General features: G+C 60.4%; 48 protein-coding genes and 6 pseudogenes (1 of these 54 cut by a window edge). 32 read left to right on the forward strand and 22 right to left on the reverse strand.

All coding sequences use genetic code 11. The features are described 5' to 3' along the window. Nucleotides 1-343: 343 nt before the first annotated feature. Nucleotides 344-958, reverse strand: a complete 615-nt coding sequence (locus JQT59_RS02100; RefSeq protein ID WP_213571425.1) for a TetR/AcrR family transcriptional regulator — start codon at nucleotides 956-958, stop codon at nucleotides 344-346. A 100-nt stretch (nucleotides 959-1,058) separates the two neighbouring features. Between JQT59_RS02100 and JQT59_RS02105 the strand changes: the two genes are divergently transcribed. Beyond that, on the forward strand, nucleotides 1,059-1,793 hold the full coding sequence (locus tag JQT59_RS02105; protein ID WP_213571426.1) for an SDR family oxidoreductase: 735 nt from the start codon (nucleotides 1,059-1,061) through the stop codon (nucleotides 1,791-1,793). Nucleotides 1,794-2,054: 261 nt separating this feature from the next. Here JQT59_RS02105 and JQT59_RS02110 read toward each other — a convergent pair whose 3' ends face one another. After that, nucleotides 2,055-2,894, reverse strand: coding sequence for a helix-turn-helix domain-containing protein (locus JQT59_RS02110; RefSeq protein WP_213571570.1), 840 nt, complete (start codon nucleotides 2,892-2,894; stop codon nucleotides 2,055-2,057). Nucleotides 2,895-3,033: 139 nt separating this feature from the next. Here JQT59_RS02110 and JQT59_RS02115 point away from each other — a divergent pair, with 139 nt between their 5' ends. After that, nucleotides 3,034-4,062: an NADP-dependent oxidoreductase gene (locus tag JQT59_RS02115; RefSeq protein ID WP_213571427.1), complete on the forward strand. Its 1,029-nt coding sequence runs from the start codon at nucleotides 3,034-3,036 to the stop codon at nucleotides 4,060-4,062. A 745-nt stretch (nucleotides 4,063-4,807) separates the two neighbouring features. Here JQT59_RS02115 and JQT59_RS02120 read toward each other — a convergent pair. The 3 genes from JQT59_RS02120 to JQT59_RS02130 form a co-directional block, all read right to left on the reverse strand. Beyond that, nucleotides 4,808-5,629 carry a mycofactocin-coupled SDR family oxidoreductase gene (locus JQT59_RS02120; RefSeq protein WP_283254000.1) on the reverse strand — a complete coding sequence of 274 codons (822 nt, stop codon included), beginning with the start codon at nucleotides 5,627-5,629 and terminating at the stop codon, nucleotides 4,808-4,810. Nucleotides 5,630-5,727: 98 nt separating this feature from the next. Beyond that, on the reverse strand, nucleotides 5,728-6,948 hold the full coding sequence (locus JQT59_RS02125; RefSeq protein WP_213571429.1) for an acetyl-CoA C-acetyltransferase: 1,221 nt from the start codon (nucleotides 6,946-6,948) through the stop codon (nucleotides 5,728-5,730). A 780-nt stretch (nucleotides 6,949-7,728) separates the two neighbouring features. Beyond that, the gene (locus tag JQT59_RS02130; protein WP_213571430.1) at nucleotides 7,729-9,354 is read right to left on the reverse strand and encodes an AMP-binding protein; all 1,626 of its coding nucleotides are present in this window, start codon (nucleotides 9,352-9,354) and stop codon (nucleotides 7,729-7,731) included. Nucleotides 9,355-9,567: 213 nt separating this feature from the next. Here JQT59_RS02130 and JQT59_RS02135 point away from each other — a divergent pair, with 213 nt between their 5' ends. From JQT59_RS02135 to JQT59_RS02150, 4 genes are all read left to right on the forward strand, one after another. Beyond that, complete coding sequence (locus JQT59_RS02135; protein ID WP_213571431.1) at nucleotides 9,568-10,365, forward strand: maleate cis-trans isomerase family protein; 798 nt, start codon at nucleotides 9,568-9,570, stop codon at nucleotides 10,363-10,365. Further along, on the forward strand, nucleotides 10,362-11,009 hold the full coding sequence (locus tag JQT59_RS02140; protein ID WP_213571432.1) for a VOC family protein: 648 nt from the start codon (nucleotides 10,362-10,364) through the stop codon (nucleotides 11,007-11,009). The genes JQT59_RS02135 and JQT59_RS02140 overlap by 4 nt, the downstream gene beginning before the upstream one ends. Nucleotides 11,010-11,253: 244 nt before the next feature. Next, the gene (locus JQT59_RS02145; RefSeq protein ID WP_213571433.1) at nucleotides 11,254-12,438 is read left to right on the forward strand and encodes an alpha/beta fold hydrolase; all 1,185 of its coding nucleotides are present in this window, start codon (nucleotides 11,254-11,256) and stop codon (nucleotides 12,436-12,438) included. Between the two features lie 461 nt (nucleotides 12,439-12,899). Then, nucleotides 12,900-13,364, forward strand: coding sequence for a nuclear transport factor 2 family protein (locus tag JQT59_RS02150; protein ID WP_213571434.1), 465 nt, complete (start codon nucleotides 12,900-12,902; stop codon nucleotides 13,362-13,364). Nucleotides 13,365-13,395: 31 nt separating this feature from the next. Here the strand turns inward: JQT59_RS02150 and JQT59_RS02155 are convergent, their stop codons facing one another. Next, nucleotides 13,396-14,883, reverse strand: a complete 1,488-nt coding sequence (locus tag JQT59_RS02155; protein WP_213571435.1) for a GMC family oxidoreductase — start codon at nucleotides 14,881-14,883, stop codon at nucleotides 13,396-13,398. Between the two features lie 127 nt (nucleotides 14,884-15,010). Between JQT59_RS02155 and JQT59_RS02160 the strand changes: the two genes are divergently transcribed. From JQT59_RS02160 to JQT59_RS02180, 5 genes are all read left to right on the forward strand, one after another. Further along, nucleotides 15,011-16,489, forward strand: a complete 1,479-nt coding sequence (locus JQT59_RS02160; RefSeq protein WP_213571436.1) for an aldehyde dehydrogenase family protein — start codon at nucleotides 15,011-15,013, stop codon at nucleotides 16,487-16,489. 258 nt (nucleotides 16,490-16,747) lie between these two features. Further along, nucleotides 16,748-17,863 carry a sugar ABC transporter substrate-binding protein gene (locus tag JQT59_RS02165; RefSeq protein WP_213571437.1) on the forward strand — a complete coding sequence of 372 codons (1,116 nt, stop codon included), beginning with the start codon at nucleotides 16,748-16,750 and terminating at the stop codon, nucleotides 17,861-17,863. After that, nucleotides 17,860-19,473 (forward strand): sugar ABC transporter ATP-binding protein, encoded by a 1,614-nt coding sequence (locus JQT59_RS02170; protein WP_213571438.1) that lies wholly within the window; start codon nucleotides 17,860-17,862, stop codon nucleotides 19,471-19,473. Before JQT59_RS02165 ends, JQT59_RS02170 begins: the two co-directional genes overlap by 4 nt. Beyond that, entirely contained in the window at nucleotides 19,470-20,516 is a 1,047-nt protein-coding gene (locus JQT59_RS02175) for an ABC transporter permease (protein WP_213571439.1), read from the forward strand. The genes JQT59_RS02170 and JQT59_RS02175 overlap by 4 nt, the downstream gene beginning before the upstream one ends. Further along, the gene (locus tag JQT59_RS02180; protein ID WP_213571440.1) at nucleotides 20,452-20,991 is read left to right on the forward strand and encodes a nuclear transport factor 2 family protein; all 540 of its coding nucleotides are present in this window, start codon (nucleotides 20,452-20,454) and stop codon (nucleotides 20,989-20,991) included. Before JQT59_RS02175 ends, JQT59_RS02180 begins: the two co-directional genes overlap by 65 nt. A 171-nt stretch (nucleotides 20,992-21,162) precedes the next feature. Here the strand turns inward: JQT59_RS02180 and JQT59_RS02185 are convergent, their stop codons facing one another. The 6 genes and pseudogenes from JQT59_RS02185 to JQT59_RS02200 all read right to left on the reverse strand — a co-directional run bounded on the left by JQT59_RS02185 (nucleotide 21,163) and on the right by JQT59_RS02200 (nucleotide 25,256). Next, nucleotides 21,163-21,597: a transposase gene (locus tag JQT59_RS02185; protein WP_249353660.1), complete on the reverse strand. Its 435-nt coding sequence runs from the start codon at nucleotides 21,595-21,597 to the stop codon at nucleotides 21,163-21,165. Beyond that, complete coding sequence (locus JQT59_RS36645) at nucleotides 21,525-21,920, reverse strand: hypothetical protein (protein WP_249353674.1); 396 nt, start codon at nucleotides 21,918-21,920, stop codon at nucleotides 21,525-21,527. The genes JQT59_RS02185 and JQT59_RS36645 overlap by 73 nt, the downstream gene beginning before the upstream one ends. 73 nt (nucleotides 21,921-21,993) lie before the next feature. After that, nucleotides 21,994-22,482: pseudogene (locus JQT59_RS02190) on the reverse strand (IS110 family transposase); the annotation flags it as partial. Between the two features lie 258 nt (nucleotides 22,483-22,740). Beyond that, nucleotides 22,741-23,163, reverse strand: a pseudogene (locus JQT59_RS38245) (hypothetical protein); the annotation flags it as partial. Then, nucleotides 23,060-23,971: an IS110 family transposase gene (locus JQT59_RS02195; protein ID WP_502939697.1), complete on the reverse strand. Its 912-nt coding sequence runs from the start codon at nucleotides 23,969-23,971 to the stop codon at nucleotides 23,060-23,062. The pseudogene JQT59_RS38245 and the gene JQT59_RS02195, both read right to left, overlap by 104 nt. 352 nt (nucleotides 23,972-24,323) lie before the next feature. After that, nucleotides 24,324-25,256, reverse strand: a complete 933-nt coding sequence (locus tag JQT59_RS02200; RefSeq protein WP_213571442.1) for a LysR family transcriptional regulator — start codon at nucleotides 25,254-25,256, stop codon at nucleotides 24,324-24,326. Between the two features lie 181 nt (nucleotides 25,257-25,437). Here JQT59_RS02200 and JQT59_RS02205 point away from each other — a divergent pair, with 181 nt between their 5' ends. From JQT59_RS02205 to JQT59_RS02280, 16 genes are all read left to right on the forward strand, one after another. Next, complete coding sequence (locus tag JQT59_RS02205; protein ID WP_213571443.1) at nucleotides 25,438-26,814, forward strand: aromatic ring-hydroxylating oxygenase subunit alpha; 1,377 nt, start codon at nucleotides 25,438-25,440, stop codon at nucleotides 26,812-26,814. After that, nucleotides 26,811-27,356 (forward strand): aromatic-ring-hydroxylating dioxygenase subunit beta, encoded by a 546-nt coding sequence (locus JQT59_RS02210; RefSeq protein WP_213571444.1) that lies wholly within the window; start codon nucleotides 26,811-26,813, stop codon nucleotides 27,354-27,356. Before JQT59_RS02205 ends, JQT59_RS02210 begins: the two co-directional genes overlap by 4 nt. Further along, the gene (locus JQT59_RS02215; protein ID WP_213571445.1) at nucleotides 27,353-27,562 is read left to right on the forward strand and encodes a ferredoxin; all 210 of its coding nucleotides are present in this window, start codon (nucleotides 27,353-27,355) and stop codon (nucleotides 27,560-27,562) included. Before JQT59_RS02210 ends, JQT59_RS02215 begins: the two co-directional genes overlap by 4 nt. Then, nucleotides 27,562-28,770 carry an NAD(P)/FAD-dependent oxidoreductase gene (locus tag JQT59_RS02220; protein ID WP_249353661.1) on the forward strand — a complete coding sequence of 403 codons (1,209 nt, stop codon included), beginning with the start codon at nucleotides 27,562-27,564 and terminating at the stop codon, nucleotides 28,768-28,770. Before JQT59_RS02215 ends, JQT59_RS02220 begins: the two co-directional genes overlap by 1 nt. A 33-nt stretch (nucleotides 28,771-28,803) precedes the next feature. After that, entirely contained in the window at nucleotides 28,804-29,643 is an 840-nt protein-coding gene (locus JQT59_RS02225; RefSeq protein WP_213571447.1) for an SDR family oxidoreductase, read from the forward strand. A gap of 112 nt (nucleotides 29,644-29,755) precedes the next feature. After that, on the forward strand, nucleotides 29,756-30,805 hold the full coding sequence (locus JQT59_RS02230) for an alpha/beta hydrolase family protein (protein WP_213571448.1): 1,050 nt from the start codon (nucleotides 29,756-29,758) through the stop codon (nucleotides 30,803-30,805). Nucleotides 30,806-30,817: 12 nt separating this feature from the next. Then, nucleotides 30,818-31,756, forward strand: a complete 939-nt coding sequence (locus JQT59_RS02235; RefSeq protein ID WP_213571449.1) for a VOC family protein — start codon at nucleotides 30,818-30,820, stop codon at nucleotides 31,754-31,756. Between the two features lie 38 nt (nucleotides 31,757-31,794). Next, nucleotides 31,795-33,513 carry a CocE/NonD family hydrolase gene (locus JQT59_RS02240; protein ID WP_213571450.1) on the forward strand — a complete coding sequence of 573 codons (1,719 nt, stop codon included), beginning with the start codon at nucleotides 31,795-31,797 and terminating at the stop codon, nucleotides 33,511-33,513. Continuing rightward, complete coding sequence (locus JQT59_RS02245) at nucleotides 33,510-34,487, forward strand: cupin domain-containing protein (protein WP_213571451.1); 978 nt, start codon at nucleotides 33,510-33,512, stop codon at nucleotides 34,485-34,487. Before JQT59_RS02240 ends, JQT59_RS02245 begins: the two co-directional genes overlap by 4 nt. Continuing rightward, a complete protein-coding gene (locus JQT59_RS02250; RefSeq protein ID WP_213571452.1) occupies nucleotides 34,484-35,692 on the forward strand; it encodes a CaiB/BaiF CoA transferase family protein in 1,209 nt (402 codons plus the stop codon). Before JQT59_RS02245 ends, JQT59_RS02250 begins: the two co-directional genes overlap by 4 nt. Then, the gene (locus JQT59_RS02255; protein WP_213571453.1) at nucleotides 35,689-37,140 is read left to right on the forward strand and encodes a carboxyl transferase domain-containing protein; all 1,452 of its coding nucleotides are present in this window, start codon (nucleotides 35,689-35,691) and stop codon (nucleotides 37,138-37,140) included. Before JQT59_RS02250 ends, JQT59_RS02255 begins: the two co-directional genes overlap by 4 nt. A gap of 150 nt (nucleotides 37,141-37,290) precedes the next feature. Beyond that, nucleotides 37,291-37,839: a YceI family protein gene (locus JQT59_RS02260; RefSeq protein WP_213571454.1), complete on the forward strand. Its 549-nt coding sequence runs from the start codon at nucleotides 37,291-37,293 to the stop codon at nucleotides 37,837-37,839. Nucleotides 37,840-38,398: 559 nt separating this feature from the next. Further along, nucleotides 38,399-40,033, forward strand: a complete 1,635-nt coding sequence (mhpA, locus tag JQT59_RS02265; protein WP_213571455.1) for a bifunctional 3-(3-hydroxy-phenyl)propionate/3-hydroxycinnamic acid hydroxylase MhpA — start codon at nucleotides 38,399-38,401, stop codon at nucleotides 40,031-40,033. Nucleotides 40,034-40,175: 142 nt separating this feature from the next. Then, nucleotides 40,176-41,126, forward strand: coding sequence for a VOC family protein (locus tag JQT59_RS02270; RefSeq protein ID WP_213571456.1), 951 nt, complete (start codon nucleotides 40,176-40,178; stop codon nucleotides 41,124-41,126). Between the two features lie 4 nt (nucleotides 41,127-41,130). Then, nucleotides 41,131-42,009, forward strand: coding sequence for a fumarylacetoacetate hydrolase family protein (locus tag JQT59_RS02275; protein WP_213571457.1), 879 nt, complete (start codon nucleotides 41,131-41,133; stop codon nucleotides 42,007-42,009). Between the two features lie 180 nt (nucleotides 42,010-42,189). Beyond that, nucleotides 42,190-42,969 (forward strand): cupin domain-containing protein, encoded by a 780-nt coding sequence (locus tag JQT59_RS02280; RefSeq protein WP_213571458.1) that lies wholly within the window; start codon nucleotides 42,190-42,192, stop codon nucleotides 42,967-42,969. Nucleotides 42,970-43,010: 41 nt separating this feature from the next. Here JQT59_RS02280 and JQT59_RS02285 read toward each other — a convergent pair. The 3 genes and pseudogenes from JQT59_RS02285 to JQT59_RS38250 all read right to left on the reverse strand — a co-directional run. Continuing rightward, nucleotides 43,011-44,035, reverse strand: a pseudogene (locus JQT59_RS02285) (IS701 family transposase); the annotation flags it as partial. A gap of 73 nt (nucleotides 44,036-44,108) precedes the next feature. Beyond that, nucleotides 44,109-45,203, reverse strand: a complete 1,095-nt coding sequence (locus tag JQT59_RS02290) for an IS630 family transposase (protein ID WP_502939692.1) — start codon at nucleotides 45,201-45,203, stop codon at nucleotides 44,109-44,111. Further along, nucleotides 45,185-45,487, reverse strand: a pseudogene (locus JQT59_RS38250) (helix-turn-helix domain-containing protein); the annotation flags it as partial. The gene JQT59_RS02290 and the pseudogene JQT59_RS38250, both read right to left, overlap by 19 nt. Before the next feature lie 184 nt (nucleotides 45,488-45,671). Between JQT59_RS38250 and JQT59_RS02300 the strand changes: the two are divergent. Together JQT59_RS02300 and JQT59_RS02305 are read left to right on the forward strand one after the other, a co-directional pair. Further along, nucleotides 45,672-46,019 (forward strand): hypothetical protein, encoded by a 348-nt coding sequence (locus JQT59_RS02300; protein WP_213571459.1) that lies wholly within the window; start codon nucleotides 45,672-45,674, stop codon nucleotides 46,017-46,019. Between the two features lie 180 nt (nucleotides 46,020-46,199). After that, nucleotides 46,200-47,030, forward strand: a complete 831-nt coding sequence (locus JQT59_RS02305; RefSeq protein ID WP_213571460.1) for a mycofactocin-coupled SDR family oxidoreductase — start codon at nucleotides 46,200-46,202, stop codon at nucleotides 47,028-47,030. Between the two features lie 704 nt (nucleotides 47,031-47,734). Here JQT59_RS02305 and JQT59_RS02310 read toward each other — a convergent pair. After that, nucleotides 47,735-48,157, reverse strand: a pseudogene (locus JQT59_RS02310) (ExeA family protein); the annotation flags it as partial. Between the two features lie 145 nt (nucleotides 48,158-48,302). Between JQT59_RS02310 and JQT59_RS38255 the strand changes: the two are divergent. Then, nucleotides 48,303-48,440 (forward strand): transposase, encoded by a 138-nt coding sequence (locus JQT59_RS38255; RefSeq protein ID WP_213571461.1) that lies wholly within the window; start codon nucleotides 48,303-48,305, stop codon nucleotides 48,438-48,440. 241 nt (nucleotides 48,441-48,681) lie between these two features. Here the strand turns inward: JQT59_RS38255 and JQT59_RS02320 are convergent, their stop codons facing one another. Further along, a complete protein-coding gene (locus JQT59_RS02320; protein ID WP_213571462.1) occupies nucleotides 48,682-48,927 on the reverse strand; it encodes a helix-turn-helix transcriptional regulator in 246 nt (81 codons plus the stop codon). Nucleotides 48,928-49,700: 773 nt separating this feature from the next. Between JQT59_RS02320 and JQT59_RS02325 the strand changes: the two are divergent. Then, nucleotides 49,701-51,083: pseudogene (locus JQT59_RS02325) on the forward strand (IS1380 family transposase). A gap of 223 nt (nucleotides 51,084-51,306) precedes the next feature. On the opposite strand, the gene JQT59_RS02330 reads toward JQT59_RS02325, so the two are convergent. After that, nucleotides 51,307-52,065: a MerR family transcriptional regulator gene (locus JQT59_RS02330; protein WP_213571463.1), complete on the reverse strand. Its 759-nt coding sequence runs from the start codon at nucleotides 52,063-52,065 to the stop codon at nucleotides 51,307-51,309. Next, nucleotides 52,058-53,275, reverse strand: a complete 1,218-nt coding sequence (locus tag JQT59_RS02335; protein ID WP_213571464.1) for an MFS transporter — start codon at nucleotides 53,273-53,275, stop codon at nucleotides 52,058-52,060. Before JQT59_RS02335 ends, JQT59_RS02330 begins: the two co-directional genes overlap by 8 nt. Before the next feature lie 674 nt (nucleotides 53,276-53,949). Here JQT59_RS02335 and JQT59_RS02340 point away from each other — a divergent pair. Further along, nucleotides 53,950-54,117, forward strand: a complete 168-nt coding sequence (locus JQT59_RS02340) for a hypothetical protein (RefSeq protein ID WP_213571465.1) — start codon at nucleotides 53,950-53,952, stop codon at nucleotides 54,115-54,117. Between the two features lie 324 nt (nucleotides 54,118-54,441). On the opposite strand, the gene JQT59_RS02345 is transcribed toward JQT59_RS02340, so the two are convergent. From JQT59_RS02345 to JQT59_RS02355, 3 genes are all read right to left on the reverse strand, one after another. Further along, nucleotides 54,442-54,900 carry a MaoC family dehydratase gene (locus tag JQT59_RS02345; protein ID WP_213571466.1) on the reverse strand — a complete coding sequence of 153 codons (459 nt, stop codon included), beginning with the start codon at nucleotides 54,898-54,900 and terminating at the stop codon, nucleotides 54,442-54,444. A gap of 640 nt (nucleotides 54,901-55,540) precedes the next feature. Continuing rightward, nucleotides 55,541-56,704 (reverse strand): acyl-CoA dehydrogenase family protein, encoded by a 1,164-nt coding sequence (locus JQT59_RS02350; RefSeq protein WP_213571467.1) that lies wholly within the window; start codon nucleotides 56,702-56,704, stop codon nucleotides 55,541-55,543. 28 nt (nucleotides 56,705-56,732) lie between these two features. Next, nucleotides 56,733-57,671, reverse strand: the 3' portion of a protein-coding gene (locus JQT59_RS02355; protein ID WP_213571468.1) for an acyl-CoA dehydrogenase family protein. It continues 243 nt past the right edge of the window; the window shows 939 of its 1,182 coding nt (coding positions 244-1,182); its start codon lies beyond the right edge, outside the window; its stop codon occupies nucleotides 56,733-56,735.

Here is a 57,671-nt window from a genome sequence, read left to right on the forward strand (position 1 = left end):
GGTGGATTTTTCGGGGCCGCTGCCCGGTGTGCGGAGGCCTCTGTACCTCTGAGAGGGTCCGACGTCGGGTTGCACCCTGCGCTCACGTCACTAACGACTGTTCCGCATGCCGAGAATGCTCGTGGAGGGGCTGATGTCGACATGAATCGTGGTAGGTGAATAGACGGCCAGGTGCTCGGTGCAACCCCCTCACCGGCGACCCGTCCGGGAGTGGCGTGTTCGACGACAGGCCAGTGAGCCCTTTTCGGATTCTGAGGCGTTGGCGACGTGGTCGAAACTGCGTCAATCGCCGCTCGAACTGTCCCACTAACGATTCTTGACGCGCCAGCGGTAGCGATCGTCGTCAAGAGTTCTCAGCCGCATGTGCACGGGTGACGGAGCGCTCGATCATCTGCAGCGCGGCGCTTTTTGCGCGCCGAAACTCGTCCTCGTCGATGCCTGATTTCTGCAGGAATTCTAAGCCCTGCATGACGGCAATCAGCGCCCGAGCGGTAGCTTCCGGGTCGATCTCGTCGTCGATCTCGCCGACTATCTGGGCTTCTCTGATACGACCAGCGAACAGTGCGTGGATCTCGCCATACAACCGGCGGGCGCGACTTCGTATCTCGTCGTCCTGAGAACTCAAAGCCGTGGTGCTGTTGGACATCAGGCAGCCCTGGGGAGGCAGGGGGATACGGCCGCCATCCTCGAACGCGACGGCTTTCTTCACCCCAAGCCACGGGCTTGGATCGGATGCGACAGCGGCTTCGAGTCCAGCAGACTGACAGGCGCAGTAGTCGTCGAGGATCCTAAGGAAGAGATCGTGCTTGCTACCGAAGGCCCCATAAAGGCTCTGGGTGCCTAGTCCTGTCGCCTCGGTCAGGCTCTGAACCGAGGTCGCCGCGTAGCCGTCGCGCCAAAACACATTCCGAGCTGCGGCGAGGACTGCGTCCTCGTCGAATTTCCTGGGCCTAGGCATGTTCGCGAGGATACCGGATAGTGTCCGATCGAAAATTTGACAATCTGCCACGACCCGTGTGTATTTGAGTGACCACTCCATAACCGTAAAGGACTCGCCCATGACGACGCGACAGCTCGACGGCAAAACTGCACTGGTAACTGGGGGGTCGCGTGGGATTGGTGCGGCTATCGTGGCTCGGCTCGCTGCCGACGGCGCGATGGTGGCGTTCACCTACGCACACTCCAAAGAGAAAGCGCGCGCCGTCGCTGCGGCAGCAGGTGGTGCTTACGCAATCCGCGCTGACAGCATGACGGGGGGCGACGTCGAGGCTGCTATTGCGCAAACTGTCGACCGCTTCGGGAGTCTGGACATCCTCGTCAATAACGCTGCCGTCAGTGAATTCGCCACAATCGGTGAGTTGACGATGGACCAGATCGATAGGATGATCAGCGTCAACGTGCGGTCCGCCGTTGTTGCGATCCGGGAATCGTTGCTCCATATGGGTGCGGGTGGACGGATCATCAATATTGGAAGCATTAACGCCGACCGCACGCCGTATCCCGGCCAGTCGATCTACGCGATGACCAAGGGTGCAGTGGCAAGTCTCACGCGTGGACTCGCACACGAGCTAGCAGCGCGTCAGATCACTGTCAACAATATTCAGCCCGGACCGGTCGACACCGATGCCAACCCTTCCGACGGGACGTGGGCGCCGAAGATGCTGGCGATCATGGCATCGGATCGTTACGGGACGGCTGCCGAGGTTGCCTCGTTCGTGTCCTACCTCGCTAGTCCCGACGCCGCGTACATCACCGGATCGAGCCTGAATATCGATGGTGGGTTCACTGCCTAGCCAGCCGCCGCTGATAAGACGCAAGGAGCGAATCAGCCTGGAACGGCAGGTCTGGTGACCAAAACAACGCTAAGCAATCACGGACGATGCCTGGCGTCGTAAGGTAGGGCTCAACCAACACGGCTATTTGCCTCGCTCGTGCGTACTGATGCACTGTGGCTCATAAGATTTTGCGGTGATAGTGTCGTCGTGCAGCCGCATCGACAGTATGTATTAGCCCAAATGCTTGCTCGGTGTTACACGGGTAGGCGCCCGGTGTTTCTACCGGGCGTAATTCGCTGTTGTCGATCGTGGAAGTGTTAGTAGTTTGAGCTTCTCGGCGTCTGTGGAGGCAGGCTCGGCATGGTATATGACGAGCGTCAGCCCGCGGGTTCCGCTGATCTCCAGTCTTTCTCGATGTAACGACATTTCGCCAACATGCGGGTGATCGAAGAGAACTGGCGCCCCGCGCTGGATGCCCACGTCGTGACGGTTCCACAGAGCGCGAAAGCGTGGGCTCGCCAGGGAAAGTTCGCCGACGAGTTCGATAAAGCGAGGATCGTCTGTATCAGGCCCCACGGATTGGCGCAGGCTCGACACGTAACACTCCAAGGTTCCGTCCCAATCGATGTGCAGAGACCGTTCGGCGGGGTCGAGGAATATATCGAGAAGTTGGTTGCCGCCGACCGAGATTCGAGGCGACAGCGCGCGGGCCATCTCATTCGCCGCGAGGATGTCGAAGTAACGCCCCTCTACGAACGCCGGGTGCGGCAACGTCGACAGCAGGGTTAGCGTGGCGGTAGGCACGGTTTCTGCACCGGGCGTGCGTCGAGCCCGTCGGGGCTGGTCCGCGACGAGGCTCAGTACGTACGCCACGTGCTCGTCGTCGAGATGCAGTACACGGGCGATGGACTCGAGCACCTGCGTGGACGGGTTGCGGTCGCGACCGCGTTCCAGGCGCAGGTAGTACTCTGCGCTGATGCCGGCCAGCATGGCGACTTCCTCGCGGCGTAGCCCCGGTACGCGTCGCCCACCGAGATCCGCGACGCCTGCTTGCGCGGGCGTGACCAGTTCGCGGCGAGCGCGCAGGTATTCACCTAGGTGATTCGGCCTTTTCGACATGCTAACCAGCGTAGACCGCATCACCTGGGTCAAGGGAGGGTCCTGTCACTACCTGGGTTGCGGAGAGCACTGGTTACGTTGTTCCCCTTCAAGTGTCCTAGAGCTGTCATCGTTTGCACTCCATTCTGAAAGGTCTTATATGAGTTCGCAGGTAAACAGACGGATCGTCCTGATCGCACGGCCGCACGGAAACCCCAAAGCAAGCGACTTCCAAGTTGTGGAGGGACCCATTCCTGTTCCAGGCGAGGGAGAGGTGTTGGTTAGAAACAAGCTGCTCTCGCTCGACCCGTTCAACCGCATCCTGATGGGCAACGCGAACAGTGATCAAGCTCCGATCGAACTCGGCAACATGATGTTCGGTTTCACGGTCGGCGTCATCGAACACAGCAACAATACGGCGTTCACGGTGGGAGACCATGTCTCAGGCTTCCTGGGCACCCTCGGCTGGCAGGACTACGCAGTGTCCGACGGGTCCGACATTAGAATCGTCGACCCGCAGGCTGTTCCGCTGGCGACGTACCTCGGTGTGCTGGGGGTGACGGGCCTTACTGCATGGGTCGGGCTGTCAAAAGTTCTCAACCCTAAGCCCGGCGGGACCCTCGTCGTGACCGCTGCGGCCGGCGCTGTCGGTTCGGTTGCAGCCCAGATCGGCAAGCTTCGCGGATACAGGGTCGTCGGCATAGCCGGTGGTCCGGACAAGACCCGATATCTGGTCGAGAGTCTTGGCCTCGATGCCGCGGTGGACTACAAGGCAGAAAATTTCGCGGTAAAACTCGCGGCTGCGACGCCCGAGGGGATTGACACGCTCTACGATAACGTCGGTGCTTCGTTGTTTCCGACGTTGCTGCCACTCATCAATACCGGTGCGCAGATCGTCATCGGCGGGGTGATGTCCCAGATTACGATGACTGAGACATCCGAAGGCCCGGATCATCTACCCGATATTCTCCGAGCGATTATGTACAAAAACTTGACCGTGCGAGGGTTCAACGTGACGGAGTTCTACGACCTTTATCCCGAATTTCTTGCTGAGCTCACCCCGGCTGTCGCAGGCGGCACTGTGATTTCGACGACCCATTCGATCGAGGGGCTTGAGAACATCCCAGTTATCTTCCCCGATATGTTTACCGGTCGTAATCCGGGTAAGATGGTCGCAAAAATCGACTGAGGGACTCGCGTTCCTGCGCCGCTCGTCCATTGGCGCAGGAACGCGATGGCGTCGCCAACCAAATCATCACCGATTACCAGCTGCGATGTCGACGATGGTAGTGGAGCAGCATGGGCAACCTACCCGGCGGCGGGTTCCGGCATCGAGGTGACCGCGGGTGATCACAGAGACCGGTCGCAGCTGTACTGCATCCTCACGGGCTGGGCGTTGTCGCGAGAGATTTCGCCAGCGTTGCGGGGATGCTGGTAGCGGGTCGGGCGGCGCGCACCAATCGACGCACGGAGACCACTCGTAGCGGTAGCCACTTCTCTCGCCCATTCGTTTCGGCTCTCAACCGTGGGACGCTAACGGCCGGACCGATCGCAGACGATCAGCGACATCGCCAGATTGCAGCCACCGTCAGAAGCATTGGATCATCGCCAGCTCCGCGGCGGTCCGTCGCTGATTGTCCGGCCTGTGTTCGCGCGCGGATCAGCGATTCTTGGGCTCTCGCGGCCCCAATTTTGGATCGTCCGGAAGGAACACCTTCTAATTCATGTCCTATAAACGCAGGTCATGCGGAGGATGTTCACCCGGCAAAATCGGCTTTCGCGGGAAAGAGCATTTCGTTAGTGTCGACTATATTGCACATGTCGACGGTGTGAAACCCGCGCCTACCTGCGCGAGCCGCAGTGCGTGGCTGCGACTCTGACTTGCGGGCGGCAGGGGTAAGGAAGGCGACCTTGCCGCCTTGCCCTCCCTGCCCCTACTTCGCTAGGAAGCCGGCGTCGACGGGCAAGGTGACGCCGGTAACATAACGGGCATCGTCGGAAACAAGCCAGGCAATTGCGTTGCTGATGTCGATCGCCTCGATCATCGGCACTGGCAGAAGGTTGCCGAGCAGAGCGGCGGCGGCGGGGTTCTCCGCGAGCCATTTCTGCATTACATCGTTGACGGCCATTGGTGTATTCACACCAGTAGGGTGCACAGTGTTCACGCGTATCGAGTACTGGGCCAGCCAGTTCGTGAACGTACGCATCAACCCCACGATCGCGTGCTTACTAGCCCCGTATCCGTCTCCCGCACCGGACCCGTTGCCGCCCGCACCGGAGAGGCCTTGGGTTGAACTCGTCAGAACGATCGACCCGCCCTGCCCCTTCTCGATCATGCTCGGAACCCCGATCTGAACAGTGTTCCATACACCAAACAGGTTGACTTCGATGACATCACGAAAAGTTTGCACGTCGTCGGCGTTCTCGGCGCCATGGGGAGCTATGCCGGCGTTAGCCAGGATAATGTCGATCGGGCCGAGTTCGGCTACCGCGGAGTCCACTGCGGTTCTCAGCGCGTCGTAATTGCGGACGTCGGCTTCCTTGGCAACGATGCGTCGATCGAGCGCTTCGATTTCCTTCACAGTCTGGGCAAGGTCTCCGGATGTCGCCATGGGATAGGGGACCGTATCGATTTGCGCGCAGATGTCAATGGCGATGATGTCGGCGCCTTCCTGTGCGAGTCGGAGCGCGTGACTACGCCCCAGTCCGCGTGCGGCACCGGTGATGAAGGCTACTTTACCGTCGAATTTTCCCATCATCCAGGTCCTTTGTTCGTCGTTGATGAAAAAGTTTGAGCGCAGAACGGTCCGACCAAAGTCCGGGTGCGTTCGCGCATAAGTGCGACTCCACGACCTCAGGAGAGTCGTTCGAGTATCATCGCCATGCCCATGCCGCCGCCGACGCACATGGTCTCAACGCCGAACGTCTTGTCGTGCGTGGTCAGGTTGTTCAGCAGGGTGGTGGTAATGCGGGCGCCGGTCATACCAAACGGGTGGCCGACGGCGATGGCGCCGCCGGAGACGTTCAGTTTGTCGTGGTCGATGCCGAGTTCGCGAGCCGACCCGAGGACCTGCACGGCGAATGCCTCGTTGATTTCGAACAAGTCGATGTCGGAGATCGACATGCCTGCGATCGACAGTGCTTTACGCGTGGCCTCGATCGGTCCGAGGCCCATGACTTCGGGGGACGTGCCGGTGACGCCGGTGGACACGATGCGTGCCAGCGGGCTAAGTCCGAGTGCCTTGGCCTTGGTGTCGCTCATGATGACCAGGGCGGCTGCGCCGTCGTTGAGCGGGCAGGCGTTGCCAGCAGTGACAGTTCCGTTCGGGCGGAACACGGGCTTGAGATCGCTGATCTTGGTGTACGTGGTGCCGGCGCGTGGGCCGTCGTCTTTGGATACGACGGTGCCGTCGGACAGGGTCACCGGGGTGATTTCGCGTTCGAAGAAGCCGGAGTCGATGGCTTCCTCGGCGCGGTTCTGGCTGCGCACCGCCCAGAGGTCCTGCTCTTCGCGGCTGATGCCGGTGAAGAGGGCGACGTTCTCGGCGGTCTGACCCATTGCGATGTAGGCGTCGGGGAGGTCCCCGTTCTCGCGGGGATCGATCCAGCTGTCCGCGCCCTCTTCCTGCGCCTTCTGGGTGCGCGCTTCGGCGTCGGCGAAGATCGTGTTGTGGCTCTGGGGGAGCGAGTCGGAGCTGCCGTGGATGAAGTTGGAGACGCTCTCGACGCCAGCGGAGATGAAGACGTCGCCTTCGCCTGCCTTAATGGCGTGCAGGGCCATGCGGGTGGTCTGCAGGGAGGACGCACAGTAGCGAGTGATGGTGGTTCCGGGTAGGGAGTCGTAACCGAGGAGAACCGCGACGATGCGAGCGAGGTTGTTGCCCTGCACGCCTCCGGGCATGCCGCAGCCGAGTAGGAGATCGTCGATGTCGGTCGGGCCGAGCGCGGGGACCTTTGCCAGTGCGGCAGCGACCATCTGCACGGTGAGGTCGTCGGGTCGGATGTCTTTCAGTGAGCCTTTCATCGCGCGGCCGATCGGGGAGCGAGCGGTGCTGACGATTACTGCTTCTGGCATGAACTTTCCTCCGTAGGTTGGTGGTCTGGCGGCTGTTCGGGACCGTTGAAGGCCACTGCCAAACGGGGGCCATTCGGGCCCGCGCGCAGTGCCGCAGCTGATCAGACACTTACGCTACCCTAGCGGTCCCTTCTCTCACTCGACCAAATCTACTAAATCGCAACATTATTCAAAGCGGCCCTCTGCGTTAGATGAATTTCAGTGCCTCACCCATCTCAGTGACAGAAGAGACGCCCCCCGCCCGTCCAGGAATTTTGACCGGAGGGCCTAAGAGAGAAGAACCACGCTCCCGTCGTGATCGACCTGTTGAAAGTTTTGCTCCGCAACACATCAGAAACTCACAAGGATCTAGACGGGTGTCGAGAGGCGCTGGCGCTCTGACACGGATCACTGCGCATTCGTCCGCATCGCGAAGACAGCCCGGAACCGTGCTCCGACCGCTCGGTGGCGAGAATCGCGCGCGGTATCCGCCGCCGGCACGCCGAGCATGTTCACGCGTATCGGCAGGATCATCCGTCATGCTGTTTGTGAGAGTTCAGCCTACTTGCTGGTTGGCAGTCGCTCAGTGCGACCAGGTAAAGACGCTGACGCTTCTCGGCAGACCGCCTTCGCGTGCCTCTCGAATCGGTTCCACACTGACACATACCTAGATGACTTGGCTAAGCCGCGAAACAGGCCCGCACACGACCAGTCGTGGATCTCACTGGGACAACCCGCGCGGTCGAGTGGCGTAGGACGAAGTGCGCAATTCTTCTGCGCAACCTCTGGGCCGCGTGTGCGTCATCGTTTGCCGAACGCGGTCACGGTCGACGAATCGAGGCTGTGAGGGGATCCCTCCGCGGCGAGTCGGTTCGCGATGTCGCTGCGCAGCTCAAGCTTGTTAATCTTCAGTGTTGCGGTCCTTGGCAACTCTTCGATGATCTCGATGCGCTCGGGCCACTTGAACTTTGCAACACCGAGTGCGGCGAAGTGCTGCTGAATGTCCGTCAGGGTCGGCGGTATTGCGCCATCACGGAGCGTGAGGTAGGCGCAGGCTCGTTCACCGAGCCGCGTGTCTTTCATAGCTACAACCGCGGCCTCGGCAATTGCCGTGTGCTGGCGTAGGAGCTTTTCAACCTCTTCAGTGCTGAACGTCTCGCCGCCGCGGCTGATAACGTCCTTGATGCGCCCTTCCAGCACAATGTAAAGGGTTCCTTCACAATCGATCAGGCGAGCAAGATCGCCGGTGAGGAGGAAGCCGTCGGGGGTGAAGTTCATCGCGTTGTGCTCGGGCGAGTCGTAGTAGCCGGCGACGGTACTCGGGCCTCGGTAAATCAGCATGCCAGGCTTACCGTCAGGTACAGCTGCGAGCGTGACAGGGTCGACCACAAGTATTTGGTCGTCCTGGGCGAAAGTAGGGGTGCCGACTGATGAGGCGCGTATTTCGCGCGGAGCGTCGAGTCTGCTCGTTGCATATGGTCCCTCAGCCATTCCCCACGTTTGACCGATCCAAATACCGCTGGAGGCAATCTTCTCGACGACGTCCGCGGGCGGCTTGGAACCTGAGTAGATGAGGAATTGGAGGCTCGTCGCGCAGAGTATTCTCCACAAAGGATGGTCGAGCCAGGTCTCCATGGCACTGATCATCATCAGGTCGGTAGCGCGTGTGTCCAACAGCGCTTCGATCGTGGTATCGGCGTCAGCGAACGGCAGCGGGATGACGCATCCGCCGACGCTGTGCGCTCCGAACAAGGCATTAATTACGCCCGCGTTGTGCAGAATCGGCATGACATGCGCCGTCCTCGAATGCGGCTGGCGGCCGAGCGTGCGGGAGTTAAACAGGGCCTGATTCCAATACTCGGCATGCAGGCGCGGGATAATTTTGGGGGTACCAGTAGTGCCCCCCGACAGTTGGAATACTGCGACGTCCTCATGGTGAATCGTCGCTTGGACCAGTTCGACCTGGTGTCGAGCATCTACGGGGTCGATGTCGCTGCCGACATCGCTCAGTCTGACAAAGCCATCGGGTGCAGATCCCACAGTCAAGAAATGGGAAATCGATCGCTGCTTCTGAGCGTTCTTGTGTGCGAGGTCGAGTAGCGCGCCATTCGAGGTGGCCGAATCGACCAAATGACCCACTGCCTGGATGGCACGGCTGATCTCGCCAATCTCGTGGGACCTATGCGCTGGCAGTGCTGCTACAGGAACCGCTCCGGCCTTCAGGAGCGAATAGAACGCTAGAACCGTCTCTGCAGAGTTGCCGGCTTGAACGATCACGGCCCCACCAATCGGCAACCCAGCAGAAATCAACCAGGCCGCGACCTGGTCCGACCGGCTATCGAGTTGTTGGTAGGTCATCGTTTCGTCCAACCCGACTACCGCATCGTTGTCGGGGTACCGCTCAGCGACAGTACGGAATCGTTCCATGGTCGTCTCAAGGCTCCACGACCCGTTCTCCAAGTAGGAACTGGCGCGATTGGAAGCATGCCGAGAGACAGAGCCGTCTCGAATTGTTGACATTGAAATCCTCAGTGGGGGATGGGCGTGTGCAGCAGATCATATAGCGAAATGACTACTGAGTCGATACTTTGACAGAAGCGACGAATTGCGTTTGACTGGAGACCCTTCGATAGGAGATACATGACACGACATCGTGTGGGCTTAATCGTTCCGAGTTCCAACGTCACCGTGGAGACGGAGCTCCCTCAGCTTCTCCACCGACAACCTGAACTACACGTAAGTTTCCATTCGTCACGCATGCGGATGACGGCAGTCACTCCCGCCGGGCTCGCGGCGATGAATGTGCAACGCGAGCGATGCGTCATGGAGGTCGCCGATACAAATCCGGACGTTGTCCTCTACGCCTGCCTGGTCGCTCTCATGGCTGGTGAGCTCGGAGAGCATCATCGGGTGGAGTCGCTTATCGCCGAGCAACTGGCCACCGGCCAATCGGCGGCAAAGGTCCGGTCGAGCGCCGGAGCGCTTGTCGAGGCTCTGCAAGCAATGTCAGTACAGCGAGTAGCCGTGGTCACTCCCTATGCGAGGCCCCTGGCACGCAAAGTCGTTGACTACGTCGAAAACGAGGGCGTGGCCGTGGCCGACTATCGCGCTCTTGAGGTCGAGGACAACCATCAGGTTGGGCGGATACCTGGCGACCATGTGATGGCCGCGGCCCGCCAACTCGACCTCGACAACGTTGATGCCCTCGTGCTCTCGGCCTGCGTCCAGATGCCGTCGCTATCGCTGATTGACAACGCCGAACAAGAATTCGGCATCCCAGTCATCAGTGCTGCAACTGCCGGCGCGTTCAGCGTTCTGCGCGCCCTCGGCATTCCCGCCCACATTCCCGGTGCAGGCTCACTTGTTTCGTCAGGAACCAGTCTCTACCTGCGCCCGGAGCCGACACATCAATTCCCACGACTGGAGGCAACACAATGACATCACTTAGCGGGCAACACCTCGTCAAGGGCGTCGATCACACTGCATTTCCGACCTTCGATCCCGCGGGGACAGTGCGTTTCTACCGTGACGTCCTGGGATTTCCCATCGTGCACTCGATCTGCGCGGCAGGGTGGGGACCGGAAAAACATCCTGACTTCATTCATTTCTTCTTCGACATCGGCAACGACGACCGCATGGCATTCTTCTACTACTTCGGGCTCGAGCAGCCACAGACTGGAAGCCGCGGTGACGCTTACGCTCGATTCGACGACTCGGCTCCAGAGTTTTTCATCGGATCGCGTCATCTCGCGTTGCACGTGGAGTCTGAGGAGGCCTTGAACGAGTACCAACGCCGACTCGACGAAAGCGAGTGGCCCACCGAGATGCGTGTACAACACGAGACGATCGAGTCGATCTACACGCACGATCCGAATGGATACATACTCGAGATCACCCGAGCCCTGCGCCCGGTCGTGCCGCAGGAAGATATCGATGCCGAGCTGACAATTGACGCGTTGCTTGAGGTCGTGTCTGATGGCATCCCTTCCATGGATGCACTTCTGACATACAAGGCCAAATTGATCGTCGAGCGATCCGCGGACTGGGATAATCTGCTACCGCAGCACGAAGAAACCATCTGATGCCCTCTATCTTTTTTCTCGATATCCCGGAGAATCGAACAGTCGTAGAGGTTGCCGACCAGGACGCCCGAGTGCGGGTCGACAAGAATGGCTTCTATTTCGAGGTCAGTTGTGATGAACCATTCGAAATAGACCGTCGTGCTACAGGTTGCCGCCACGCCGTTTGGTACAGCTGCGTTGCCGGCCTGGCGGGCTTCACCATCGCCGGGTGGGACAAAGACTCGCTACGACTGGAGATACGGCGATGATCACCGAGACCATACGGCTCAAAACAGCAGACGGCGCAACTGTGTCGGGGGTGCTCCGCATTCCGGACCGGGGGGCCGAGACAGTAGTCACGATCATGCACCCGCGAGAGGACGTGACGCACCACTCTTTTGTGTCGCACCTGACTGAACTTGGGGTGGCCGTGTGGACACAAGGCACACGGTCCGTCAACAACGACATTCGACTCCTTCACGAGCAGGCGCTGCTCGACGTGGCAGCAGGACAATCGTTTCTTGCGGACCGGAAGTTTGAGTCCCGCGTCACGCTGGGTCACTCGGGCGGTGCGACGCTCTTCGCCTTCTACCAGCAGCAGGCCCGTTTGCCTATCTATGAACGGCTTACCGAGGCCCCTGACGGCACGACCACTGATCTTGGTGCCGCCGACATGCCAGTACCCGACGGCGCGATTTTCGTTGCCCCTCACCCGGGCCAAGGGATATTGCTACAGCGAGTCATCGACCCCTCGGTGGTGAACGAATCAGATCCGTGGCTGTCCGACGGTGACCTCGACCCATACCGTCCAGCCAACGGATTTCGACCAGCACCAGAGGAATCGCGTTATTCACCAGACTTCATCGAGCGCTACCGCTCAGCCCAAGTTGCACGAATTCGCAGGATCGACGAGCTTGCACAGATAGCAGTCCAAGAGACACACCGTATGCGCGCATTCGCCTCCGCTTCAGGCGACGCTAACGAGCGACGGCGTTCTCTCGCGTCCAACATCATGGTGGTCCACCGAACAGATGCGGACCTGCGCTCGGTCGACCTGACCTTGGACCGCAACGATCGGCCGTACGGATCTCTTTTCGGGAGCCGACCCGATCTTGGCAATTTCGGATTTGCAGGCTTCTGCCGAATTACGACTCCAGCGGCATGGATGTCGACCTGGTCCGCGACCACGTCGCGAGCGAACTTTGTACGCAATGTCGCGGGCGTGACGTCGCCGGCCCTCCTTGTCGAACTAACCGGCGATCAAGCGTGCTTCCCTGCAGACGCTCGGGACATGTACTCATCTATCACGGCCCAGGACAAAAAGCACGTTCGCGTTGCCGGCACTCACTTCGGTGGACCGCTTACACAGGGCGGGCCGACCGGTACCGAATTGGCGTTCCAGCAAATCGCGCGGTGGCTGCGCGAGCGCTTCAGCACGGCGGCAGTATAAATTGAAGTCCGTCGGTGGCGGTCCTGCCGGACTGCTGGTTGCCCGACTCCGGCAAGGTCGGCATCCATCGACTCGTGTAGTTGTACAGGGACAGAGCGGGTTGGGTGAGACGTTCGGCTTTGGCGTCCGATTGCCCGGCCTGGTCCCGCAAAATGTGGGTGCCGCTGAACACAAGGTCAGTGCGGCCACCCGCGATATTTCCCGACCCATCGCCCTGTCGGTATTCACGTTTCCGCACGGGGGAGTTAGAGTCTCGGTAGACGGCGGCCTGGGGATCAAAGGGTTCATGTTGCCGCGCGCTAGGTCGGCCTGCCCGCGGAACCGTGATCCGGTAGTTGAGGCCGCTAGCAATGCCGACTGGCAATAAACTATGGGTTGCGGTCAGGTTGAATTCAAATCGCGGGTCGTGGATGGCGCTTGTTCCCGACCCGAAGACTTATTAGGTGCCATAGAGGAGAGCAATGAATCAGGAATTCACTGCAAGTCGGAACGAGGCTACAGAAGCTGATCCAATGGAGGTCATGACCAGGTTTTATGCTGCTGAGGTTCGTTATATCGCTGCGGGCGGGGCTGCCCGTGGCGCCGACTTTAGCGAAATGGCCGCATGCATGCATACGGATGTGGCAATGCATCAAGGTCCGTCGACCCCGTTCCCCGGCGACTGGATCGGTGTTGAAGAGCTAGAACGCTTTTTTGCCAATCTGGCCGAGACTTGGATTTCGATGGATATCCGCAACCCTCACTACTTTGCAGCTGATGACGGCGTGGCCATCAAGATGCAGGGGGTCCTGACCTCGCGGGCTACGGGCATGACGATTGAGACTGAGCTGGTTCAGGTCATAACCATGTCCGACGGACTCATCCGAGACTGGACGGTGTACTGGCTGGACCCGGTGTCGCTGCAGCGGGCGTGCGGCTTGATCTGAGAAGCCGCACGCCCCGCACGCCCCGCTCGCTTCAGCGCATGCCAGTCATAATCTCGCCAAGTCTCCATCCCACCAGTTGGGCCGTCACGCTTGTTGCTGCCGAGGGTATCGTCGGAAACACGGCTGCATCTGCCACCCGTAGATTGTCTAAACCGTGCACCATCAAGTCGCGGCCAACAACACTGTCGGGTCCGTCGCCGAGTGCGCATGTTCCAGCTGGGTGCATGTAAGACCCTGTAACCGCGGCGATGGCTTCATCGAGCTCTGATCCCGTTTCTTTAGGCCGGATCTCGACAAGACCGAACGGTTCGAGGGCCGGGTTCTCAACAACGTCGCGGATGATTTCAACACCAATGCGCGCTGCCTGCCGATCACGTGGGTCGCTGAGCAACGCGGGGTCGATAAGTGGGTGAGCAAACGGGTCCTCAGGATTGAGTTCAATCGAACCACGGCTGTGCGCGCCGTATATTCCAACGCTCGCGGTCGCGCCGTGCTCGACGCCCTCCAGGCCGTAGGCAAAGTGTCCGAAGGCGATACCGAGGGCAACGTCGGGGCAGCGGTTGTCATGGCGCAGCACGAGCTGCGTTTCGAAGTATTGAGCACGCGGCGGATCCAGAGGACGATTGCTTTGCCATACCACCGGCACGAGCGGGTGGTCGCGAAGGTTGGCACCTACGCCGGGTAGGTCTACGTGCACAGTGATGCCCGCCTGCGCTAGCTGGTCATGGGGGCCGACCCCAGATCTGAGGAGTAGGGCAGGGGACTCGATCGCGCCAGCACACAACACGACCTCGACGCTGTCTGTGGCGAGTTCAGACTTCTGGCCGTCACTTGCTGTCAGTATGAGCGCCTGCACCCGACCATCCCTGAGGACGAGACGTTCCACCGTAACGCCGCAGCGAATCTCTAGATTGGGTCGTTCCGCGATTGGTTTCAGGTACGCGGTCGCGGCGTCAGCGCGCCGGCCATCTGCCGTGAGTGCGAGGTCGAACCAGCCAACGCCGTCTTCATCTTCGGCGTTGAGATCGGCCACGCGCTTATGACCTGATCCGACGCAGGCTTCGACAAACGCAACTGATAAAGGGTTCGGGTGGGACACGGGTCCGTTGACGGCGGGACCAGCCGTGCCGCGACCGGGATTGGATCCGCGGTGTCCGTCAAGATCCTTTGCAGCTCGGTCCAAATCGGAGGCCTGCCACCCTGATCCCCAAGGCTCCAGGTCAGCCGCCGTCGGGAAGGAATGGATCATCGCGTTAACGGCCGTCGTGCCACCCAGGATCCGGCCTCGAGGGTACTCGAGGACCCTTTCGTTGAGTCCGGCTTGCGGCACTGTCTTGTAACCCCAATCGAAAATACTTCCGATCGTCTCCGGCCAGCGTGCCGGATCTGCGACTGCGTCGGGACGGGTGTCGTGGCCCGCCTCCAGGAGCAGCACCGACATGTCCGGATCGGTTGTCAGTCGATGGGCGAGCGCGGCTCCGGCGGCGCCGGAGCCGATGACGATGACGTGGGGTCGCATGGTGTTTTCCCTCTGTGTAAGCGGTTGTGGGTGGAGTCGAGCATGCACTCTTGTGCTCTTGACGTCAATGATGAATACTCGAAGTTACCGTCAAAGTAGTCGGATCATAGATGCTGAGGACCCCCAGATGACGAAACCACCCACGAACATCTCGACAACGCCCCCTGTCGGTAGCTGGATCGACGGAGCATGGAACACGGAGGGCGATGTCCATGAATCAATAGATCCCTCTACAGGTCAAGTAGTGGGCTTGTTCCATTCCGCCGGCAGGGACGAAGCTCAGTCAGCGGTCTCCGCAGCACGACGTGCTTTCGATACCACGGACTGGTCGCGGATCGTGCAACTCCGCGCCCGGGCGTTGTCAGATCTTGCGGATAACCTGGAGGCTCGCACAGAGGAAATCGCTGCAATGCTGTCCAGGGAGAATGGCAAGCTGTTGCCGCAGACGGCTTGGGAGGTCTCGTTAGCAGTGGAGTGGCTCCGCTACGGCGCCGCATCGGCGCTCACCCAGGTAGCTGGTCGTGCAGCGTCGCCGACCCCCGGTGTCTACTTCCACTCGATGCCCGAAGCCATCGGTGTGGCCGGCATCATCTCACCCTGGAACTCACCGATAGTGCTCACCGTGCGCGCGATTGCACCTGCGCTGGGTGCGGGATGTACGGTCGTGGTCAAACTACCCGGTCAGATCGCCATGACCAATGCCCTTCTCGGTGAGGTCGTCGCGGCCACCGCCTCACTTCCGCCCGGTGTACTGAACATCGTCACCGAAGCGGGAAACCAGGTAGCGCCCCTCCTCGTAGAATCCCCTGATGTCGACGTCATCAGTTACACGGGCAGCACCGAGGTGGGTCGTGCTATCGCGGCCGCGGCCGCGAACCGAGTCAAGCGGCTAAGTCTGGAACTGGGCGGCAAGACTCCGTTGCTCGTATTCGATGACGTTCAAATCGAGGCAGTTGTGCCGGTACTCGTCGCCGCATGCACCGTAATGAACGGCCAGTTCTGCGTGACTGGGTCCAGAGTGCTCGTTCACCGGGCAATTGCCGACAAGTTGCGAACCGCGCTCTCCGCCGCCCTTCACGCTGTGGTGGTTGGACCGGCCAATGACCCCAACAGCGAACTCGGACCGTTGGTGGATCAGGCCGCCGTCGAGAGGGTGGACAGGGCTGTTGAGGATGCTGCCGTCTACGGCAAAATCCTGGTTCGTGGTGGTCGGCCTGAAGAGCCTGCGCTAGCTTCTGGCGCATATTACCGCCCCAGTTTGGTAGAGATCGAGGACCTTGAGGCACCTTTGGTCCAGCAGGAAGTCTTTGGACCTGTGCAGACTTTCGAGGTGTTCGATGACGAAGATGAGGCGATCCGGCGCGCAAATGCAACCGAGTTCGGTCTAGCCGCCTCGATATTTACTGCCGACGACATCCGGGCGCGGCGCGTCGGACGGGAAATCCGGGCGGGGCTCGTTTGGTTCAACACCTGGGGTCTGCTTACTGAGCACTTCGAACAGTCCGGTTCCAAGCAAAGCGGTTACGGAAAACTCTGCGGCCCAGCCGCAATCGAGGAATTTCAGAACCTGAAGTACTACGCCACCGCAGCTCCACCATCTCAATAGAGGGTTCAACCCTGTAGGGAAGGACCCTCCCTATCTGGGGTACCTCACCACAATGGCACCGATCACCTGATAAGGAAGCGCATCCATAGCCCTCGGTGAATGCAATGGGGGCCGATTGCATTCACCGAGCTTGTGATTTTCGCGCCTTTCCACGCCTCTTTCAGCACAACCACTCGTGCCGAACCATGCACATTTTAGGAGTACGAAGTGATCACTTGTAATCGCCCGTGGGCGTCCACACGGATGGCGATATCACTGATGAGCGCAGCACTGCTTGCGGCGACCGCTGCATGCTCAGCCGGGGAATCTGTTGCATCTGAGCCTGACACGGAGTCGAAAGCCTCCGCCGAGTTCACTGCAAGGGCGGCCGACGCCGTCGCGGAACTGAAGGCCGAGCAATCGGCGACACCCCCGACCGAAGGGCCTGCAGCCGTCCCTGGCCAAAGGGTTGCTTTTATCACAATAACCGAGGCCGAATCAGCGTCTGTGGCCCTACTCAACGGACTTCAGTCGGCCGCAACCGCGCTCGGGTGGGAACATAAAACTTATAACGCGAACGGAAACCAAAGCGATGCGAATAGGTTTTTGCAGCAGGCGGTGACGACGAAGCCTGACGCTATCGTCGTGCTCGGCCTCAACGACACACAGACGGGCAGCGGGCTTGCTGCAGCGCAAGCAGCAGGTATTCCGGTTGGCTGCCTGAGCTGCTGGGCCGAGGGTCAGCCTGATTCGCGCGGTCCTTATGCGGCTATTTCTCCCTCGCCGTCGGCTTTCGAGCAGATGGGTTACGTCAACGCGGCATACGCTTACGACAAGACCGGCGGAAGTCCGAAATTCTTGACCTTCAACGACACGTCTTTGTCGAACCTCAACGCTCGCCAAGCGGGCTTCGATAGGTTCATCAACGAGTGTACAGACGCCGGCGGCAGCTGCGAAGTCGTGGCCAACCAGGAGTTCCAGGCAGCTAACCTCACCACGACCTTGGCAGGTCAGGCGGCGGCTGCTGCACAGGCCAATCGCGAGTTCAACGCTGTCTGGGCGAGCTTCGACGGTGCTGCCCAGTACGTCACCATTGGTCTCCGCCAGGCTGGTTTGGCGAACGATTCGACCTTCCTAGTCTCCGCGAACGGTGACCCGACAAGCGTTCAGACCATCAAAGAGGATGGCTATCAGAGGATTACCGTCAGTCTAGGGATGCAGTGGACGTCATGGGCGCTCATGGATGATCTCAATCGAGCGCTCGCTAACCAGCCTCCCGTCGAACAGAACGTGCCGATCCGGCTATTTGACTCGACGAATATCGATTCGGCAGAAGGTTGGGAAGGCGACGTCGACTTCAAGTCTTACTACACGCGCGTCTGGGCCGGCGCATGAACGCCGCCCTGATCGACAAGCACCAAGCCGGGGACTCTCGTCCCGAGAATCTTGCGCTAGTCACCCGCGGACTAACCAAATCCTTTGTGGGACGTAAGGTTTTGTCCGAAATGGACCTGGAGGTCCAGCGGGGACAGGTTCACGCGGTACTTGGACAGAACGGTAGCGGAAAGTCGACTCTCATCAAGTGCTTGGCGGGGATCCATCGGCCCGACGCGGGTGAGATCGTTGTGGGTGGGCGTGTGCTTCCGCGCAACTATCCTCCGAGTGCCGCAAGACGGTTCGGACTTGCCTTCGTCCACCAGGATCTCGGCCTTGCGCTCGATATGAGCGTTGCGGACAACGTCGCGACCGTGCGGGGTTTTGAACGGTCTGGCCCATTTATAAACACTAACGCGCACCACGAGGCCGCAAAGCGGGTACTTGACTTCATCGGAGTTAAGGCCAAACCCCAGACTTTGGTCAGGGACTTGCCAGTAACGTCCCGAACATTACTGGCGATTGGCCGGGCGATCGACTTGACTGGCGCGGGTGACTTGCAATGTCTAGTCCTCGACGAGCCGACAGCGGCGTTGCCCGACTCAGACGCTCACCTACTATTTGACACAGTCCAACAGTTGACCGAACTAGGCATAGGCGTGGTCTACGTTTCGCACCGACTGGAAGAAATCGATCGGCTCGCGGACACCGTGACTGTTCTCAGAGACGGTAGCCGCATGGGTACCCATAAGGTCAAGGACATCACCCGCAAGGCGTTGGTCGAAGAAATCCTTGGTGGAGGCAGCCAAGCCGTCGTCGCACCGTCACACACTCGTGCGAGGGTCGAACACCTCGGACCGTCCGAAGGCATGGCACTGGAGGCCGAAAACCTCAGCGGTGTGAAAATTCAGAATGTATCCCTCGCCGTTCGGCCGCGAGAGATCGTAGGTATCGCCGGCCTTGCAGGCAGCGGGCGAAGTGAGCTGTGCCGACTACTGTTCGGCGCACAGCAAGCGCGAACCGGACGCCGCAAAATCGGTGGCATTACCGTCAAGCGGTCGTCCCCAGCACAGTCAATTGATCAAGGCCTGGTCTACATCCCGGAAGACCGGCGGGGGCAGGCGTGTCTAATGCACATGAGCGTCCGTGAAAACATCCTTCTGCTCCAAACGCCGGTTCGGCGCGGACTCATCGATCGGAAGCGAGAACGGCGCTTGGCCGAGGAGGCGGTCGCGCAATTTCAGATCCGCCCCGACGACAGCGAAGCGCTGGTCGCATCGCTTTCCGGTGGCAACCAACAAAAGGTACTGATCGCCAAATGGCTGCGCACCAACCCGTCAACAATCATCCTCGACGAGCCAGTGCAGGGGATGGACGTCGGAGCGAAGGCGCAGGTGTTTGCGCAATTACGTGAAGCCGCCAACGCGGGCACGGCGGTTTTGGTTGTCGACAGCGATTTCGACAATCTGGCGGAACTATGCGATCGCACCTTGGTGCTACGCCACGGAGCGATCGTGGCCGAGCTCGCCGGTGCCGCAATGACAAATGCAGCAATGACCCACGCAACGTTCGGTATCACAGAAAAGGCTGATCACATAGCGGCCGACATGGAGGATGGTCGATCATCATGACCGATTACAACACGAGGACGGTAGTCGATGACCAGTTCAACCGCACCGAAGGAAACGGAGTCACAGCACCGCGCGCGCGCCCCTCACGGCCGAGCCGCGCGGAGGTCGCCCGATGGTCGCGTTTCGCCCTGCCGGTGCTACTCCTGGTCCTCGTAGCCACGTTTTCGGTGCTGGAACCAACCTATTTCGCCACCGTTGACAACGCCAGGACGATCCTGGTGACGCAGACGGTCCTGGCCACGCTTGCCATGAGCGCCCTGTTCACACTCGTGGTCGGACAGTTCGACCTCTCGATTGGCGCGCAGTTGGGCCTCGCGCAGGTAGTTCTGCCCGGCCTCCTGAGTCGCTATGACGTTGACCTAGGCACTGGAATAGTGATTACCATTGCTGTAACGACCGTGATCGGCGCTTTCAACGGCGTCCTGGTCGCCAAACTGCGACTCAACTCGTTCATCGCTACGCTGGGTGTCGCCACCATCCTCCAAGCGACGGTGCTCTGGTATTCCGGAGGCCGGGTGATCTTCGAAGGACTACCGCCATCGTTGACCGGGCTGTCGACCGCCGAGATAGTGGGGATACCGCTCCCGATCGTCTACATCGCAATCCTGGCGATTCTTGCCTGGCTTGTCCTTGAACGGACGCCGCTCGGCAGACGTATGGAAGCAGTGGGCGTGGGCCATGAGGCGGCTCGTCTGTCCGGCATCAACGCTGACGGCATTACGATTCTCGCATTCTGCTTCGGCGGTGCGCTAGCCGGTGCGGCAGGCGTGCTACAAGCCAGCCAGATCGGCAGTGGAAATCCCGCCCTTGGGCCGGAATTCTTGTTGCCAGCGTTTGCAGCAGTATTTCTCGGTGCTACAGCGTTCAAGGTAGGGCGGTTCAACCTCTGGGGCACTATTGTCGCGGTCCTTACGGTCGCAACAGGTGTCGCCGGCCTAAATCTCATGGGTGTGCCCCAGTGGGTCAACCCACTCTTCAATGGCGTTGCGCTGCTTTTGGCAGTTACGGCGGCTCGACTGCTCCGGGGGGTGGGCAGCCAGTGAGCGACCGTATTGGCACGCACTGTTCGAGCGTCGTTCAAGACCTCGAAGGCCTCGAAGACCCACGTCCCCTGCTGCGGAGCTTCTACGACGCGGAGATACGGTACGTGTCGGCCCGGAGGAGGCAAAAGCCGGCGCGGACTCCGCAGAGGTTGCTGCTCACTTAGACCGCCAAGTCGTACTGCATCAAGGGCCGTCGGTGCCGTATTCGGGCGACTGGGTGGGCGTCGAAAGTTTGGAGCGGTTCTTCGAAGTGTTCGCCGAAACCTGGGAATCGCTCGATATTACCGAGGTTACCCAGTTCGTCGGTGCAGCCGGAGTTGCAACGAGTCTGCGGATGCAAGCCACGGCACGGGCTACCAAACGAGGAGTCAATACGCGCGTCAGCCAATTCGTCACTTTACGTGGCGATCGTATTCAGGATTTCACCATTCTCTATCTCGACCCGATCGCGGTTGCTGACGCCGTTTGCGTTTAGAGTCTGAGCAGATAGGGAGCGTACGCTCGGCGCGCGTACGCTCCCTAGCCCGCGCGACGAAAAATGCTCATGTGCGCATTGGAGACAGTCTATGGTCCGTCGCCTTGGAGCGTGTCGACCGTCACGTATTTGGATCTGGCGCAGTTTTCGTGAAGCCCTTGGGGCGCTTGATTATCCGGCGTGTATGACGCGTTTGTGGAGTAGGTCGAAGTTGGCGCGTCCGTACATCTGCCGTTTGAGCATCTTGATCCTGTTCACGTGCCCCTCGACAGCGCCGGAACTGTGCGGCAGTGTCAGGCCCGCGGTGACGGCATCGAGATCACGGACCAAACCTGCAGCGAACGACCGAAGCGCCGGTGATCCTTCTCGCCGGGTGCGGCCGATCCAGGCGTTCAGGTCGTTGCCGCGCCGGTCAACCATGATCTCGGCAAAGTCCCGGACGAGCCGACCGGTGGTGGCCAACGCGGGGCTGCGCGCCAGGAGCGCGGCGCGCCCGGCCCGGTCCTCGTCGGTGAGCCGGTCCGGTCGTCGGGTCAGCCACCCGGTGACTCGCCGGACGCTGGGCGCGGCCGGCCTCGAGGGCGGGGCGGTGTGGGCGGAGCGCAGCGGCTGGAGGAATCGGCGGACGGTCTTGACGCTGCCGCGGTAGCGCCACGTTCGGTGATCTCGCGCGTGAGGACGACCGCGTCGACACATCCGCCGGCGATGCGTTCGCCCAGGTAGGGTGCGTACTCGTCGAGCAGGCTGCGGCCCGTCCGCGTGGTGGGCAGCAGATCGTGGACATCGGCAGCGCGGGCGAAGCGCCGCACCGTCTTACGATCGAGCGGCAGTGCCCGTGAGATATACGAGATCGTTCTTCCCTGCGAGAGCAACTCGTGGACGACAGCGTGGCGTTCCCGCGTCCGGGTGGCCAGGCGACCGTCAGCCATGCCACTCTCGGTCGGGTCGGTAGTCGCGGAGGAGGGTTTGTCGTTTCCGCCGTCGGTGCTCGTGGTCTCGGCGGGTGGGCGCAGGTCGGGCGAGCAACTGCCGTAGCAACGCGTGCAGCTGATTGACGAGACGAGTTCGACTGTTACACATGTTTGTTCGACGCTCGTCGAGCAGCGCCAGGATATCGGTCGGGCCCTCGGGATCGACCGGTCGGGCGTCGCCCTGTAGGGCGGCGACACATGCGGCTGCGGCGGCGTCGATGCGGTCGTTCTTGCGTCGGCCGCCGCGGGAGAGTTGTCGGATCCGGGCGGTGGAGGTGGTCGGGACGTCGAGGACCAGTTCGCCGAGGACGAGTAGCCACTGTGCGAGGTGATGGCCGAGTCCCTCGGCGTTCTCGATCGCCCACTTGTGCGTGGGCCAGGCCTTGGCCCAGGCGATCAGCGTCTTGTAGCCGGTGAGTGTGGCGTCGATGCGGATCGAGTCGAGGTCGGTGTTGGTGGCCGGGTCGACCGCGGTGGCGGTGTGGCTGGACTTGTGGGGATCGATGCCGATGACGATCATGGAAGGCGGTTCCCTTCTCTGCTCGGATTGGGGAATCCGCGGAGGACAATCCGACTTCAAGCACCTCTCACAGCAGCTTGTGGTCACGCCTCTCTTCAGTCACTCCGCGAACGCAGACCGGGAGGGTAGACACACCCCAGGAGGGTCAACCCAACGGGCGGGTGACAGGAATTACGCGAGTCAGCCCTCCCGGTCTGCTACGGAACGCTACGGGCAGCTAACCCGACCACGGACCGATGACACGAAGATAAGTCGGAATTACATGACCGCTGACAGAGCGGTCATCTGATGTAGATTCGAACCGACCTCGACGGCCTGCTCATAGTTGTGTCCGGGTCGATCCACGCGCCGTCGCCACTGGAGCTCGTCGGCGAAGCAGATCAGGGGGTTGACCGTCAGCAGTCCATCACCGCCAGAGACCAGCACCAGCCCGCCAGTTCCCGCGCAATGGCCACGTTCGCTATCACGGGTCGTTTGCTGCGTTCGAGAAACCCCACCCACCGCTGGTGCAGGCGACGGTTGCCGTCGTCGCCTCGGGTGCGGGCCGCTGCCGGTGCCTGCTCCCACCGGGACCGCATCACTGCCCCGATGTGATAGCGCGGCCGGTGATGCCAGGCAGCTCTTCCCCAAGAGCCGTCGGGCGTGGGTGTTGCCGGTTTTGGTGATCGATCCCTGCACCCGGGACGAACCGGACGAGTACTTCGAGGGTACCAATCCGACGAACGAGCCGATGGCGAAAGCCGGTGAACCGATTCCAGTCACCGATTTCCACCGCCAACGCGAAACCGGTCAAGGTGCTGACCCCGCGCAGGCAACACCTCCGGCGGACAATCGGGGTGAACTCACTCGCCGCGGCCATCTCCTCGATCGCGGCATCGAGTCGCCGACGTCGGGCCTGCATCGTGAGCACATGGTCGTAGTCGGCGTCGAACGCCATCCGTGTCGCAGGCAAGATCAACTGCGGCGCCACTTCGGTGCGCAACCACCGGTCATGCGCTCCGGTCCATGCTCGGCCGCCGTAGTAGACGACGCCGTGCCGAAGCAGCAGCTTCGACAGGCGGTGACGCGCCCGCATCAGATCCCCGCGGCAATCCTCCCCGGCCCGCACCAGATCCCGGGCCGCTTCCTGATCGACGCTGGGGATCGCCACCGAGATGACCTCGTCCAGGCGCAGCAACCGGGCCAGGTGCAGAGCGTCGCGGGCGTCGGTCTTGACCCGGTCCCCGGATGGTTTCTGCAGCTTGGACGGCGCGACAACCTCACACCAGACGCCGGCGGCGGCCAGATCCCGATACAGTCCGAAACCGGTCGGGCCGGCCTCGTACGCAACTGCTACCGGCCCCGGCAGGCTCGATATCCAGGATCGGATGTGCTCATAGGACGGGGTCAATCGTCCCTGGACCACCTCACTGGTGAGACTGTCGATGGCCGCTGCCGCGACCGAACGTGCGTGCACGTCCAGTCCAATGCTCGTACGCTCGGTAAACACCGGGGCCTCCCACAATTGTCGGATAGGCCGGGCAGGCAGGTTCGTCTGCTCGGTAACCCACGAATCTTGTGCGTGAGGCCTCGGCCCGCAAGAGCGCTCTACCGGCCCCTTTCGGGGGGCGTCCTCGGTTACTGCTGACCCGCCCGGCGCAGGCCGGCGATGTCAACGTGGAGCACGCGCAGCGCAGCGAGCATGAACGACGTTGAGATCGTCCCCGCGCCGGGCGCACCCTTTCATCGGACCGAGGGGACGTCCCGCCGCCAACGGGAGCGAGCTCACGACAAGTCGTGCGTCACTCCATATCGTCTAGCGCTCACGTCCCATCGCCCCTCCGACGGCTTCCTCGTCAAATCTATATTCCCGGTGCAAATTCCGAACTCATATCAGCAAGTAGCTGGCGAAGCCACTGGTGAGCAGGATCGCTATCGGTGCGCTGAGACCAAATCATGGTTTCAGTAGAGAAGTTAATATTCTTGACGGGTACTTCCGACAACTGGAGGTTCGCCTGCTTCGCAATTGCTAGTGCGAAACGTTCCTGTACCACAGTAATCATACGGGTGTCCCGGAGCAGGAACGGTGCGACGCCGGAATCCGTGGTGATCTCAAGGTTTCGGGGAACTCCCATAACGTCGAGTTGACGTTCGATCAGAGACAGCGTTCGGCCAGACCAGGTGGCCAGGTAAGGAAGGGTGCAAAACTGATCGTAGGAGATGCGACCACCGATGTCGGGATGGTGCGCGTCTGCAGCAACTACATATCGGTCACGGAACAGCGCCCGATGCGGAAACTGGCGGTAGTCGGGGAAAGCTTCTTGAGGGATGATCAGTAGGTCAACTTCATGGCGGCTCAGGCGCCCGATGAAGTCTTCGCCGGGCATCTCAATGTGTAACCGCACGCCAGGTGCCTCCTGCTCCAAACGCGCCAACACCGGCTGCAAGAAAGTTAGGGTTAAGTGGTAGTCGACGATCAACACCGTGAGCGTTCGAGAATCAGTTGCAGGATTGAAGGTTTCGCGTCGGGCAAGAAGATGTTCGGCATCATTCAATAGTCGGCGGACGGGTTCGATCAACGACTCCGCGAACGGTGTTGCCACCAATCGTCGTCCATCTCGCACCAGCACGGGATCACCGAGCAATTTTCGCAGTCGGCCGAGCGTCGAGCTCATTGCGGACTGGCCGATGCCCAACCGCTCAGCTGCGCGTGTAACGCTGCGTTCGCTCATCAGTGCTTCGAAGGCAACGAGCAGATTGAGGTCGATTCGCCGGAGGTCGGTCAGTGCGCTCACGATTCCAGCTTAAGTGGCCCCGTCGATCCTTGGCCCCGTCTTGCAAAGACGAGATCGGAGCGTGCGATACCTCCAACTATTGACAAAATCGATATACAGATTGAAAAACATTGTTTGCCGCGATATCCGTTTGAATCTAATCTTTCATCAACGGTGTAACTCACATCACTTCGGAGGATCAATGCAAACAGACGTCTCAGATGTTGGAGCAGATCGAAGGCTCGCCGACATCCTGGCCAGGGTAGAGAGTAGCCTGGCCGATGATCTGCTGCCCGTCGAGATCTTCAACGATGTCGATGTGTTTCAGGCGGAGATCGAGCGAATTTTCGCGCGCACATGGGTATTTGTCGCCCACGAGTCCGAGATCTCGAAACCGGGCGACTTTGTGCAACGACGTATAGGCTTGGATCCGGTCATCGTAACGCGCGACGGCGACGGCGGCATCAACGTACTGTCGAATTACTGTCGACACCGCGGAACGCAGGTGTGTCAAACCGATCAAGGCAATTCACGGTTCTTTAAGTGCGCCTACCACGGCTGGACGTACGCCAACAACGGTGAGCTTATCGGTACTCCCTTTATGCAGGCCGCATACGGAACTCCTCTCGATAAGAGACAGTGGGGGCTCTTGAGGGCACCACGTGTTGAGAGTAGGAGCGGATTTATCTTCGCCTCCTTGTCGGAAGATATAGAATCGCTGGACGAATTTCTCGGCGGTGCAGGCTGGATGTTGGATGCGCTGGTTGGCATGCATCCCGACGGGATGCGAGTGGCCGGACCGCCTGATCGCTACCACGTCAAGGCGAATTGGAAGACCGCAGCGGAGAACTTCAGCGGCGACACCTACCACGTACCAAGTCTGCATGGCAGCATGGGCGAGATCGGTTTAGCGTTCGGCTTGGACGCCGGTGGCGAGTTCGGGCGGCCTTACGAGTTTGAGAACGGACATGCCTTCCTGGGGATCGCATGGACCGAGCAGGACCCCCAGCTGGAGTTTTGGGGTTACCCGCCAGAGATCAAGGATTCATTCGATCTGTCCGGTTTCGATGAGAGCCAGACGCGCGTAGTTACGCACGACGGACCAATTGTGGGCACGGTCTTTCCGAACCTCAGCTTCTTCCGGGCAGCGGCTTTCGACGGCAGTGGATTGATGTCCGTCGTCACTTCTTTCCGTCAATGGCAACCAGTTGGGCCCGGTGAACTGGAGGTATGGAGTTGGCAATTTGTCTGGAACTTTCAGGATGAAGACTCAGCCTTGCAGGACGCTACGATCGGGCAACTGCAGTTCGGTGTTGCCGGTGTCGCAGAACAGGACGATACCGTTGCGTGGGAGGGGGCCCCTAAGGCCGGCGCAAGTGCGTGGGCACGAAAAGAGCAAATGAATTTTCATTTCCAGCAGGGGAATTTCTCGGCGATCGATCAGTCACCCGATCCTGCGTGGCAGGGACCAGGAATTCGCCGACGCACAGGCTTTGGGGAGCACAACCAGTTGCATTTCTATCGGCACTGGCTTCACGAGATGCAGGAACAACGCCCTCTGAACGGACCAACGTCATGACCGCGACATCAGTTCCGTCTGGTCCGGAGGTCGGTACCCCTGCTATTGATCCCCAACTGCATTTGGAGGTGACCAACTTCCTCGCGACTGAGGCTCGGCTTCTCGATGAGGGACGCGAAGAGGAGTGGTACGAGTTGCTCGCGGACGACTTACTGTATTCAATTCCCATTCGGCAAGCCAAAGAGCCGCGATCAACTGAAGTCACACGGAAAGCCTTTCGTATGCGGGACCGGAAGGCTCACGTACGCATGCGGCTGAATCGCCTAGCCACAGGACACGCGTACTCCGAGGTCCCCCCCTCCCGAACCATGCGTCTGGTTGGCAGCGTGGAGGTAGCAGCCGGATCTGCCGTCGACCTGATTGCCGTGTCCAGCGCCCTGCTACTTTACCGCCAGCGCGGAATTGACACGCACTTTGACCTCATACCCTGTCGCCGGAACGACAATTTGCGTCGAACCAAGGATGGTTTACGCTTGGTCACCCGCGAAGTGATCCTGACCGAAACAAGTTTGGCAACACCGAACTTGGGAGTGTGGCTGTGAAGTCTCGGGTATTTGTCGACGCATCGAAATGCCAGCTTTACGGTATCTGCGTTGTCACCCAGCCAGATGTGTTCGATATTCCAACCGATAACTCTGCATTGACCATTCTTCGTGCAACGGTAGGTGACGACGAGATCGATGACGTCGAAGATGCAGTACGCTCCTGCCCCGCCCAAGCTCTGAGCCTGAAGCGCGTCGAAACATGATGTCGGCGCAAGCTAACGCGGTTATAGTCGGGGCATCGGCAGCAGGTCTGGCCGCCGCAGACGGTCTGCGCGATGGCGGGTGGCTGGGCACTATCACCGTCCTGGGCGAAGAGCGACATCATCCATACGATCGGCCGATGTTGTCCAAAGCACTGCTAGAACGTCATACTGGTCAACCTGCTCATCTGCGGTCGCTCGAACAGCTTACCGAACGTGAGATCGAGGTTAGAACCGGCCAGGCGGCACGCGGACTCGATATCGACCGGCGTCTACTCGTCACCAGTGATGGTGATGTATTGCCCTGGGATGCATTGGTTGTCGCCACCGGCAGTCGGCCGCGGTCGCTCACGACTGCGGACGGCGTCGCACTGCCGACACTGCGAACGATCGATGACTTGAAGGGCCTTCGAGCGGCCGCGGAATCGCGACGGTCGGTGACTCTGGTCGGAGCGGGACTGATTGGACTAGAAGTCGCATCGGCGCTGCGCTCACGAGGCACCGCTGTCACCGTTGTGAGTGCGGAAACAACCCCTCTACAACCGATCTTCGGGCCAACGGTGGCGAGGTGGATGTGGCAGAAGCACGTCAGTTCCGGAGTGACTGGTGAACTCGGTCGCACAGCCGTCTCGGTCCAGGGCGTGCCGCATGACTACAGTGTCAACCTTGATAACGGCACCGTGCTCAAAGGCGATCTCGTCTTCGCGAGTATCGGAGTGACCCCGTGCGACGAATGGCTGGACGGGTCGGGCGTTCGCCGACGGGAGGGCGTGTTGTGTGACAGGGCCGGACGTACGAACGTGCAGGGCGTATGGACCGCAGGCGACGTTGCACGTATAGAGGGTTCCATTCCTGAGGATGACGGGCTCAGCTTCGGGCATTGGACGAACGCGGTTGAACAGGGCAGGCAGGTTGGTCTCAACATCGCGCGGGGTGAGGAACGCCCCTACCACAGCCTCCGTTCCTTCTGGACCGTTCAACATGGCCTCACAGTTCGCACGCTCGGTACTCCCGATGCGAAGGGGGCCGACGAAATGGTAGAGGGCGAGTTGAATTCCGACGAGTTCGTCATCCTACACAGTAGCCGTGACGGTGACTGGAGCGGCGTCACCGCCTGTCGCCGGGACCGTTCTCTGCGCGAATATCGAAAACTATTGCTGGCAAACGGATCCCTCGAAGAAGCCCGCGATCTGGCACACAGACAAAAATAGTAGATCCATCACATACGAACGGACAGGAATCTCATGCAGATGCTCGACGGGGACGTTGTCCTCATACTCGGGGGCGGGTCAGGACTCGGTTTGGGCGTCGCACGTCACTTCATCAGTGAGGGTGCGTCGGTCGCGATCTTCGAGGTCTCGCAGACGAAGCTCGACGCCCTGAAAGCAGAACTCGGTCCCGACGTGCTGTTATTCAAAGGCGACGTCACGAGTGTTGACGACTTAACGGCATGTCGGCAGGCAATAGTCGATCGGTGGGGGCGACTCACATCGCTGGTGGGCTCTCAGGGCATCTTCGACGGTCAAGTTCCACTACGTGACGTACCAGTGGAACGTGTCTCGTCGTTGTTCGACGAACTTTTCCACGTCAATGTGTTGGGCTATCTGCTGGCCTGCAGGGTCTTCCTTGATCTCCTTGAGGCCAGTGACGGATCCGTGGTGCTGACCTCATCAGTAGCTGCCTATGCCGCGGACGGCGGGGGCCTCATGTACACCGCCAGCAAGGGTGCGGTGTTAAGTGCAGTTCGACAGCTCGCCATTGAATTCGCTCCCCGCGTACGAGTCAACGGGGTCGCGCCCGGGGCGATTGCCGATAGTCAATTGCAGGGACCGAAGGCGCTGGGACTGGACGGTGTCAAACAGTCTGACATACCGAAAGAAGCCATGCAGGAGGGCTTCAAGCGATTGGCTCTGATGCCGACGTTGCCCACCCCTCTTGACTACGCACCGGTCTATGCGTTCTTGGCGTCCCGTCACAACAAAGTGGTCACGGGGCAGACAGTCCTACTTGAACAAGGCTCCCTGAATCGACACATGCTCAGTTCGGCGGGGGTGTCCGGAGGAATCGGCACCCCCCTGGGATAGCCAAGATTGGAGACCGATGATGACCGCTGCCACAACGTCCTCGCCGACGGGCCAGACACTGGAAGGGGCCAGGGCGTGGTTACGAAGCCACCTCGAGGCCCGACGTCACCCCATGGGCCAGCTCGATCAAGCAGCCGCAAGCCAAGCCATCGATGAGTTGGAGGGTATCGACCCCCAGGTGTGGGCGGGCACATGGCTAGCTGCAGCCGAGCGTTTCGCGGACTCTGCGCAGGAATCTGAACGCATTGGGGCGCGAGAATCAGCTCGTGAGTCCTGGTGGCAAGCATATGCGTTCGCGTTTCTGGGGCGCTATCCCGTTCCGCACCACTCCGCGAAGGTGTACGCCTACGACAAGGCCAGAGAGTACTTTCTACAGGCCACCGCCCTCGACGAGTCGCCCGTGGAACGGGTGCAAGTGCCATTCGAAGGTCGGGCGAATGAGGGTGATTCTGTTGTCTTCTATGCGGTGCGGCCTCGTGGCGTCGACAACCCGCCCGTAGTCATGTACTGGGGCGGCATCGACACCTGGAAGGAGGAGGCCTACGTGCTGGCGCAGCCCTTTCTGCGTCGTGGAATCGCAGTGCTGTTGATTGACATGCCCGGTGTAGGCGAATCGCCTTTGCTCGCCGGCGCCGATAGCGAACGCATGTGGGATCCGATTTTCGACTGGGTGGACGCCAGCAACCTGGACCAGCACCGAGTCGCGGTGCTGGGGGGGTCGTTTGGCGGCTACTGGGCGATGAAGCTTGCTCATACTCACCGTGACCGGCTTGCTGCCGCGGTCAACTGGGGCGGCGGAATCCACGTGACCTTCCAGCGCTCGTGGCAGGAGGAATCGCGCAATGCCTCGTCCTACCTTATGGACCTAATGATTGCACGAGCAAGGATCTTTGGTGGCACAACCTTTGAAGATTACGCCAGTCGGTGCCCGGAACTGTCCTTACTGGAACAGGGCGTACTCGACAGCCCGTCGTGCCCTCTCCTGCTAATCAACGGTAAGGATGACCTCCAAAATGCCTCCGCTGACATTGCTTTGGCCCTCGAGTACGGCGATCCCAAGACTGCGCGGCTCTACCCCGGCGGTCATATGGGACAGGACATGAAAATGATCCACAACGTTGTCTCGGATTGGCTTGCCGGCCAACTGCAGACTTCATCGTAAGGATGGACTCATATGGCTAGACCACTCATTACACATCTACGTCACGTGGCGCTTGCAATGCCAGACCTCGACAAGCAACTCGCGTTCTACCGAGACCTCTGGGGTCTTACCGAAGTAGCAAACGACTCTGGTACCCATTTTCTGGCCGCCGAGGGCTCACCCGAGAACTACATTGTGCGGCTCCGGCGCGATGAGCATAAGCGCATGGATCTAGTGGCGTTCGGCACGGCCACCGCGGCCGACGTCGATGTTCTGGCTGAGCAGCTCGCTCGACAAGGAGTACAGCTAGTGCACCCTCCTCGCCCGTTGCAGACCCCAGGAGGAGGATACGGCGCACGATTCTTTGATTGCGACGGCCGCGTCGTGGAGATATCGGCCGCCGTCGACACCCGCGCCTATCGAAAGATTGAGGAGCGTGAGTCAATACCGGTCCGGCTGTCACATTTTGTCGTAAATTCTCCGAACCCAGAGGCGACTGTTGCCTGGTACGAGAAGTATCTGCAATTCCGACTCTCGGACACCTTGACATTGCCGCATCTCGGCAACTTCATGTGGTTTCTGCGATGTAACGAATGGCATCACAGCTTTGCCGTCGCTCGCGGACCCCATGTTGCAGTCAACCATGTATCGTTCGAGATGCGGGGCATCGACGAGTACATGCGAGGAACAGGTAGGTTGCTGCGCGCCGGGGCCAACAAGATCTGGGGACCAGGCCGACACTTCGCAGGAGACAATACATTCAGTTACTTCCATGACCCAGTTGGTAACACAGTGGAATACACGACCGAGTTGGAACTGGTCGATTGGGACAACTGGCACCCGTCGGTCCACGACGTCGCGGACCCGAAGGTCACGGATCAATGGGGCACAGCTAATCCGATGGACGAGTCGGTTGCTGCCCAGCAATTCAACGATCCAGACAAAGGTCTGTTCATTGCGCCACCGCTGTAATTCGTAGCCAACGACTCTTTGATTGGTGAGGAAAACAGATGCAACAGTTTTTCGAAGAAGAAATGATCATTGACAAAGATGTGCGGATTCCGCTTCGTGACGGATCAATCGTTGTGGCGAACGTCTTTCGGCCGCGGGGCAATGGACCGTGGCCGGTGATTGTCAATTATTCTCCATATGGCAAGGATGTTCACTTCAGCGAATTTATGCCTACGGTTTGGTCTCAGTTGACCGAAGCGCTGGCGGCTTCCGGTTCTACGTCGACTCTCCGTCACGTGACTTTCGAGACTCCCGATCCGGAGGTGTGGACACAACTCGGTTATGCCATCGTTCGCGTCGATTCACGTGGTGCTGGAAAGTCACCGGGGATTCTACAACCGAACTCGCCCCAGGAGTTTCTTGACGCCTGTGACGCTGTGGAATGGGCCGGAACAGCTCCATGGTCCAACGGGAAGGTCGGATTGCTCGGTATCTCGTACTACGCATCGGGTCAATGGATGATCGCTCAACATCGACCACAGCATTTAGCGGCAATTCAACCCTGGCAAGGGACCAGCGACTTCTACCGTGACCGCACCCGACAAGGCGGCATCGTCAGTGGCGGGTTTCTGGATCTCTGGTGGAACCTTTGTGTAGCCGAGAACCAGCACGGTAATGGGTCTTCGCGATTCACCGACTACTTTACCGGTGAGCGGAACACCGGGCCGGAAATGAGCATTGAAGAGCTAGCATCTCAGCGGATTGAGTACATCGACGAAATTCTCAGCCACCCGCTAGAGGACAGTTGGTACAAAGCGCGCAATGCTGATTTACAGAAGATCGAGACCCCCGCGCTAGTCGTCGCAAATTGGGGGGGTCTCCAAGTTCATCTTCGCGGCACACTACTTGGGTTCGAGGGAATCAGTTCCCCCCAAAAATGGTTACGAATTCAGCGTGGTAATTATTTCCTCACGTTCTACATGCCCGAAAACGTGAATATTCAGCGCCGCTTCTTCGACCGCTACCTCAAGGGCATCGAAAGTGAGTGGGTCGACGAGCCTGCGGTACAGGTGGCTATCCGAAGCGCCGACGACGGAATTGCCGATATCGTCAACGCGACGGAGTGGCCTCTACCCACGAGCACCGAACGGACCTGGTTTCTCGACGCCGATACCGGAACGTTGTCTTCAGACGCGCCGGTCGCCGATCACAAGGTGAGCTTCGCTGCGCGCACTGGTAGCGCGGTCTTTTCCACTGGGCCCCTCCAGGAGGGTTTGACGTTGGCGGGCACGATGTGGCTGCAGCTGCGGTTGGCGAGCACTACCGAGGATGCTGACATTTTCGCGACGTTGCAAGCGTTCGATACGGAAGGGATGGAGATCAGCTTCGAGTCGAACGGTGACCCGAACTCATCAATGGCACGGGCGCCCCTGTCGCAGGGATGGCTGCGTGCCAGCCACCGGCGTATCGACCAAACTCGATCCGGGTTTTTGAGACCATTCCACGACCACGAAGAACATCAGGCCCTCAACCCGGGGGAATCCGTTGACCTCGCGATAGAGATCTGGCCAGCAAGTATCGAGCTCCCACCAGGCTCGGAGTTGCGACTGACCGTCGGAGGGAATGACTTTGTCCGCTCCGAACTCGGAATCGGCAATATGGGACACGACCACCCGACTGATCGTCCGTCACCGAAATTCGACGGCACATACACCTTGTCAACCGGGCCGGTTGCCAAGTCCTTCCTGGCCGTGCCGACGTTGGATCGTGTTCAGTGATCATCGACGACCTAACCACGCGCCGAATCCTGATAGCGGCGGATGACGCCGGACATCCAATCCTCGTAGACTCGCGACTCGCTCGTGGATTTGACCTCACGCCGACTGTGTATTGTGAAGAGATCTGGGAAACACCCAGTGTCGCTGACCTTTCCGATTCGGCGGACCGTGCCCCCATTACTGTTGCCTTCCCGCAACCCGGCCAAGTGATTGCTCGTATTCTGGAGCTCGGGCCCGCCTCCACTGACAACGTAACCTCGATGCAGGAAACCGTCGAAGAACTTGCCGGTAGCGGTGCCACCAAAGGGGATCTGCATCGAACGCAGACAACGGACTACTTTGCGGTTGTCTCGGGTGACATCACCCTGAAAGCAGACGGTGAAGAAGTTCGCCTCACCGCGGGTGACTTCGCTGTCTGTCTCGGTGCACTTCATGGTTGGGAATGCCACACGTCATCACACTCTCGCTTCCTCGCTGTCCTTACTGGAGCCCACGACTACGGTGACAACGGCTCCAAACCAGTTGAATTCACTACTCTGCCCGTCGCTGGGCAACCCTGCGCGCGCCGAGTGGTGCTGGGCCATGACCCCCAGGGCCGGTCTAGAATCCTCGACGACCAATCTGTTCCGTTGCCTGCACGACTCTGGGAAACCCACGAAGACGTCCCGTCGAACCGACTGCTACAGGACCCTTTGACCACTAACGTGGACGGAAGGCCGCTGAGCGACGGGCAGGGTTTCGAATGTTTCTCGCTGGAGGCCGGTCATTCGCGACCTCTCTCAGCGCTCGACCATCAATTGATTGGAATCGTCGTGCAAGGCCAGGTGACACTTGAGGTAAATGGTTCGCAAGAACGTACAACCCTCGCTGTAGGAGACATCTTCGTCTCAAACGGTTTCAATGTAGTTCTCGAAAACTCCATCGAGGGTCTGGCTCTTGTAGGTGTCGTTACGTTGCCCGGGAAGCGGCCATGACACCGACAGCCAGTCCTACATCGAGGCAGTGCTCCGTTGGGCCATTGGCGGACCTGCTCGTCGTCGATCTCTCCCGCGCGCTCGCCGGTCCACATGCTGCGATGATGATGGGCGATCTCGGCGCCAGGGTTGTAAAAGTCGAAGCTCCTGGCGGCGGTGACGACACCCGGGGGTGGGGCCCCCCTTTCATAGGTGAGGATGATGAACGTGAATCCACCTATTTTCTGTCAACGAACCGCAATAAGGAATCGATCGTCCTCGATTTCAGGAACGACGGGGATTTACGGACGCTGCTGGGCCTCATCGACCGTGCCGATGTGCTGGTCGAGAACTTTCGGACCGGTGTCATGGAGCGCCTCGGCCTAGGGTTCGAGTTGCTGCAGCAACGAAACCCCACGCTCATCATCCTGTCGATCACTGGGTTCGGTCACGATGGCCCTGAAGGGGGGCGTGCTGGATACGACCAGATCGCCCAGGGAGAGGCGGGATTGATGTCGTTGACCGGCGCGGGCCCCCAGGACCCTCAAAAGGTGGGCGTCCCCATCGCCGACCTACTTGCGGGGATGAACGGAGCTTATGGGGTGCTCGCCGCTGTTCACGAGCGACACCGCACCGGCCGGGGGTCGGTGGTCAGAACGTCTCTGCTGGCCGCCGTGGTCGGGGTGCATGCTTTCCAGGGCACCCGTTGGACTGTCGCAGGGGAGCTCGGACTCGCCCAAGGCAATCATCACCCGTCCATTGCGCCATACGGCCTATTCCACTGTCGCAACGGATTTGTCCAAATTGCCGTCGGCAGCGAGGGACTGTGGAAACGGTTCGCAACCGCTTTTGACATGAAGTGGTCAACGCCGGGGATGGCAACCAACGCGGAACGAGTCGTCAATCTCGAACGTGTCATCAAGACTGTCGAGGACGCATTCGCCGCATTCGACATCGATAAGCTTTTGGCGAAACTCACAGCGGCCGGAATCCCTGCAGGCAAGGTGCGTACGCTTGATGACGTCTACCAGTGGAATCAAACCCACAGTCAAGGCTTGCTCATCAACGTCGATCACTCGACCGCCGGAGCGCTGACCCTACCAGGACCACCACTTCGGTTCTTCGACGCCGGCGGCATCGAAGTAACGCCCCGCGATCACACGTCTCCCCCCGCACTTAACCAGCACGGCAATGCGATCCGAGCGTGGATAGCGGAGAAGAGATGACCTCATCAGCCATCGACAACCGAAGCGCCTACGGGCTGTTGACCACGGTGCTAGACGAAAACTCATTCAACCGATGGGACGTCCCCGTCGATTTGACCGGGGTCCCCGTCAGTTACCAGACGACGCTCCGGCGCACCGCAGTCATGACTGGTATGGACGAGTCGATCCTGACAGGGATGGGCAGGGTGCATGGTCGGCCCGTTGCCATAATCGTGAGCGAATTCCAGTTTCTGGGCGGTTCTATAGGCCGAGCAGCTGCAGAACGCATCGTCTCTGCCATCCGCCGCGCGAGCGCCGAAGGTCTCCCGGTCCTGGCTGCGACCGCGTCCGGCGGCACGCGGATGCAAGAGGGGACTCCTGCGTTCGTTAAGATGGTCGATATCACACGTGCGGTCATGGAGCATCGCGCGATGGGTCTGCCGTATCTCGTCTACCTGCGACACCCGACCACGGGAGGTTGTTTCGCTTCATGGGGATCGTTGGGGCAACTGACCGTTGCGGAGCCCGGCGCACTCATAGGATTCCTCGGACCGAAAGTGTTCCACGCGCTGACCGGCCGCTCATTTCCTCCTGGTGTTCAAACTGCAGAGAACTTACATAAGCAGGGCATCATCGACGCGCTTGCGGGCCCCGAAGAGCTGTCGGCGCTGGTTGATCGCACCCTGCGGGTGCTCAGCGATCCTCCGTCACCATCGATACTCAATCTACGTGAAAGCCGTCATCTCGGCGATGTCGCTGCATGGACCTCCATCCAGATCACCCGTAACGCCGGGCGAGTAGACGTGCGCGACGTGCTGCGCGTCGCAACATCGGAAGTCGTTCTGCTGAGCGGCACAGGAAAGGGAGAGCGCTCTCGGTCGGTTCTTACCGCTCTGGCCAGGATCGATGGTGAGCCCTGCGTAGTGGTGGGACACGATCGGTCAAGAGCGGTGCCGCTAGGCCCCGACGCACTGCGGGAATCACGCCGAGCGATGCGACTCGCGCAGGAGTGGGGGCTGCCGCTCGTCACCATCATCGATACCGATGGTGCCGAGCTTTCCCCCGCAGCCGAAGAGGGCGCGCTGTCGGCCGAAATCGCCGAGTGCATAGCCGTGTTAACAGCGCTTACTGTCCCGACTGTTTCCTTGTTACTGGGGCGAGGTTGTGGTGGCGGTGCAATAGCGCTTCTCGCCGGATCGACTGTAATCGCACTTGAGCATGCCTGGCTGTCGCCCCTACCACCTGAAGGGGCGAGCATGATCACGTACGGCGACCCAGGCCGAGCCGTTGACATAGCGAACGATCAGCACGTCCGCGCTGCGGATCTGCTCGCTCAAGGCATAGTCCATTGCGTCATACCCGAGCTTCCGGAAGACACTGTAGAGACGCTGGCAGGTGCCGCAGCGGCACAGGTGGCCCATTCCATTCGTCTTCTTCGTGAACGATCCGCCGCGAGCCCGAGCACCTGAGTTAGTCGCACCTTCCTCGGTGAAGGTTCCGGCCAGCCATCAGAACGCACCGATCGAACAATTGTCCGCCCAGACCATCTCGAAGCCAATGATTGTCCAAAACATCAACGCCAGGGCTGGTCGGCACGTCAAACGAAGGAAAATTTCCTCATGAACACACTCGCTGTTGCCGATCTAACCCCAGGGACCTGGGAAATAGACCCGGTTCACTCCTCGATAAATTTTTGGGTACGCCATCTGATGGTGAGCAAGGTGCGAGGTAGATTTGACACCTTCAGTGGTGTCATCACGATCGCGGAGAACGGAACGCCCTCACTGTCAGCGGAGATCGCTGTCACGTCAATAAACACCGGGAGCATCCAGCGGGATGAACACGTCCGAGCCGCCGATTTCTTCGAGGTCGAAAAGTTCCCCACCGCCACCTTCCGGTCCACCTCCATTGTGACCAAAGGTGAAAGCTTCATCCTCACTGGGAACTGCACCCTGCACGGCGTCACCAAGTCGATCGATCTATCCGTTCAGTTCAACGGCGTCAACCCGGGCGGCGGCAGCGGAACCGTTGCGGGATTCGAAGCAACGGTTGTACTGAATCGCAAAGATTTCGGAATCAATTTCGACATGCCGCTAGAAGTCGGCGGTGCCATGGTCGGCGACAAGGTCACGATCGATCTGGAAATCGAAGCCCTCAAGAAGAACTAGCGCAAGTAGCGGCGCCGCCAGGTTCACGGACGGACAACCGTTGGGTTGCGGGCTACGTGGGCGGCGAGCAATCAAGACGATCCTCGGCGATGGGCGACCCTTACGTGAGGTGGGATTTTCCGGGACCAGGGCACGATTTGCATCACTCCTGTCGGAAGTTTGAGTGCATGTAGAGAAAGCTTGGGTCACAACGATTTGCCGTGCGAGACACTGTGCTCTCGAATCAGTCGCATCGCTTTGGTCCGGTCGCGTTGTGCGAGTGCATCGACCAGATCTGCATGCAGATCGTATCGGCTATCGATGTAATCCCACAGAGAATCTTCGTAAGCTGGTTCAACCGACACGGTGTGCGACGTAATGAGGTCCACCAGGCTCAGATAAATTGGTTTTAGAATTGTGTTGGGGCTCAACCGCACTCGATCATTGCAGTCGCTTGACACCCGGCGCGCGTGGAGTCATATTAAACACTATCAATCATGCTGGTTTATGAACCGCAGGTGTTGCGAGTTCGAGCATCCTGGACGCCCAGCCCACCTCGACCCAACAAAATGGAGTTTCGATGCCCCCCGACATGTACGACATAGTGCAGATTGGATATGGACCCGTCGGCCAGACTGCGGCGGCGATTCTTGGTAAGAGCGGTCACCGCGTCGCGGTTTTCGAACGCTGGCCGGAACTATTCGGGCAGGCGCGCGCCGGTCATATCGACCATGAGATTATGCGGATTTTTCAGTCGGTGGGGGCGGCCGGTGAAGTTGAAGAGGACGCCGCGCGTGCGACCAAGTACGAATTCCGCAATGCTAAAGGGGAACCGCTACTGTCGTTCGATTGGGACCTTGACGGTATCTCCGGCTGGCCCTCCGATTACATCGTCTACCAGCCGACGATCGAGTCCGCGCTTGATCGCGTAGTCCGAGAGCAACCCAACGTCGAAGTGAACCAGGGCTGGGAAGCCGTTCGCATTCAGTCGTTTAACGACCACGTTGATGTCACGTTGCGGCGCGTTCGCACGGATGCCACGGGTCAAAAGATGCTTGCAGACGAGGAGCGCGTCGTCTCTGCTCGATACGTCATCGGTGCTGACGGGTCCAACAGCTTTGTCAGACGAGTGATTGGAACGGGGCAACGCGACTTCGGTTTCGAAGAAACCTGGCTGGTTGTCGATCTGCGTCCCAAGATGCCCATGAGCTTCGGGTTCGACAACGGGCAGATCTGCGACCCGGCACGGCCGCACTGCCTATTCCAGCTTGGCAAGCGCCACCGGCGGTTCGAATTCTGTCTGTTGCCTGGAGAGGATGCCGAGCTCATGCGCGCTCCCGAGACGGCATGGAAACTGCTAGCCCCTTACGCTGTGTCAGCTGACAATGCGGATCTGGTCCGTCACGCTACGTACACCTTTCGATCAGCGTTGGCTGAGCGCTGGACCGATGGAAACAGGCTCTTCTTGATAGGCGACGCGGCACACGTAATGCCGCCATTCATGGGACAGGGAATGTGTTCGGGTGTTCGTGACGCCATCGGTTTGAGTTGGCGTTTGGACCTCGTCCTGCGCGGGCTTGCAGATACAACTGTCCTGGATAGCTATCAAGATGAACGTGCACCACACGTATCGACGATTATCCAGATGTCGATCGAAGCTGGCCGCGTTTCGTGTATTACGGATCCTGTCCTGGCAGCTGCGCGTGATGAAGCTTTTCGTGCCGGCGATGTACCGCCCCCACCTGACTTCCCATGGTTGACCGCCGGAATACTTGCAAAGCCGACTGGTACAGTTGCCGACGCGCTGCGCGGCCGGCTCGCACCACAGGGGCGTATCAAGAACGCCGAAACCATTGACCGATTCGATGAAGTAGCCGGGACCGGGTGGACGCTGCTTGTTTCAGGAAACGAGCAGCCTGTACTGACCAAACGGCAGTCGGATCTACTCGAACGACTGCAAGTTCTCGTCGTCAACGTGAGCGACGAGGGCGAGAACGGCGCTTTCACCGACGTCGACGGACTCTACGCGAAATATTTTACCGGGCACGGGGTGGCAGCAATTCTGTATCGCCCAGACTTCTATATCTTCGGCGCTGCCGAGAAGCTGATTGAGATCGGAGATCTTATTGACCAGCTTGACCAGATGATGCCAGCCAACGCAGTCAAGCTGCGTCCGCGGCAATCGGGCCGTCCCGCGCCGCTGAGTTCACGGTAGCGCGCACCGTTTTGGTGTGATGTGGCCGGATGCGAACGGGACCACATCTTGCTGTGAGCCGGAAATCGGTCACGATACCGAGTTGGCGGACGACACCAACTAAATTCTGCAACATCCCAACTCACAACCTGAGGAGAGACCAATGACGGACACGATGTCTGGCGCTGCGGACAGCGCAACGACGGGATGGAGGGCCCCGTTGCAGCGGCTTGAGTACGCAACCTTGCGTGTCAAAGACCTCGGTGAAACACTGGATTGGTATCTGAAGGCGCTTAATCTGAAGGTCATCGACCAAAGCTCTGATCACGCGTTGCTGACGTGCGGTGGCGACAACAACGTCGATCTTGCGCTGCGGTTGGACGCGAAGGGCACCGGCAAGGGGTTGGAGTCGTACTCTTTCGGAATCGACAGCGCAGCCGGCCTGGAAATCCTCCATCAAACCTTGCAACAGCGTGGGGTGCAGACGGAACGACTCGATATCGACCTACCCGGGCTAAATGGAGCACTTCGGATTGTGACGCCGACCGGAGTGTACCTGCAGGTCGTCGCCTCAAACGATCGGGCAACGGGGGTACGCAATACAGGGCGTGAAGACGGCGTTACGCCCGTTGACACGGACCATGTGAACCTCTTGGCAGGGGACGTCAGAGAGTACGCTCAATGGCTTGCGACGACTCTTGGGTTCGTGACGTCCGACGCAGTTGCCAGTCCGGCAGGGTGGGGGGCCGCCTGGACCCACATCACCCCGCAGCATCATGACGTTGCAATCCTCGCAACTGCCGATCCCTCCACGAAACTGCACCATGTCGCGTTCCTAGCGGAGGACCTGAACCACATGGGTGAAATCGCCGATAACGTTTGCTCCCTCGGCGTTGATCGATGTGAATGGGGCATAGGGAAACACGGAGGGTTGGGAGCCAACAATTTCCTCTACTGCAAAGACCCGTCCGGCAACCGCATCGAGATCAACTCGAATATGAATGACAACCCATTCGAGCGCGCCACCCAGATCTACCCGGGGGATGAATTCGAATCATTCATCCAGGTGTGGAATTTCCAAGGCCCGCCTCCGAGCTTTCGCTACGGGAGTTAAGCAGATGAGATTGGCACAGTTCTCCCACAAGGGTGGTCCTCGGCAACTTGGTGCCGTAGACGGGGATGAAATTATCGCAATTACTCAGGGGGGTGATCCGGAAACTGCGCTGATAAATCTACTTTCAGATGCGGCGCAAGCCAAACTGGACGAGGACAGCGTTCGTAAACTCGACGGGTACCGTTATCGATATGGCGAGGTATCGCTGCACTCGCCTGTCACGCGGCCGGGAAAATTTCTCGCGTTCGGCCTCAATTATGATGACCATCACAAAGAGTCTGGAATGTTGAGGCCCGAGCAGCCGATCGTATTCAACAAGCAGTCAACCTGTGTGACGGGACCGTTTGATCCGGTTATCCGGCCGATTGCTTCAGACCAGCTCGACTACGAGGGCGAGCTGGGCATCGTCATCGGTAGGCGATGCCGACACGTACCTCGATCCCGCGCTCGCGAGGTGATCGGTGGGTACACCGTCATCAATGATGTGAGCGTTCGCGACTGGCAGCTTGCGACCCCCACGATGACGCTCGGAAAGTCGTGGGACACCCATGGCCCGATTGGACCCTGGATATCAACACCCGACGAAATTGCAGATCCCCATGATCTTCGGATTCGAACCTGGGTCAACAAAGAACTACGTCAGGACGGGAACACTCGGGATCTTTTGTTCGACCTCGATGATATTATTGAGCATCTTAGCAAGGTATGCACTCTCGAACCGGGCGATGTCATTGCCACCGGAACCCCTGCCGGCGTGGGTTGGGCGATGAGCCCCAAACAATTCCTACAGGCGGGAGATGTGGTGAGAATTGAGATTTCGGGCCTGGGCGCAATCGAGAATCTGATTCATGATGAGGCAAACGATGATATGACAATAGAGTAACGATTGATATTTTTCATATCAGGCCATTGCACTTACTCACTCTGTGCACCGAGAAAATCTTGGCGATGTCCGTAGCCTTTCGGTGTGAGTAATAAGTTTTGTTTTTAGAAACACTTGCTCGGGGCTAATAGTTTCGAGAACCGCCAGCGGCACCCCGGGTTGACAAGGAACAGGATTAAAGTGGTATCAGCGCAGCACTTCGTCTTTGCCGACCTACCTCGCGAATCCTTATTCGATGGCACATACGAACGGTCAGCCATTCGCGGCGACCGGAGTATGGTGACCTTTAATTGGATGCACCCGGCAATGCCCGCGCAACCAAACCATTCTCACGACTTTGATCAGCTCGCGCTCATCGTTGAAGGGGCGATGGACTTTGAAGTCGAGGGTGAAACGTACCGCGTTGGGGCAGGCGAGGGCTTGTTAATACCCGCCAACGCCCAGCACACCGGCGTCGCAGTAGGCGACGGTGTAGCTCTGAACCTCGATGTTTACGCCCCCCCGCGTCTGGACTATCTGCATTTGGTCGAATACCAGCAGCACGGTTCCGGGACGACACGGCTAAGTCCAACAGATGTCGCAGCCGTGGACCTGCTCCTGGCAGAGTGGACGTTTCGTCTCGATCATGGCGCTGCAGAGACGCTGGGTGAGTTGATAACACCCGAGGGTATCGTCACTGGATTGGGTCCAGAGATACACGGCCGAAATGAAATTCGCCGGTGGGCAGCTAGCCGTCCGCATCGGACGACCCACCACATGGTGACCAACAGCCGTTACTATGCGAACCGAACAGGAGGTATAGAGGGCACCGCGGATTTGACCCTATACATCTCGAATGGCGTTTCGGGCCTGTCGCGCGTGTTCACGGGACGCTACAACGACGTAATTTCCCGCACCCCTCACGGACTCAAGTTCATCCGTCGCGACATCAAGGAGGATGTGATCCCGTCAATTTCGTAAGCGCGGGGAACGTCGCGGCCTGTGGCCGTCGAACTTGGCTAGTCGGTGGGCTCGTCGGCGTCGGTGGGCCATTCGGCCAGCAGCCAGGCCTCGGGCAGGATGCCGTCCTCACCGCGGGAGATGTCACGGTTCGCCGGACGGACCCACAGGGCGGTGAACCTCGAGCGCATCGCCGCGGCCGGGTTGCCGGGGTCGGTCTTGGTGCCGCGGCGCCACGTCACGTCCTGCAGGGCGGAGGTTCCGGCGGCGAGGACGAGGTCCTTGCAGGTCGAATGCGGATCCTGGTAGCGCGGGGTCGGTGGGCGTCCGCGCCCGGTGTACGCCGCGGTCTCAGGGACGACGTCGCCGGGATAGGTTGTGGTAGCGCCCTTGACAGCGACGACGTAGCCGATGCCACGGTCGGTCAGGCCCTCACGAAACGCGGTGGCGTCGCCGTAGCCGGCGTCGGCGACCACCGTCGGCGGAATCCGTCCCCACTCGATCAGCTCGTCGATCATCTCGAGCGCCAACTCCCACTTGACTCGGTGATGCTCGGTCTTGGGTACCGCGGACCGCGTGCGGCGAGCGGTGATCGCCGCGACCGCCTCGGGGTCGGTCGTGGACTGATCGTCCCAGCTCTCGGGCAGGAACAGGCGCCAATCCAACGGCGCGGAGGCGGCATCGGTGGCGGCGTGCACGCTGACCGCGATCTGGCAGTTGCCGACCTTGACCAACGTTCCCGAGTACTGCCGTGCCACCCCGGGCGAGCTGTCCCCGTCCTTGGCGAAGCCGGTGTCGTCGATCACCCATGCGTCCGGAACGATCAGATCGCATGCCTTACGCGAGAGGGTCTTCCGGACCGGTACCACATCCCATGGCGAGGTGGTCACGAACTGTTGCAGGCGTTGGTGATCGACACCGAGGCGCTGCGCCATCGGCTGCATCGACTTGCGGCGGCCGTCGAGCATCACCCCCGCGCGTACACACCCGCTGTCGCTCGTTGGTCCTTGCGTTTGAGGGACGAGAACACCTCTTCGACAAACGAATCGAAACGTTCACCGACATCGGCCAGGGCTGCAGCATCCACCCCGTCATCGTCTCGAGAATCACGCCGAATCTCGAGCCCTCACACACGAAGTGGCAAACCTAACAAAGTCCTACTAGTGTCCCGCGTCAGAAATTCGTGAGATATATTTGGCGAGGGAATCGAGGATCTCCTCGGCGGTCTTGTGCCAGACGAACGGCTTCGGGTCGTCGTTCCAGGTCTTGATCCAGTTGCGAACGTCTTTCTCCAGTGCGACAACGCTTTTGTGTACTCCACGGCGGAGTAGTTGATCGGTCAGGAATGCGAACCATCGCTCGACCTGATTGATCCAGGAGGACCCGGTCGGGGTGAAGTGGACGTGAAAACGTGGGTGCTTTGCCAACCAGTCGCCCACTGCAGGCGTCTTGTGGGTGGCCAGGTTGTCGCAGACGAGATGCACGTCCAACTCGTCGGGGACGGCCTTGTCGATCGCGGTGAGGAACTTCTTGAACTCCACGGCCCGGTGACGTCGATGAAGCTCGGAGATCACCGTGCCGTCGGCGATGTTGAACGCCGCGAACAGACTGGTGACGCCGCTGCGGGCGTAGTCATGACTGCGCCGTTCCGGCATGCCGGGCATCATCGGCAACACCGGCTGGGAACGGTTCAATGCCTGCATCTGGCTCTTCTCGTCCACGCACAGGACGACGGCACGCTCGGGGGGATTATGGTAAAGGCCAACGACATCGACGACCTTGTCCACGAACTGCGGATCCGTGGACAGCTTGAAACCGTCGGTCAGATGCGGTTTGAGTTCGAACTTGCGCCAGATCCGGCCGATCGTCGACGGTGACAGGCCGGTGCGCTTGGCCATCGAGGTACGCGACCAGTGCGTCGCATTGGCCGGGGAGGTTTCCAGTGTCGCGGTAACCACGTCTTCGACCCGGTCCAGCAAGATCGAGGGCGGACGACCCGGCCTGGGTTCGTCGACCAAGCCGTCGAGGCGTCGGTTCACGTACTCGTCCGCCCCCGACTCGACTCCGTCGTACCTGCGGGCATAGAGATCGAGGACGACGGCGGCCTTCGTCTCGAACTGCGGTCCCGGATGAAGATCCACGACTGGTACTGCCAGGGTTTGAGGGCGTCCTGTGCGAGCCAGCGTCGGACGGTCGTGACCGAGGCGCTGATGCCGTCGATCAACAACTGCCGGGCCAACTCCGGGGCGCTCCACCGCGACAGGGGCAGCTCATGCTCGGTGGGAAGCTGACATGCCCACGCCTTCACCGCGGCGACCTGCGACGGGGAATACCTTGTCGGGCGTCCCGAACGCGGCGCGTCGGTGAGTCCTCCGATTTCCCGGTGAGAGAACCGGGCCCGCCACTTGCGGGCCGTGTCCACGCAGACACCGAGTTCGGCCGCGATGTGGGCGTTCGAGTCGCCGTCGGCGGCCATCAGCACGATCAACGCCCGCAGCACCGTCCTCTGCGCTGTACTCCCTGCCCGCACCAAACCCATCGAGCACCTCGCGGTCGTTGCTCGTCAACACCACCTGGTACGGGGTGACCATCACCACGACACACCATCCGAGAAAGAACTACTTGGATCACTCACGTCACTTACACCACACCGGCCACTGCGATTCTCGAGGCAACGACACGCCGGACGCCCCGAAAGCCATGACGATCAGGCACCATCACCCATGCCGACGCCACCGGAATCGACGAAGAGCTCGCTGCGCTGGAAACTGCTGGATCGGGCCCGGATCAGGTGGCCGCAATTGGCCACGATCAACACCCGATTCCGCAGCAACTTCGCCTACGTCGACGGCGTGCTGGCCGACGGGTCGGAGATCCCGTTGATGCGACTGCGGTACGGCGGATCCGCCAGTGTGTGGGGATTCGCGATCTACCTCGGCAGCAGCGGCAAGTACCAGGACTCGGTCCTGCCCAACGGAAACGTCGCCGGCAGGGTCGAGGACGCACTCGACTGCGCCTGTGGCCTGTATCTGGGCGACCCGACCGCTTGGCAACAACCCCCGACGAATTAACGGGTCAGACCACTTAGTTTAAGAGCGGTCTCATGTGGATGAAGTGACAGGTGATGCAAGACCTGACACCTAGAATCATCGATGAATGCTACATAAATCGACGATAGTCGGTTATGGTGAGTCCGATCTCGGCAACGGCCAGGGCGGTCTGGCGTCCGACATCCAAATAAAGGAGCACCCATGAGACGCGTTGAGGGCAAAGTTGCTTTAGTGACCGGTGCAGCGCGGGGCCAGGGACGTGCACACGCCTTGCGACTCGCAGAGGAGGGCGCCAAGGTCGTGGCCATTGACCGCTGTGCAGACGTAGAAACAGCGCCTTATTCGCTTAGCACAAGTGCTGATCTCGAAGAGACCCAGGCGTTGATCGAAGCGCTGGGTGCGGAAGCGCACATCTACGAGGTGGATGTGCGCGATAGTCACGCCCTTCACGAGGCGCTAGCTACATCCGTCGCGAAGCTGGGACGGCTGGACATCGTGAGTGCCAACGCTGGGATCATCAGTTATGGAACGTTGGATAGTCTCTCTGAGGAAACTTGGAACGACGTTCTCGACATTAATCTGACAGGTGTTTGGAAGACCTGTAAAGCCGCGATACCTCACATACGAGCCGGCGGTCGCGGCGGATCAATTCACGTGACAAGTTCGGCGCTGGGTCTTATTGTCAGTCCCAATATTGGCCACTACGCCTCAGCTAAACATGGACTTACAGCGCTGGTCAGGACCCTTGCCATCGAGCTCGGACCAGAGTCGATTCGCGTGAACGCTATACATCCAGGGGCCGTAAATACGCCATTGATTCACAATCAAGAAACTTACAACCTATTCCGGCCCGACCTTGATTCGCCAAACAGGGCTGACTTCGAGGAGGCCTGTATCCCACTTTCACCTTTACGAATTCCCTATGTTGAGCCAATCGATATATCAAATGCACTTTTGTTTTTGGCGTCTGACGAGGCCCGATATATAACGGGCGCCACTCTCAGCGTGGATGGGGGCACTGCAATAGCGTGAAGCTGAAGGTCGCACCGGGTGAGCCGGCCGTGCTCGTAGGACATCGGAGCGACGGGATCGACACTGGCATATTCCAGCCGGATGGCACGGATTCGGTCCTTGAGGTGGCCATCGAATACTCCCGCCCGATCCGTTCGGCAATCACCCGTCGCCGGCATCCGCGGGAACTCGGCCAGCAACTGCCGCACCCGCGGCCCGACCGCGTCCGCCAGTAACCTCCGCGGCCCTGGGTCTCGCTTCGGTGGCCCGTCGGCTCGCAGCGCCGCCCGCCACGGTGTTGCGGGCGATTCCCATCCGCCGTGCTATCACCTTGATTGGCAAATCCTCATCGAGATGCAGTCGCCGGATCTCTGCCCCTCCAGTATTGGAGAGGGATCAGTTCCAATCCGTCGCTATGGGGTCATTCTCAGGGGGCTAACCAACTGTCCGTCACGACCACTCCGTCGGTAAGACGGTCGACTATTGAGACCCCCGCGCCGACAGAACGCGATCTGTCGCGAGAACGTCGAGATTGCCTAGCGCGGAGAACCATTCGAGGGTGCATGGTCGCACGTGTGTTGTCCGTCGCTGAACGTGCCGATGATGGCGTCGCAGTCGATGCCGATGATGCGGATATGTGAAGGGTCCCTTCCCGCGGTCGCGGGGAGGCCTTCATCGGAATGGTGACGGCATTGTCGGCGTGCTGGCGCCGCACGATTAGTGACTCAGTCGTGGCCTTTCGGTGGGGCCACCCACGCGGACTTCTCGTCGACGATGGATGCTTTCGTGGCGAACGCCGCGGTCAATGCCTGTACCACTAGGTTGTTCACCGCCCGCGGATATCCGCGGGCCGCATTGTAAATCAGGTTGACCGCATCGTCGGGGAACAACGGATCTGTCCTGTCGGCGATTTTGCAGTGATGGGTGATGTAGTCCGTCGAATCCGTCGGGCTCATCCCGGCCAACGCGTAGCGCACTGCGATCCGCTGGTCCAACGTGGCGAGCACTCCGAGCCGCAGTCGGTGCCGCAACGTCGGCTGCCCGACCAACTGTGCCGCGTACGGTGACCCCGAATCCAGCCGGATCGCTTCCAACTGCGCGTTGTCGAGCAGATGGGCCTCGTCGATCACCACCACCGGTGTGCGACCCCCAGCCCGATCCCGCGACCGCCGCCTTGACGTGGGATGAGGTCCGTGATCAGTTGGCCGACCGGTTCCTTAAGATCGGTCCGTTGATGGATCAAGCGGAGTCGGAGAGACTGGCGTTCAGCACATTCCGCGGGCGCACTGGTCGATGATTTGTTCGACGAATCCGTTGGAGCGGGAAAACGAAGGAGATAAAGCGCAGTGCCCGCGTCGTAGGCATATTCTGAACGAGGCGGTCGTGATCCGACTCGTCGGTGCGGTCGTGGCCGACATGCACGATGAGTGACAGTCCGGCGAGCGCCGCTACCTGTCCGAGGGGTCGATGGCGTTGGCTGGGTCCCAGTGGTGATACTGAGACTATCGCTGTGATCAACCGTGACGAGTAGGCACCGAGGATTCAGCCTCAACGCCCGCCACCCCACGTGGCGCTATCGGTCATTGTCCCGCATCGATAATGATCCGGGCACGCGAGGTTCGGGAGACCATCGTTGCCAGAAGGGAGGTGCACCGAAGTAGTTCGAAAGGGGTTACGGTTTTCTGGGCGGACCCGGAGATTCGGTCCAGAAGAACACGTCCTGTACGGGCCGGTCGAGCGCGGCGCTGATGCGCATCGCCACATCCAGGCTCGGTTGCTGATCTCCGCGTTCGAGTGAGCCGATCGTCTGTGCATGTGTCCCGGTCAGGTTCGCCAGCTGGTGGCGGGACAGTCCGTGCTTGCTCCGTAGTTCTCTAATGACATTGCCGATGCGGGATTTCGTCCCTTTTCGAGCCATATTCTAATGTTAGGAAACCAAAAGTTTTTTTCAATAGTTTTTAGAACTCAATTCAGCCAGCCATCTGACAACCCGATTGAGGACCGCCCGGAACCCGAGTTCCGCCGAAGGCTGTGATGCTACCAGCGACGAGGTGAGCGGATCATAGCGGACTGGGAGACGTCGGTGTGTCGGCAAACTGGACGTTTCGCTCGCCGCCAGGCGGCGTAACCGGCCCTGCGGTCGGCGCCGTTCGGAATGGTCAGGTACCCATGCCACGCTCAGAGCTTGTACCAAGCCCAAAAAGAAATCATGATCTGGACAAGGGTAACCGGTCAGAGCTTACCCTAGGCTCCGATGTCGAACAGATTCCACAATCTCCGTCACTTTCGGCCCTAAGAACCGTGCCATGCATCATTGAAGATCACACCGTGCCGCGTACGGAACCGAACAACTATATCGTCTGGGTCCAGCTCAGTGTCGTGAGCGTGTGCATTCCTTTGGGACGGTTGGTCCGCGGAGGGTTTGTTGCAAGGACGGCAACATTTATATGTTCTGATCGGCCTCTTCCCAGACCCGTTGAAGAACAGTGGAGCGTCTTCGAACAAAAGCAGCTTCGCAGGCATACGCGATCGGAGCTAACTTGCAGTGAACTCTCTTGCTGCAAGCCAACCCGGGGCTTTCACGGCAATTCGACTCCACCCTTGTGTCGCTCAGAAAGAAAGGTGTTCCGACCTGCGGTAATTCGACTTGTCTAAGGTTGAACAATCGCGTGATCCAGGAGCACCCTTCAGGTGAGCAAGTCTACGTCCCTTTACCCATCTGTGTCCGAATCCGCCACCGGAACCGGCATCGTGTCGCACGCCGGAGCCGCCCTACTGCTGCGCACTGCCGAGAAAACCGGCCTCATCACGGCGCAGTCGAACAGCCTTGCGGCGTTCCGAAAACCGCTGGCCAACCATGATCCCGGCAAGATTTTCCTCGACCTCGTGATGGCACTGGCCATCGGCGGGGACTGCCTCGTCGACATCGCACAACTGCGGGCACACCCGGAGATCTTCGGGGCGGTGGCCTCCGACCCGACAGTCTCCCGCCTGATTACCACCGTGGCCGGTGATGCCGACACCGCGCTCGCCGTGATCGGTCGGGCCCGCGCCGCCGCCCGGTCCCACGCCTGGGCCGCCGCCGGCACGTCGGCCCCGGACCACGACATCGACGCCATCGAAGGTCCCCGCGCATTCCGGCAAAGACTCCGCCGTCCCGATGTTCAAGCGAGGCTTAGGTTTCCATCCTCTGTGCGCGTTCGTCGACCACGGCGACGGCGGCACCGGTGAACCCGTCGCGATGCTGCTGCGGCCCGGCAACGCCGGCTCCAACACCGCCGCCGACCACGTCACGATCGTGCAGGATGCACTCGCGCAACTGCCGTTCGACCCGGCGTACCGGGTCGGGAAGAAGGTGCTGGTGCGGATCGTCCCCCGCAAGCGGGAGGTACCCCGAGGGGGCCGGCGGCACCCACGCGTTGATCGAGTATCTGACCAAGCGACGCCTGTCCTATTCGGTCGGGTTCGGGTTGACCGACTCCCACGCCGAGGCGATCGACCTGGTCCCCGAGCAGGCGTGGACCCCCGCCTACGACGCCGACGGACAGGTCCGCGAGGGTGCCTGGGTCACCGAGATCACCGACCTGCTCGATCTGTCGAGCTGGCCGAAAGGCATGCGGGTGGTCGCCGGGGAAGGAGCGCCCGCATCCCGGGGCGCAGTTGCGGTTCACCGACCGCGACGGGCTGCGACCGACCGCGTTCGTGACCAACACCCCTGGTGGTCAGCTGCCGGACCTGGAGTTGCGGCGTCGGGCCCGCTGCGAGGACCGGATCCGGGCGGCGAAAATCACCGGTTTGCAGAATCTTCCACTGCACGGTTTCGATCAGAACCGGATCTGGTTGGCGCTCGTGCAACTCGCGTGTGAACTGGTCGCGTGGATGCGTGCTCGCGTTGACCGAGTCGCGGCACGCAGGTGGGAACCGAAGCGACTGCGGCTACGGTTGCTGTCCATCGCCGGTCGGGTCGTCCGCCACGCCCGCCGGGTTCGGCTGCGGCTGGCCGCCACAGCTTCCGAGGTCGATGTCCTCGTTGCCGACCTGAACCGACTCGCAGCACTGCCTGCACCTGTATGACCTGCTCCGATCTGTCCGCTCGAGACGAAAGGAAATTTCCCTCGGAGTTGTGGACCCCGACGCCACCCGACCGTGTCGGGCGGCTGGCCGTCGCCGCACACCGCATCCACGGTCTCCACATCCAATTCGAAAGCCCTCCAGGCCGGCGCGCGGGACTCGAGAAGGATCGAGGCTAATAGGGGTCTATACCTGTGTGCGCTATCGAGGAGAAATTCTTCATGGCTCAGAACCCCTGAGCTGCCTCGACATCGAGGCCGACCAGGTTTCTGAGCACCTGTGCCCAGACGAGTTTTTGGGATGCGTTGTAGTGGCTGTCCTGGTGCTCGAGCAGAAGGATGGTTGCTTCTGTCCCGAGTGCGGGGATGTCTTCGAGCGGGACTGCCGAGCGCAGAAGCGCGACCATTTCATCGACCAACGGTTGTCGTTGTTCAGCGGGCACATCAGGCGGCAGGCTCTCGAACTGGTCCATGAGTTCCACATACCGGGCGCACGAGTCGGTGAGGTTCTCGAACGCGGTCACCAGCCACGGCATCCCTGCGTCCTCGCTGAAGTGCTTCACCAGTGCGATCTGCTCGCGCTCATAGCGTTCATTCTCCGGCGTGTTGTTCCCACGGGACCCGAGAAAACCCACGTAGGGGATTAGGGCTGCGGGTAGGTCGGGAGCTGCGCCGTTACTCTTGAGTTCCGCAATGATTCGGCGCCTGGCGGTAAGGCGTTCGATCTCGTCGGCTGCCTGCTGATCGATGCGATCGAGCAGCTCGGTCCCAGCAGTAGCGTCATCGAGGGCCCGTTGAACCTCGGAGAGGGCAATGCCGAGGCTCGTGAAGCTCACGATACGGAGCACGGTCGCGAGATGCTTCACGGTGTAGTCGCGGTACCCGTTGCCTGCACGTTCGGGCTCTTCGAGGAGTCCGATCTGGTGATAGTGCCGGAGGGTACGCACAGTGACGCCGGCGAGTTTCGCGAGTTCGTTACTACGCATCCTGAAGTGCCTCCTCACGTTCCAGGTTATGCAACGACCGCGTGGCGAGCACGATGATGAGTGCGAGCACCCATACCGCAGTCACGGCGAGACCTGCCGCCGCGGGCGAGGACATCTCGGCGATGATCCCGGCTCCACCGATCCCGACAGGAGTTGCGAGTTGCAGTGCGGTGTTCTGCAGCGCGAGTACCCGGCCGCGCGCACGGTCGGGGGTCTTCTCCACCTGAAGCACACCGAGAACGCCACCGAGCATCGCGTTGCTGACGCCAACACAGAGCGCGGACCCGAAGATGACGGGCAGGGATGCCAGAGTCGACATGCCGATAAACCCGGCGGTCAGAAGCGTGAATCCGATTGTGAGCCAAACCCTCCGCGTCACTCGTGTACCAAGGACGGAGAAGACGAGTGCCCCGGCGAGCATGCCCGCGGCCATGGTCGTTAGGACGAGGCCGAGGACCTCCGGTCGACCGAGGATCGAGAAGTGCAACGGTAGGACGAGTCCCTGGAGGCCGCCGCCGACGGTGGTGAGACCGATGATGAGTACGACCGTCGCGATGAGGAACCGGCTGTGTCGAAGCACCTTGACGCCACCGATGATTTGCTGCCACGGCGTCTCCAGGATCATTGGGTCTGGGATGACGACCCCCGCTGAGCGTGGCACGAAGCGGGTAAGGATAGCTGCACTAGCGGAGAGTCCTGCAGTGACGAAAAAGACAGTGCTGGGGCCTAAGAGCGCCACGAGCGACCCTGCGAGTGCGGGGCCGATGATGAACGCTGCGGAGGTCAGGGTCTGCCGAACCCCGACCAGGCGCTCCAGCGGCACGCCGCTGCGCTGAGACACGGCTGGGACGAGCACTTCTCGTGCCGTACCACCAGGCACGTCTCCGAACGCGCCGATGATACCGAGAACGATGAACCACCACAGTTCAAGACCCCAGATCGCATCAACCACGGGGAGCGCCGCTACCGCGGCTGCGGAAATGACATCGGAAAGGACGGAAATGTTGCGCCTGTTCCAGCGGTCAATCACGAGGCCTGCGATAAGGCCGATCGCGACCGCAGGAATTGCTGTCGCCGCGGAGATTACACCCATGCTGAGTGGACTGCCGGTGATCTGGAGCACGACCAGTGGCAGTGCGACAGCGACGACACCGTTACCCAACAGGGATAGGAAGTGGGAGCCTAGATAGGCGACGGCAATGATTCTCATGCAATCACTGCACACGCTGACGTCGCGTCAGGGTCAAGTCGTAGTCCGACACGTGCCCGGTGCTCTCGCGCCGGGTTGACTCCGACGTCGCGTCATAGTGTGCGGTAGAAGCATGCAGTCTCCGCTCGCTGACCATGGTCCCGATCGCACTGCGAGCCGAACACCTCTGCGGGAGCGAACGAGACAAACGCCGCACAGGCCAGTAATGATGAAGTGCCACTTGAGTTGATCCAAGCCCTCGTCGAGGTGAAAACCGCGTTGCATTAGCAGATGCGGGTCTTGAGGCATCCGTGCAAGATGCCGACAAGTCGGTTGGTGAGCTGCCGTAAGGCAGGGCCGTGATCGAGACCGCGGGCGCGTTTTGTCGTAGCGGGCGCGTGCACAGAGGGAAGCTTGCAGCGCCGAGAACGCCCGTGAGTTCAGGGCATCGTTGGGCCGATCATTGTGGACGAACCGGGCCACGACGACCTTCTTCTTTTCGGAAGCCCGGGTGATCGGACTGGTCCCGGCATAGTTGCGCGCCTTGGCGGTGACGTAGCGGTTCCGGTCGTCACCGGATTTGCCGAGCACCCGGGACCGAGTAACGATCCCATCGCCGGCTGGGACAAGATGACCTCAGCATTTTCGGTGCCGACCACAATGCACATCGATCCTCCTTGCAACGCCGTGATCTCGTGATTGAGAGTGTTCAACACGGCGACGGCGGCGCGGGTGGTGGCCGCATACGCGGTGGTGATCGCCACCGCCCGGCCCAGGTGCTCGCCGCGCTGCGCAGCCTGGATCCGATCGGCCTTGGTCTCGATGTCGCGGCGGGAGCCTTGCGCAGCACCGCGGTGATCTGACCGCGTGCCAGTCGGGCCGCGGAGGCAGGGTCGGGGCCGCACCGAGCAACTCGAGGGCATATCGACGGACGTCGAGATCGTCGAACGCCTCCAATGCGTGGCACGACATCCCATCAGCGATTCCGTTCTCCCGGCGGACGGGCAGAGGCACGATCTTTCTTCAGGTCTCGATTTCTAGGGGGCTTGAGCGCTCACCTGTCCGCCGCTACCGGCGACGAGTCTGCCGTATGGCCCCGCTGACTCTCGTAAGGGATCTCGGACCGACCAGCCCGGACCTCCGAGGCAAGGACGGATCGAGATCCAAGTCTTCTGACGCCGACGGCCTCAGGCGAAGTAACGGATCACCGACGTCGCCACGCAGGCAGGCTTCTCCACACCTTCCACCTCGATTGTCACCTCCAGTTCGACCTGTACGGCGAGGCCATTACTGACCGACGTCGCCGAAGCCAGCCGCGCGGTGCCGCGGATGCGCGAACCCACCCTGAGGGGCGATGAGAAGCGCACGCGGTTTAACCCGTAGTTCACGGTCATCGACCCGCCCTCGACTCTGTACACCTGCCGCAGCAACGGTGGTAGCAGGGACAGCGTCAGGTAGCCGTGCGCGATCGTTCCGCCAAACGGGCCTTCTGCAGCTCGTTGGGGGTCGACATGGATCCACTGATGATCTCCCGTCGCATCCGCGAAGGTGTCGACACGCTCCTGATCCACCATGAGCCAGTCGCTCGTGCCGAGCTCAGTTCCCACTGCCGGCACGAGCTCGTCGATGCTATGGAACACTCTCATGTCTGTCCTTAAGTTCGTAGTTGCAGTTACTTCGTGAGAGCTCGTTGGGCTGTGACGCGGGTGGGTCGGGTGAGGCCGACATGCTTGTTGCCGACCTTCGGGCGTGGCTTGAAACGACTGGCCGCCCGATCCATCTGCACACCTCGGGCTGATTGAGATCTGCGAATGATCGCTTGTTCAAGAATGTGCCAGCGGGGGCATCCATCGGAAACATGCTGGAACACAAGCGAAATGGGTAGTTCGATGACCGATTCGCAACTGGGGGCAGGTGTCGACGTCGGTAAAGAACACCACGGGATGTGCATCCTCGACGCATCGATTGAGGTCATGCTTTCGCGACGATTCGACAATAGCGAAGCTGCGATCACGCAGGTGAGCGCTCTCGACAACCTTGCTGTTGACCGTTCTCGTGCACGCGGCAGACGGTGCGGTATCTGTCTGACCGTTCGGTCTTGCAGGCCTCGTCGGTCTACCGCGGCGGCGAAGCCACAACCGAGGCCCGGGATGGACGTTCTCTACGCCCTCATCCGCGACAACCGCACCTGGCAGCCCGAGGCGCCGGGTGCCGCGGTTGCGGCTTGACAGGGCCATTGAGAGTCCTTTCACACATGGCCGCTCGCGGGCGCGGGCAGCCGATCGGTCAGTAAGACTTCGGCAGTCCCAGGACGTGCTCCGACACGTAGTTGAGAACCATCTCCTGACTTATTGGCGCGATCCGAAGGAGGCGCGACTCCCGGAAATAACGCTCGACGTGGTACTCCTTCGCGTATCCCATGCCTCCGAGGGTCTGGAGCGCCCGGTCCGCGGCGAAGAAACCCGCCTCACCACAGAGCCACTTGGCCATGTTGGCCACGCGTCCGCACGGCTGGCCGGCGTCGTATCGCGAGGCCGCGTTTCGAGCCATCAGCTCCGCAGCGTCCAGTCGTGTCACTGCTTCGGCGAGGGGGAACGCGATCCCCTGGTTCTGACCGATTGGCCGGTCGAACACCGTTCGATCCTTTGCGTAGCGCACGGCCTTGTCGAGGGCCGCCCGGCCAATGCCGAGGGCTTCGTGGGCGAGCAGGATCCGCTCAGGGTTCAAACCGTCTAGCAGGTAGCGGAATCCTTGGCCCTCCACACCAATGCGAGCCGATTCTGGCACCCAGAGATCGTCGATGAAGACCTCGTAGGACTGGACCGCGTTTCGTCCCAGTTTCGGGATGGCCCGAAGCTGCACCTCGTCGCATTCGATGTCGATCAGGAACAACGACATGCCATCGGTTGGGCGTTCCGGTGATCGTTCGACAGTCCGCGCGATCAGCACCATCTTCTGGGACTGTCCGGCCTTCGTAATCCAGACCTTCCGTCCATTGATCCGATAGCCATCGCCGTCCCGGCGGGCGAAGGTCGAGATCCGCGTCGTGTCCGTGCCTGCGTTGGGCTCGGTGACCCCAAAGCACACGTGGAGTGAACCGTCGACAGCGCGGGGGAGCACCTCTTGACGCAGCTCCTCACTTCCGTGCTTGACGATGGTGTTCAGTCCGAAGATCGTCAGGTGCATCGTGCTGCACCCGTTCATGCCGGCACCGGAGGCTGCGATCTCCTCGAGGAGGAGTGACGCTTCGAGCACACCCAGTCCGCCCCCGCCGTATTCCTCAGGGATGGCGATCCCAAGCCAGCCGGCATCGGCGAACGCCCGATAGAAGTCCCAGGGAAACTCTTTCGATTCGTCGCAGTCCGACCAATACTCGTCGGTGAACCGCCGGGCGAGGTCTCGGACGGCGAGCTTGAGATCAAGCTGGTCCGCGGTCAGGTCGAAGTTCATGGATTATTCCGATCGTTCGAGGTGCCGCCTATCGCAGCACGCCACCGATGTCCGAGAGTCGGACCTGTCCCGACAGGAGGTTCTTCGCGATTGTCCGCCGCTGGATCTCGTCAGTTCCCTCATAGATCCGCATGACGCGGAGCTCGCGGTACCAACGCTCGATCGGCAGCTCCTTTGTGTATCCCATGCCGCCATGGATCTGCATGACCCGATCAGCCACCTCGTTGGCGATAGTCGAGCCATGAAGCTTGGCGACCGACGACGCGTGGCGACCGTCGATCCCATTTTCCTCACGCCACGCGGCGTACAAGGTCAACCACTTCGCTGACTCAATCTCGACATGGGAATCTGCGATCATCCACTGGATCGCCTGATACTCGGCAATCGGTTGACCGAACGTGCGGCGCGTGTTGGCGTAGCTGACAGCCATCTCCAGCATGCGCTCCGAAGCGCCGACTGCGCGGGCGGGGATGACCCACCGGCCACGCCCGATCCACTGCATGGCGAGCTCGAACCCGCGGCCCACCGATCCCAGGACGTTGCGGCTGGGCACTCGGACGGCGTCGAACGATAGACCCGCCGCGTTCATGTCGCCCATCGTCGGGATGGGGTGAGAGGTCCAGCCGTGCGACCGGTCGACCAAGAAACAGGTCACGCCGGCTTGAGCTGTCGCGGTCTCTGGGGTGTTAGCGAAGACGATGGCGAAGTCCGCCCGGTGACCGTTCGTGATGAACGTCTTTTCGCCGTGGATGACCCAGTCGTCACCGTCCGGGACTGCACGGGCTCTGATCCTTCGGGCGTCAGAACCGGCGTCAGGCTCGCTCAACGCGAAGCACGATCGGCGCTCGCCCTCGATTGTGGGGACGAGGTACTCGGCCTTCTGGTCGTCGGTGCCCTCGAACAGGATATTGTCAGCCGATCCGCCGAACCGAAATGGTACGAAGGTCCGTCCGTTCTCCATAGTGAC

Source organism: Rhodococcus sp. USK13 (assembly GCF_018343855.1).
Classification (GTDB): Bacteria; Actinomycetota; Actinomycetes; order Mycobacteriales; family Mycobacteriaceae; genus Rhodococcus_F; species Rhodococcus_F oxybenzonivorans.

Excerpts from the sequence above, each read along its gene's own strand:
- JQT59_RS02220 (WP_249353661.1), top strand. The coding sequence starts at position 27,562 with ATGTCGGCGCAAGCTAACGCGGTTATAGTCGGGGCATCGGCAGCAGGT.
- JQT59_RS02305 (WP_213571460.1), top strand. The coding sequence starts at position 46,200 with ATGAGACGCGTTGAGGGCAAAGTTGCTTTAGTGACCGGTGCAGCGCGG.
- JQT59_RS02330 (WP_213571463.1), bottom strand. The coding sequence starts at position 52,065 with ATGCGTAGTAACGAACTCGCGAAACTCGCCGGCGTCACTGTGCGTACC.
- mhpA (WP_213571455.1), top strand. The coding sequence starts at position 38,399 with ATGCCCCCCGACATGTACGACATAGTGCAGATTGGATATGGACCCGTC.
- JQT59_RS02115 (WP_213571427.1), top strand. The coding sequence starts at position 3,034 with ATGAGTTCGCAGGTAAACAGACGGATCGTCCTGATCGCACGGCCGCAC.
- JQT59_RS02235 (WP_213571449.1), top strand. The coding sequence starts at position 30,818 with ATGGCTAGACCACTCATTACACATCTACGTCACGTGGCGCTTGCAATG.
- JQT59_RS02175 (WP_213571439.1), top strand. The coding sequence starts at position 19,470 with ATGACCGATTACAACACGAGGACGGTAGTCGATGACCAGTTCAACCGC.
- JQT59_RS02255 (WP_213571453.1), top strand. The coding sequence starts at position 35,689 with ATGACCTCATCAGCCATCGACAACCGAAGCGCCTACGGGCTGTTGACC.
- JQT59_RS02110 (WP_213571570.1), bottom strand. The coding sequence starts at position 2,894 with ATGTCGAAAAGGCCGAATCACCTAGGTGAATACCTGCGCGCTCGCCGC.
- JQT59_RS02100 (WP_213571425.1), bottom strand. The coding sequence starts at position 958 with ATGCCTAGGCCCAGGAAATTCGACGAGGACGCAGTCCTCGCCGCAGCT.
- JQT59_RS02105 (WP_213571426.1), top strand. The coding sequence starts at position 1,059 with ATGACGACGCGACAGCTCGACGGCAAAACTGCACTGGTAACTGGGGGG.
- JQT59_RS02135 (WP_213571431.1), top strand. The coding sequence starts at position 9,568 with ATGACACGACATCGTGTGGGCTTAATCGTTCCGAGTTCCAACGTCACC.
- JQT59_RS02160 (WP_213571436.1), top strand. The coding sequence starts at position 15,011 with ATGACGAAACCACCCACGAACATCTCGACAACGCCCCCTGTCGGTAGC.
- JQT59_RS02225 (WP_213571447.1), top strand. The coding sequence starts at position 28,804 with ATGCAGATGCTCGACGGGGACGTTGTCCTCATACTCGGGGGCGGGTCA.
- JQT59_RS02260 (WP_213571454.1), top strand. The coding sequence starts at position 37,291 with ATGAACACACTCGCTGTTGCCGATCTAACCCCAGGGACCTGGGAAATA.
- JQT59_RS02150 (WP_213571434.1), top strand. The coding sequence starts at position 12,900 with ATGAATCAGGAATTCACTGCAAGTCGGAACGAGGCTACAGAAGCTGAT.
- JQT59_RS02120 (WP_283254000.1), bottom strand. The coding sequence starts at position 5,629 with ATGGGAAAATTCGACGGTAAAGTAGCCTTCATCACCGGTGCCGCACGC.
- JQT59_RS02125 (WP_213571429.1), bottom strand. The coding sequence starts at position 6,948 with ATGCCAGAAGCAGTAATCGTCAGCACCGCTCGCTCCCCGATCGGCCGC.
- JQT59_RS02240 (WP_213571450.1), top strand. The coding sequence starts at position 31,795 with ATGCAACAGTTTTTCGAAGAAGAAATGATCATTGACAAAGATGTGCGG.
- JQT59_RS02145 (WP_213571433.1), top strand. The coding sequence starts at position 11,254 with ATGATCACCGAGACCATACGGCTCAAAACAGCAGACGGCGCAACTGTG.
- JQT59_RS02140 (WP_213571432.1), top strand. The coding sequence starts at position 10,362 with ATGACATCACTTAGCGGGCAACACCTCGTCAAGGGCGTCGATCACACT.
- JQT59_RS02130 (WP_213571430.1), bottom strand. The coding sequence starts at position 9,354 with ATGGAACGATTCCGTACTGTCGCTGAGCGGTACCCCGACAACGATGCG.
- JQT59_RS02300 (WP_213571459.1), top strand. The coding sequence starts at position 45,672 with ATGCCGACGCCACCGGAATCGACGAAGAGCTCGCTGCGCTGGAAACTG.
- JQT59_RS02320 (WP_213571462.1), bottom strand. The coding sequence starts at position 48,927 with ATGGCTCGAAAAGGGACGAAATCCCGCATCGGCAATGTCATTAGAGAA.
- JQT59_RS02270 (WP_213571456.1), top strand. The coding sequence starts at position 40,176 with ATGACGGACACGATGTCTGGCGCTGCGGACAGCGCAACGACGGGATGG.
- JQT59_RS02210 (WP_213571444.1), top strand. The coding sequence starts at position 26,811 with ATGACCGCGACATCAGTTCCGTCTGGTCCGGAGGTCGGTACCCCTGCT.
- JQT59_RS02180 (WP_213571440.1), top strand. The coding sequence starts at position 20,452 with ATGGCGTTGCGCTGCTTTTGGCAGTTACGGCGGCTCGACTGCTCCGGG.
- JQT59_RS02230 (WP_213571448.1), top strand. The coding sequence starts at position 29,756 with ATGGGCCAGCTCGATCAAGCAGCCGCAAGCCAAGCCATCGATGAGTTG.
- JQT59_RS36645 (WP_249353674.1), bottom strand. The coding sequence starts at position 21,920 with ATGGCTGACGGTCGCCTGGCCACCCGGACGCGGGAACGCCACGCTGTC.
- JQT59_RS02155 (WP_213571435.1), bottom strand. The coding sequence starts at position 14,883 with ATGCGACCCCACGTCATCGTCATCGGCTCCGGCGCCGCCGGAGCCGCG.
- JQT59_RS02170 (WP_213571438.1), top strand. The coding sequence starts at position 17,860 with ATGAACGCCGCCCTGATCGACAAGCACCAAGCCGGGGACTCTCGTCCC.
- JQT59_RS02275 (WP_213571457.1), top strand. The coding sequence starts at position 41,131 with ATGAGATTGGCACAGTTCTCCCACAAGGGTGGTCCTCGGCAACTTGGT.
- JQT59_RS02350 (WP_213571467.1), bottom strand. The coding sequence starts at position 56,704 with ATGAACTTCGACCTGACCGCGGACCAGCTTGATCTCAAGCTCGCCGTC.
- JQT59_RS38255 (WP_213571461.1), top strand. The coding sequence starts at position 48,303 with ATGATTTGTTCGACGAATCCGTTGGAGCGGGAAAACGAAGGAGATAAA.
- JQT59_RS02335 (WP_213571464.1), bottom strand. The coding sequence starts at position 53,275 with ATGAGAATCATTGCCGTCGCCTATCTAGGCTCCCACTTCCTATCCCTG.
- JQT59_RS02345 (WP_213571466.1), bottom strand. The coding sequence starts at position 54,900 with ATGAGAGTGTTCCATAGCATCGACGAGCTCGTGCCGGCAGTGGGAACT.
- JQT59_RS02250 (WP_213571452.1), top strand. The coding sequence starts at position 34,484 with ATGACACCGACAGCCAGTCCTACATCGAGGCAGTGCTCCGTTGGGCCA.
- JQT59_RS02205 (WP_213571443.1), top strand. The coding sequence starts at position 25,438 with ATGCAAACAGACGTCTCAGATGTTGGAGCAGATCGAAGGCTCGCCGAC.
- JQT59_RS02165 (WP_213571437.1), top strand. The coding sequence starts at position 16,748 with ATGAGCGCAGCACTGCTTGCGGCGACCGCTGCATGCTCAGCCGGGGAA.